General features: G+C 63.9%; 54 protein-coding genes, 1 pseudogene and 1 riboswitch (1 of these 56 running past the window's edge). Of the genes and pseudogenes, 35 read left to right on the plus strand and 20 right to left on the minus strand.

What is annotated here, in order from left to right; genetic code table 11:
* Nucleotides 1-1417, minus strand: partial view of a carboxypeptidase M32 gene (locus LB551_RS23655; RefSeq protein ID WP_224660586.1) — the 5' portion only. It extends 71 nt beyond the left edge of the window; only the first 1417 of its 1488 coding nucleotides appear in the window; the start codon lies at nucleotides 1415-1417; the stop codon falls past the left edge of the window.
* A gap of 143 nt (nucleotides 1418-1560) precedes the next feature.
* On the opposite strand from LB551_RS23655, the gene LB551_RS23660 reads away from it, so the two are divergent.
* Complete coding sequence (locus LB551_RS23660) at nucleotides 1561-1914, plus strand: DUF1304 domain-containing protein (RefSeq protein WP_140550835.1); 354 nt, start codon at nucleotides 1561-1563, stop codon at nucleotides 1912-1914.
* A gap of 77 nt (nucleotides 1915-1991) precedes the next feature.
* On the opposite strand, the gene LB551_RS23665 is transcribed toward LB551_RS23660, so the two are convergent.
* From LB551_RS23665 to LB551_RS23705, 9 genes are all read right to left on the minus strand, one after another.
* Entirely contained in the window at nucleotides 1992-2417 is a 426-nt protein-coding gene (locus tag LB551_RS23665; RefSeq protein WP_140550836.1) for a hypothetical protein, read from the minus strand.
* A 251-nt stretch (nucleotides 2418-2668) separates the two neighbouring features.
* Nucleotides 2669-3700 carry a peptidoglycan -binding protein gene (locus LB551_RS23670; RefSeq protein ID WP_140550837.1) on the minus strand — a complete coding sequence of 344 codons (1032 nt, stop codon included), beginning with the start codon at nucleotides 3698-3700 and terminating at the stop codon, nucleotides 2669-2671.
* A gap of 1 nt (nucleotide 3701) precedes the next feature.
* The gene (locus LB551_RS23675) at nucleotides 3702-4727 is read right to left on the minus strand and encodes a MotA/TolQ/ExbB proton channel family protein (RefSeq protein WP_140550838.1); all 1026 of its coding nucleotides are present in this window, start codon (nucleotides 4725-4727) and stop codon (nucleotides 3702-3704) included.
* A 105-nt stretch (nucleotides 4728-4832) separates the two neighbouring features.
* The gene (gene trhA / locus LB551_RS23680) at nucleotides 4833-5516 is read right to left on the minus strand and encodes a PAQR family membrane homeostasis protein TrhA (protein ID WP_224660587.1); all 684 of its coding nucleotides are present in this window, start codon (nucleotides 5514-5516) and stop codon (nucleotides 4833-4835) included.
* An 81-nt stretch (nucleotides 5517-5597) separates the two neighbouring features.
* A complete protein-coding gene (locus LB551_RS23685; protein ID WP_224660588.1) occupies nucleotides 5598-6398 on the minus strand; it encodes an inositol monophosphatase family protein in 801 nt (266 codons plus the stop codon).
* An 86-nt stretch (nucleotides 6399-6484) separates the two neighbouring features.
* Nucleotides 6485-7051 carry an elongation factor P gene (gene efp, locus LB551_RS23690; RefSeq protein ID WP_140493174.1) on the minus strand — a complete coding sequence of 189 codons (567 nt, stop codon included), beginning with the start codon at nucleotides 7049-7051 and terminating at the stop codon, nucleotides 6485-6487.
* A gap of 143 nt (nucleotides 7052-7194) precedes the next feature.
* Entirely contained in the window at nucleotides 7195-8235 is a 1041-nt protein-coding gene (locus LB551_RS23695) for a tetratricopeptide repeat protein (protein ID WP_224660589.1), read from the minus strand.
* 1 nt (nucleotide 8236) lies between these two features.
* Nucleotides 8237-8884, minus strand: coding sequence for a thiamine phosphate synthase (locus LB551_RS23700; RefSeq protein WP_224660590.1), 648 nt, complete (start codon nucleotides 8882-8884; stop codon nucleotides 8237-8239).
* Between the two features lie 132 nt (nucleotides 8885-9016).
* Nucleotides 9017-9922 (minus strand): DMT family transporter, encoded by a 906-nt coding sequence (locus tag LB551_RS23705; protein ID WP_224660591.1) that lies wholly within the window; start codon nucleotides 9920-9922, stop codon nucleotides 9017-9019.
* A 128-nt stretch (nucleotides 9923-10050) separates the two neighbouring features.
* Here LB551_RS23705 and LB551_RS23710 point away from each other — a divergent pair, with 128 nt between their 5' ends.
* The 3 genes from LB551_RS23710 (at nucleotide 10051) to LB551_RS23720 (ending at nucleotide 12207) form a co-directional block, all read left to right on the plus strand.
* A complete protein-coding gene (locus LB551_RS23710; RefSeq protein WP_224660592.1) occupies nucleotides 10051-10491 on the plus strand; it encodes an Lrp/AsnC family transcriptional regulator in 441 nt (146 codons plus the stop codon).
* Between the two features lie 99 nt (nucleotides 10492-10590).
* Nucleotides 10591-11319 (plus strand): class I SAM-dependent methyltransferase, encoded by a 729-nt coding sequence (locus tag LB551_RS23715; RefSeq protein WP_224660628.1) that lies wholly within the window; start codon nucleotides 10591-10593, stop codon nucleotides 11317-11319.
* A 117-nt stretch (nucleotides 11320-11436) separates the two neighbouring features.
* Nucleotides 11437-12207 (plus strand): sulfite exporter TauE/SafE family protein, encoded by a 771-nt coding sequence (locus LB551_RS23720; protein WP_140493196.1) that lies wholly within the window; start codon nucleotides 11437-11439, stop codon nucleotides 12205-12207.
* 21 nt (nucleotides 12208-12228) lie between these two features.
* Here the strand turns inward: LB551_RS23720 and LB551_RS23725 are convergent, their stop codons facing one another.
* Nucleotides 12229-12780, minus strand: coding sequence for a DUF2269 family protein (locus LB551_RS23725; RefSeq protein WP_224660593.1), 552 nt, complete (start codon nucleotides 12778-12780; stop codon nucleotides 12229-12231).
* A 327-nt stretch (nucleotides 12781-13107) separates the two neighbouring features.
* Between LB551_RS23725 and LB551_RS23730 the strand changes: the two genes are divergently transcribed.
* The 5 genes from LB551_RS23730 to ruvB all read left to right on the plus strand — a co-directional run bounded on the left by LB551_RS23730 (nucleotide 13108) and on the right by ruvB (nucleotide 16734).
* A complete protein-coding gene (locus LB551_RS23730; protein WP_140550847.1) occupies nucleotides 13108-13488 on the plus strand; it encodes a cbb3-type cytochrome c oxidase subunit I in 381 nt (126 codons plus the stop codon).
* 382 nt (nucleotides 13489-13870) lie between these two features.
* Nucleotides 13871-14404, plus strand: a complete 534-nt coding sequence (locus LB551_RS23735) for a DUF1465 family protein (RefSeq protein ID WP_224660594.1) — start codon at nucleotides 13871-13873, stop codon at nucleotides 14402-14404.
* A gap of 92 nt (nucleotides 14405-14496) precedes the next feature.
* Complete coding sequence (gene ruvC / locus LB551_RS23740; RefSeq protein ID WP_224660595.1) at nucleotides 14497-15036, plus strand: crossover junction endodeoxyribonuclease RuvC; 540 nt, start codon at nucleotides 14497-14499, stop codon at nucleotides 15034-15036.
* Nucleotides 15033-15653 carry a Holliday junction branch migration protein RuvA gene (ruvA, locus tag LB551_RS23745; protein ID WP_140550849.1) on the plus strand — a complete coding sequence of 207 codons (621 nt, stop codon included), beginning with the start codon at nucleotides 15033-15035 and terminating at the stop codon, nucleotides 15651-15653. The genes ruvC and ruvA overlap by 4 nt, the downstream gene beginning before the upstream one ends.
* Nucleotides 15654-15696: 43 nt before the next feature.
* Entirely contained in the window at nucleotides 15697-16734 is a 1038-nt protein-coding gene (gene ruvB, locus LB551_RS23750; protein ID WP_140493220.1) for a Holliday junction branch migration DNA helicase RuvB, read from the plus strand.
* A 107-nt stretch (nucleotides 16735-16841) separates the two neighbouring features.
* Here ruvB and LB551_RS23755 read toward each other — a convergent pair whose 3' ends face one another.
* Nucleotides 16842-18092: a glycoside hydrolase family 5 protein gene (locus tag LB551_RS23755; RefSeq protein ID WP_224660596.1), complete on the minus strand. Its 1251-nt coding sequence runs from the start codon at nucleotides 18090-18092 to the stop codon at nucleotides 16842-16844.
* 57 nt (nucleotides 18093-18149) lie between these two features.
* Here LB551_RS23755 and ybgC point away from each other — a divergent pair, with 57 nt between their 5' ends.
* From ybgC to ftsH, 10 genes are all read left to right on the plus strand, one after another.
* Nucleotides 18150-18620, plus strand: coding sequence for a tol-pal system-associated acyl-CoA thioesterase (gene ybgC / locus LB551_RS23760; protein ID WP_140550851.1), 471 nt, complete (start codon nucleotides 18150-18152; stop codon nucleotides 18618-18620).
* Nucleotides 18621-18889: 269 nt separating this feature from the next.
* Entirely contained in the window at nucleotides 18890-19600 is a 711-nt protein-coding gene (gene tolQ, locus LB551_RS23765) for a protein TolQ (RefSeq protein WP_224660597.1), read from the plus strand.
* A gap of 11 nt (nucleotides 19601-19611) precedes the next feature.
* Nucleotides 19612-20064 carry a protein TolR gene (gene tolR, locus LB551_RS23770; protein ID WP_140493239.1) on the plus strand — a complete coding sequence of 151 codons (453 nt, stop codon included), beginning with the start codon at nucleotides 19612-19614 and terminating at the stop codon, nucleotides 20062-20064.
* 7 nt (nucleotides 20065-20071) lie between these two features.
* Nucleotides 20072-21226, plus strand: a complete 1155-nt coding sequence (locus LB551_RS23775) for an energy transducer TonB (protein WP_140550853.1) — start codon at nucleotides 20072-20074, stop codon at nucleotides 21224-21226.
* A 41-nt stretch (nucleotides 21227-21267) separates the two neighbouring features.
* Nucleotides 21268-22578 (plus strand): Tol-Pal system beta propeller repeat protein TolB, encoded by a 1311-nt coding sequence (gene tolB / locus LB551_RS23780; protein WP_140566857.1) that lies wholly within the window; start codon nucleotides 21268-21270, stop codon nucleotides 22576-22578.
* Nucleotides 22579-22623: 45 nt separating this feature from the next.
* A complete protein-coding gene (locus LB551_RS23785; RefSeq protein ID WP_224660598.1) occupies nucleotides 22624-23001 on the plus strand; it encodes a four helix bundle protein in 378 nt (125 codons plus the stop codon).
* Between the two features lie 230 nt (nucleotides 23002-23231).
* Nucleotides 23232-23738 carry a peptidoglycan-associated lipoprotein Pal gene (pal, locus tag LB551_RS23790; protein ID WP_140550855.1) on the plus strand — a complete coding sequence of 169 codons (507 nt, stop codon included), beginning with the start codon at nucleotides 23232-23234 and terminating at the stop codon, nucleotides 23736-23738.
* A 212-nt stretch (nucleotides 23739-23950) separates the two neighbouring features.
* Entirely contained in the window at nucleotides 23951-25069 is a 1119-nt protein-coding gene (gene ybgF / locus LB551_RS23795; protein ID WP_140550856.1) for a tol-pal system protein YbgF, read from the plus strand.
* A gap of 58 nt (nucleotides 25070-25127) precedes the next feature.
* Entirely contained in the window at nucleotides 25128-26486 is a 1359-nt protein-coding gene (gene tilS / locus LB551_RS23800) for a tRNA lysidine(34) synthetase TilS (protein WP_318012755.1), read from the plus strand.
* Nucleotides 26487-26619: 133 nt separating this feature from the next.
* The gene (gene ftsH, locus LB551_RS23805) at nucleotides 26620-28545 is read left to right on the plus strand and encodes an ATP-dependent zinc metalloprotease FtsH (RefSeq protein WP_140493260.1); all 1926 of its coding nucleotides are present in this window, start codon (nucleotides 26620-26622) and stop codon (nucleotides 28543-28545) included.
* A 478-nt stretch (nucleotides 28546-29023) separates the two neighbouring features.
* On the opposite strand, the gene LB551_RS23810 is transcribed toward ftsH, so the two are convergent.
* The gene (locus LB551_RS23810) at nucleotides 29024-29875 is read right to left on the minus strand and encodes a hypothetical protein (RefSeq protein WP_224625236.1); all 852 of its coding nucleotides are present in this window, start codon (nucleotides 29873-29875) and stop codon (nucleotides 29024-29026) included.
* A 368-nt stretch (nucleotides 29876-30243) separates the two neighbouring features.
* Between LB551_RS23810 and glmM the strand changes: the two genes are divergently transcribed.
* The 6 genes from glmM (at nucleotide 30244) to LB551_RS23840 (ending at nucleotide 37131) form a co-directional block, all read left to right on the plus strand.
* Nucleotides 30244-31596 (plus strand): phosphoglucosamine mutase, encoded by a 1353-nt coding sequence (gene glmM, locus LB551_RS23815; protein ID WP_140550858.1) that lies wholly within the window; start codon nucleotides 30244-30246, stop codon nucleotides 31594-31596.
* Between the two features lie 249 nt (nucleotides 31597-31845).
* Entirely contained in the window at nucleotides 31846-32679 is an 834-nt protein-coding gene (locus LB551_RS23820; protein ID WP_140550859.1) for an outer membrane protein, read from the plus strand.
* A 185-nt stretch (nucleotides 32680-32864) separates the two neighbouring features.
* Entirely contained in the window at nucleotides 32865-33629 is a 765-nt protein-coding gene (locus LB551_RS23825; protein ID WP_140550860.1) for an outer membrane protein, read from the plus strand.
* Nucleotides 33630-33831: 202 nt separating this feature from the next.
* Entirely contained in the window at nucleotides 33832-35007 is a 1176-nt protein-coding gene (locus LB551_RS23830) for a phosphoserine transaminase (protein WP_224660599.1), read from the plus strand.
* Between the two features lie 161 nt (nucleotides 35008-35168).
* A complete protein-coding gene (gene serA, locus LB551_RS23835; RefSeq protein ID WP_224660600.1) occupies nucleotides 35169-36767 on the plus strand; it encodes a phosphoglycerate dehydrogenase in 1599 nt (532 codons plus the stop codon).
* Nucleotides 36768-36963: 196 nt separating this feature from the next.
* A complete protein-coding gene (locus LB551_RS23840; protein WP_224660601.1) occupies nucleotides 36964-37131 on the plus strand; it encodes a c-type cytochrome in 168 nt (55 codons plus the stop codon).
* A 64-nt stretch (nucleotides 37132-37195) separates the two neighbouring features.
* Here LB551_RS23840 and LB551_RS23845 read toward each other — a convergent pair whose 3' ends face one another.
* Nucleotides 37196-38098 (minus strand): DMT family transporter, encoded by a 903-nt coding sequence (locus LB551_RS23845; protein WP_224660602.1) that lies wholly within the window; start codon nucleotides 38096-38098, stop codon nucleotides 37196-37198.
* A gap of 213 nt (nucleotides 38099-38311) precedes the next feature.
* Here LB551_RS23845 and LB551_RS23850 point away from each other — a divergent pair, with 213 nt between their 5' ends.
* Nucleotides 38312-39610 (plus strand): adenylosuccinate synthase, encoded by a 1299-nt coding sequence (locus LB551_RS23850; RefSeq protein ID WP_140493285.1) that lies wholly within the window; start codon nucleotides 38312-38314, stop codon nucleotides 39608-39610.
* A gap of 74 nt (nucleotides 39611-39684) precedes the next feature.
* Entirely contained in the window at nucleotides 39685-41370 is a 1686-nt protein-coding gene (locus LB551_RS23855) for a hypothetical protein (protein ID WP_224660603.1), read from the plus strand.
* A 17-nt stretch (nucleotides 41371-41387) separates the two neighbouring features.
* Here LB551_RS23855 and LB551_RS30175 read toward each other — a convergent pair.
* The 4 genes and pseudogenes from LB551_RS30175 to LB551_RS23875 form a co-directional block, all read right to left on the minus strand.
* Nucleotides 41388-41686, minus strand: a pseudogene (locus LB551_RS30175) (CcdB family protein).
* Nucleotides 41686-41898: a type II toxin-antitoxin system CcdA family antitoxin gene (locus LB551_RS23865; RefSeq protein WP_224660605.1), complete on the minus strand. Its 213-nt coding sequence runs from the start codon at nucleotides 41896-41898 to the stop codon at nucleotides 41686-41688. The pseudogene LB551_RS30175 and the gene LB551_RS23865 overlap by 1 nt, the downstream one beginning before the upstream one ends.
* An 85-nt stretch (nucleotides 41899-41983) precedes the next feature.
* Entirely contained in the window at nucleotides 41984-43801 is a 1818-nt protein-coding gene (locus LB551_RS23870; protein ID WP_224625246.1) for an ABC-F family ATP-binding cassette domain-containing protein, read from the minus strand.
* A gap of 1 nt (nucleotide 43802) precedes the next feature.
* Nucleotides 43803-44447 (minus strand): thiamine diphosphokinase, encoded by a 645-nt coding sequence (locus LB551_RS23875; protein ID WP_224625247.1) that lies wholly within the window; start codon nucleotides 44445-44447, stop codon nucleotides 43803-43805.
* 88 nt (nucleotides 44448-44535) lie between these two features.
* A riboswitch (TPP riboswitch) is annotated at nucleotides 44536-44651 on the plus strand.
* Between the two features lie 42 nt (nucleotides 44652-44693).
* Between LB551_RS23875 and thiB the strand changes: the two genes are divergently transcribed.
* The 4 genes from thiB to LB551_RS23895 all read left to right on the plus strand — a co-directional run bounded on the left by thiB (nucleotide 44694) and on the right by LB551_RS23895 (nucleotide 50038).
* Nucleotides 44694-45692, plus strand: a complete 999-nt coding sequence (gene thiB, locus LB551_RS23880; RefSeq protein WP_224660606.1) for a thiamine ABC transporter substrate binding subunit — start codon at nucleotides 44694-44696, stop codon at nucleotides 45690-45692.
* Nucleotides 45693-45921: 229 nt separating this feature from the next.
* Nucleotides 45922-47535 carry a thiamine/thiamine pyrophosphate ABC transporter permease gene (gene thiP, locus LB551_RS23885; protein WP_224660607.1) on the plus strand — a complete coding sequence of 538 codons (1614 nt, stop codon included), beginning with the start codon at nucleotides 45922-45924 and terminating at the stop codon, nucleotides 47533-47535.
* Nucleotides 47535-48317, plus strand: coding sequence for a thiamine ABC transporter ATP-binding protein (gene thiQ / locus LB551_RS23890; protein ID WP_224660608.1), 783 nt, complete (start codon nucleotides 47535-47537; stop codon nucleotides 48315-48317). The genes thiP and thiQ overlap by 1 nt, the downstream gene beginning before the upstream one ends.
* Nucleotides 48318-48574: 257 nt before the next feature.
* Nucleotides 48575-50038: a M48 family metalloprotease gene (locus LB551_RS23895; RefSeq protein ID WP_140550872.1), complete on the plus strand. Its 1464-nt coding sequence runs from the start codon at nucleotides 48575-48577 to the stop codon at nucleotides 50036-50038.
* A 78-nt stretch (nucleotides 50039-50116) separates the two neighbouring features.
* Here LB551_RS23895 and LB551_RS23900 read toward each other — a convergent pair whose 3' ends face one another.
* Nucleotides 50117-50983 carry an RNA polymerase factor sigma-32 gene (locus tag LB551_RS23900; protein WP_140550873.1) on the minus strand — a complete coding sequence of 289 codons (867 nt, stop codon included), beginning with the start codon at nucleotides 50981-50983 and terminating at the stop codon, nucleotides 50117-50119.
* Nucleotides 50984-51304: 321 nt separating this feature from the next.
* Between LB551_RS23900 and LB551_RS23905 the strand changes: the two genes are divergently transcribed.
* From LB551_RS23905 to LB551_RS23920, 4 genes are all read left to right on the plus strand, one after another.
* Nucleotides 51305-52078 carry an amino acid ABC transporter substrate-binding protein gene (locus tag LB551_RS23905; protein WP_224660609.1) on the plus strand — a complete coding sequence of 258 codons (774 nt, stop codon included), beginning with the start codon at nucleotides 51305-51307 and terminating at the stop codon, nucleotides 52076-52078.
* 108 nt (nucleotides 52079-52186) lie between these two features.
* Complete coding sequence (locus tag LB551_RS23910) at nucleotides 52187-52867, plus strand: ABC transporter permease subunit (RefSeq protein WP_224660610.1); 681 nt, start codon at nucleotides 52187-52189, stop codon at nucleotides 52865-52867.
* Nucleotides 52864-53655 (plus strand): amino acid ABC transporter ATP-binding protein, encoded by a 792-nt coding sequence (locus LB551_RS23915; RefSeq protein ID WP_224660611.1) that lies wholly within the window; start codon nucleotides 52864-52866, stop codon nucleotides 53653-53655. The genes LB551_RS23910 and LB551_RS23915 overlap by 4 nt, the downstream gene beginning before the upstream one ends.
* 108 nt (nucleotides 53656-53763) lie before the next feature.
* Nucleotides 53764-54672 carry a patatin-like phospholipase family protein gene (locus tag LB551_RS23920; RefSeq protein WP_224660612.1) on the plus strand — a complete coding sequence of 303 codons (909 nt, stop codon included), beginning with the start codon at nucleotides 53764-53766 and terminating at the stop codon, nucleotides 54670-54672.
* Between the two features lie 101 nt (nucleotides 54673-54773).
* Here LB551_RS23920 and LB551_RS23925 read toward each other — a convergent pair whose 3' ends face one another.
* A complete protein-coding gene (locus tag LB551_RS23925; RefSeq protein WP_006327799.1) occupies nucleotides 54774-55355 on the minus strand; it encodes a CarD family transcriptional regulator in 582 nt (193 codons plus the stop codon).
* Nucleotides 55356-55697 lie beyond the last annotated feature (342 nt).

A 55697-nucleotide genomic window follows, 5' to 3' on the forward strand; every position in this document is an offset into this window, starting at 1 on the left:
GTTCGAGCAGGTCGGGCGTCGACCAGCGCGATCCCTGCAACCATATGTTCTTGCGGCGCCAGCCGTTGACGGCATCGAAATTTCCCCGGGCAAGATCGTCATCGGCCGACGGATGCTCCCGCGTCAACGCCGCCCATTGCTGCGCCGCCATCATGGCGCCCAGCGTGTAGGACGGAAAGTAGCCAAAGGCGGCGGCAGGCCAATGCACGTCCTGCATCGGCCCGTCCGCGGGGTTGTCGATGGTTGAGAGGCCGAGATAGTCGCGCATCCTGGCATCCCAAGCCTCGGGCAGCTCGGCCACCTCGAGCCTGCCGGAGACGAGCTCCTGCTCCAGTTCGTAGCGCAGGATGACATGCAGCGGGTACGTCACCTCGTCGGCATCGACACGGATCAGGCCGCGTTCGACATGGTGGACATGCGGCAGGATGTCGTCGAGCGACCAGGCTTCGCCGAGATGCTTTTCCACGACCGGCAATGCCCAACGCCAGAAGGCGGGATTGCGCCCGATCTGCTTCTCGACGAACAGGCTCTGGCTTTCATGCACCGCCATGCCGCGCGCCTTGCCGAGCGGCCAGTGCGACCACGCCTTCGGCAGGTTCTGCTCGTAGAGTGCATGGCCGGTCTCGTGCAGCACGCCCATCAGCGCCGACAGGAAATCGGACGTCTTGTAGCGCGTGGTGATGCGCACGTCGCTCGGCACACCGCCGCAGAACGGATGGTGCGACACCGACAGCGAGCCGTGCGTCAGGTCGAAGCCGACCGCCGCCATCATGGCGAGGCCGAGTTCGCGCTGCCTGTCGACCGCGTAGGTTCCCGAAAGCGGCTTCAGAGGGCGCTTGCGCAGCCGCGCTTCCTGCACCGCCAACGCCTCCGGCACGAAATCCCTGAGAAAGGTCTTCAGCTCGGTGAAGACGGGCGTGATATCCGCGGCGCGGTTGCCGGGGTCGTACTGCTCCATCAGCGCGTCGTAGGGGGCGAGGCCGAGGATGTCGGCGCGCAGGGCCGCCTCTTCGCGCACCAGCGCCACCACGCCCTCAAGCGCGGGCAGGAAGCCCGCCCAGTCGTTCTTGGCCCGCAGGTCGCGCCACAGCTGCTCGCAGCGCATGCGCGCGGTCGTCTGGCGTTCGACGAATTCGACCGGCAGGCAGGTCAGGTTGGTGTATTGCCGCCGCAGTTCGGCCAGCGCCGCCCGCTGCTCGTCGTCAAGTGCTTCGCCTTCGGCGGCTGCGATCCAGTCCGCTATTTCCGGCGCGGTCGCCCTGGTGTGGTACATGCCGGCAAGTGCCGCCATGGCCTCGGCGCGCTTCTCGCCGCCGCCGACGGCCATGTGGGTCGCTTCATCGGCGCCGAGGATGGCCAGCGCGTGCTCCAGGGCTTCGAGCTTGTGGCCGAGGTCATCGAGTTTTTCAAAGGACATGGCGGCTTCCGTGATTGGGGACGGGGCGAAAAGATACCAACGCCTGAGCGTTTGCAACCCTCACGCGCCGTCCGGCAGATGCGCCTTGCGCTGGCGAGCCGACGCGTGAAATGCTACCCGACGATACATCACGAGGGAACACGATGATCGGCAACATCCTGGTCGGGCTGGTGGCTTTGATCCATGTCTACATCGTCTATCTGGAGATGGTGCTCTGGGACACGCCGCGCGGGCACAAGACATTCCGACTGACGCCGGAATTCGCCAGCGCCTCGAAGGTGCTTGCCGCCAATCAGGGTCTCTACAACGGCTTTCTCGTCGCCGGCCTGATCTGGGCCCTCTGCCTCGGCACGGCCGGTTTCCAGGTCAAGGTTTTCTTCCTGCTCTGCGTGGCCGTTGCCGGGCTCTACGGGGCGGCAACGGTCGGTCGCAAGATCCTGTTCGTGCAGGCCGCGCCGGCAGCGGCTGCCTTGGTCGCGGTCTGGCTCGGCTGGTGAGGAAAAGAGGCGCCTGCGAGATTGGGCTCCGTAGACGCCAGGTGGTCCCTTCCTCCAGGGCCGCGATCAGAATGGCCTCAGCCGTTCGGATAGTTCCCGCCGTCGGCGCCGTCGCCCATCAGGAAGCCGCTACCGATGTCGACCCTCAGCCGCTGGTCGACATTGTCGAGACGGCGCAGCAGGTCATGATATTGCGCGGCCGGTATCCTGCCGTGATCCGACGAGGCTATCTTCTCGGCCGCCTGACTTATGCGGGCGGTGCGCATTTCCAGGCGCTCCGCCACGGCCGGGGTGATGTGGTTGGCTTGTCTGGCGGTGATTATGCCCTGATGGACGCCTTGAACCTGTTCAATGAGAGCCTCTACACGCGGGCCGGTCATGTCGGTCGGGTCGGTCGCGTCGAGCGCGCCCCTGTGGTGACCCGCGGCGTAGGCGCCGGCAAGCGGGGCGGCGACAAGAATCGCGGCAAGGGTTGCAGTCTTGACAGATGCTGAAGAGCGCATGACGGCGCCTCCTTTTTGCTGCGGAAAAGAAGGGCTCTGCCGTTCCGCTTCCGGACGATGCGGGCCGTCCAGTTCCGTCGCGTCGCGATGGGAGGCATCGCCGGCGGTTCTCGGCCCTGCGCGACACGCTAGGAGCGCTCCGTGGCGAAGTGTAATTAAAAAAAGATAATCTTTTCAGGCCTTGCCGGTGCGCAACTGCGCCCTAGAGTTGAGCCGGCGAACAAATTCGCGTGAGATCACGTGATGATGGATCACCGTTCGGTGAGCTTCAGTTCGATCCGGCGGTTCTTGTTGCGCGCCTCTTCGGTGTCGGCGGGGTCGAGCGGCTGGAACTCGCCGAAGCCGGCGGCGACCAGCCGGTTGGCCGGCACGCCGTTCTCGATCAGGAACTTCACCACGGAGGTCGAGCGCGCCGTCGACAGCTCCCAATTGTCGCGATAGCGGCCGGTGCCGGAAAGCGGCTTGTTATCGGTATGGCCATCGACGCGCAGCACCCAGTTGATCTCGGGCGGAATCTCCTTCTGCAATTCGATTATGGCGTCGGCGAGTTTCTTCATCTCGATCTTGCCTGCATCGTTGATCACCTCCGAGCCGGTCGGAAACAACACTTCCGACTGGAAGACGAAGCGGTCGCCGACGATGCGGATGTTCTCGCGGTCGGCGAGGATCTCGCGCAGGCGGCCGAAGAAGTCGGAGCGGTAGCGGTTGAGCTCCTGCACGCGCTGCGCCAGCGCCACGTTGAGGCGGCGGCCGAGATCGGCGATCTTGGTGTTGGAATCGCGGTCGCGGGCCTCGGAGACGTTGAGCGCGTCCTCGAGCGCGCCGATCTGCTTGCGCAGCGCCGCGATCTGCTGGTTGAGGATCTCGACCTGGCTCAGCGCCTGCTGGCTGATCTGACGCTGGCTGTCGAGCTCGCCCGTCAGCGCCGCCGCGCGCTGGTTGGCCGCGTCGCCGGCGCCCGCACCTTGCGCCAGCAACTGCTGGAGACGGCTCTTCTCCGCTTCCGCCGCGGACAGCGATGCCTGCAGATTGGCGAGCGAATCCTCCTTATCCTGCGCTGTCGAGCGCTCCAGCGCGAGAAGCTGCGTCAGTTCGTTGATCTGCGAGTTGAGGCGGTTGAGCACCGTGTCCTTGCCGGAGATTTCGCGACCGAGCAGAAACTGCGCCAGCACGAAGACGGTGAGCAGGAACATGATGGCCAGAAGCAGCGTCGACAGTGCGTCGACGAAGCCAGGCCAATAGTCGATACGGCGGTCGGCGCGCCGGCTCCTGGCGAGCGCCATGCTAGTGCACCCCGGTCTTCTTCAGGGCGTCGGCGATCTTTTCCAGCGTGTTGCGCATCGCCTTTTGTTCATCCGACTGCGCTTCGACCCAGTCGCGCATGATCTGCTGCTCGGAGCGCATGTTCTTGACCAGGCCGGAAATGCCGTCGGCGAGATTGGCCATGGCGGTGGCGACGCGCGGGTTGGAGCCGCCGCCATTCTCCTGCATGCTGCGCAGCCGCTCCGACAACAGGCGGATTTCGTCGGAAGGCTCGGTGCGGACTGCGTCGGAGACGACGATATCGGACGACAGGTCGGTGACCGAGGACAGCCAGTTCTCCAGCTCGGTGTAAAAGCGCGTCTGGGCGCGGCCGGCCTGCAGGTCGAGGAAACCGAGCACGAGCGAGCCGGACAGGCCAAACAGCGAGGACGAGAAGGCCGTGCCCATGCCGGAGAGAGGCGCCGAGAGCCCTTGCTTCAGTGAATCCAGCACAGCGGCCGCGTCGCCCGTACCGGGATCGAGCGATTCGATTGTCTCGCGGATGGAGCCGATCGTGTTCAGCAGGCCCCAGAAGGTGCCGAGCAGGCCAAGGAACACCAGGAGGCCCACGAGATAGCGCGACGTGTCGCGGCTTTCATCGAGGCGCGTGGCGATGGAATCGAGCATGGTGCGCATCGAACTGGTTGAGAAGGCCATGCTCGCGGAGCGGCCGATCATCGCCTTCATCGGCGCCAGCAGCACCGGTTCGGTGATCTCGGAGCCGGCGCGGAACGAATTGACCCAGCGCACTTCGCGAAACAGCCGCCCGACCTGGACGAAAGCCAAAAGAATGCCGACGGCAAGCACGCCGATGATCAGGCCGTTGAGCCCCGGATTGGTGACGAAGGCGGTCGAGATCTGCCGGGTCAGGATCGCTGCGATGAAGGCGACGATGGCCAGGAAGATGACCATGGTCAGCAGGAAGACCTGCGGGCTCGACAATTTATGTGGGTCGTAGATCAGCACGTCGGAGCGCCTGCCCATGCCGAAGGATCTGAGAAAAGCCATCCGTGCCCCGTTTCCGATGCCGCTGCCGCCGATCACGTCGTCGGCGACTCTAAACGGAATTGTGACCAAATTGAATGGTGCTTGGCAATATTGCCGCGAGCGGTATCAGAGACGGTTGATGACCAGGCAATCGACCATCGCCGCCAGATGCAGGCCGGCGCCGGTGACCACGAAACCATGCCACAACGCGTTGTGAAAACGCAGCCCCTTCCAGGCGAAGAAGATGACGCCGCAGGAATAGACGATGCCGCCGGCAACGATGAGCACGATCGCCGTCGTTGGCAAGGTGGCGACGAGCGGCTCGACCAGGACGATGCCGCTCCAGCCGATGGCGAGATAGAAGACGATCGCCAGCCGGTCGAAGCGGCCGGGGAAAAACACCTTTATGGCGATGCCGATAATGGCCGCGGTCCAGACCAGGACGATCATCCAGCCGGCCAGCGCCGAGCCGTCGAGCTGCGCGAGAAAGGGCGTGTAGGTGGCGGCGATCAGCAAATAGATCGCCGCGTGGTCGAAACGCCGCAAGATCCATTTCACCGGCGAGGTCACCGGCCATAGATTGTAGGTCAGCGACACCGACAAGACGGTGAGCAGCGACACGACATAGAAGGCGGCGGCGATGTATTCTCCCGGTCCGACCCGGAAAGCGGCCAGCGCCAGCAGCGCCGAACCGGCCGCGATCGCCAGCACGATGCCGACGGCATGGACGATGCCGTCGGCGATCATCTCGGCACGCGAGTAATGCCAGCGTCCGATGAAGGGAATGTCGAGCTCCGGTGTATTCGCCATCGATCGTCCTGCGTCACCCGTATCTGGGCAATCGCCGGACAGTATTTCAAGCTTTGTTGGCGGTTTTACGACTGCGGCGCTTCAGCGCGGCGCGAACGGTTTTTTCACGGTTTTCAGGAGGGCGCGCTGGATGGTCTCGTTGCCGGCGACGACCGAGCCGTTGTCGAGCATGTCCTGTCCGCCGTCCATGTCGGAGGCGAAGCCGCCCGCTTCGCGGATCAAGAGCAGGCCGGCGGCGATGTCCCAGGCCGACAGGCCGACTTCCCAGAACCCGTCCATGCGGCCGGCGGCGACGTAAGCGAGATCGAGCGAGGCCGAACCCAGGCGCCGGACGCCGGAAACCTCGGCCATGACATTTCGTAATTCGACCAGGAAATTGCCATGCTGGCCACGCCCCAGATGCGGCACCCCGCAGCCGATGACGGCGTCGACGAGCTTGGTGCGGCCGGCGACACGCAGGCGGCGATCGTTCATGAAGGCGCCGCCGCCGCGTTCGGTCGTATAGAGCTCGTCCATGGCCGGGTTGTAGATCACGCCGGCCACGATCTGGCCCTGGCGCTCGAGCGCGATCGAGACAGCGAAAAGCGGAATGCCGTGCAGGAAATTGGTGGTGCCGTCGAGCGGATCGACGATCCAGCGGTGCTGGCTGTCATCGCCGGCGATCGTGCCGCGCTCTTCCATCAGAAAGCCGTAACCGGGCCGCGCCTTCGACAGTTCGGCAAATACAATGTCCTCGGCCTTGCGGTCGGCCTGGCTGACATAGTCGCCCGGCCCCTTCATCGAGACCTGCAGGTTCTGGACCTCGCCGAAATCGCGCGACAGCGAGCGGCCGGCCTTCATTGCGGCCTGGACCATGACGTTGAGAAGGGCTGAGCGTGCCATCGTAATTCTTCCTGCTGCCGCGCTTTAACCTTTGTCCTGATGCGTGTCGGTGACCCAAAACCGGGGCCACTTTTGGGCGACCTGCATCAGTCGGCGCGGCGCATATAAGTGATTTCATTGGTATCGACGACGATACGCTCCCCCGCGCCGATGAAGGGCGGCACCAACACGCGGATGCCGTTTTCCAGCACCGCGGGCTTGTAGGAAGAGGCCGCCGTCTGGCCCCTTACCACCGGGTCCGCCTCGGTGATGGTCAGCGTCACCTGGTCGGGGAGCGAAATGCCGATCGGCCTTTCCTCGTAGAGCTGGACCGTCACCATCATGCCATCCTGCAGGAAAGCGGCGCGGTCGCCGACGAAGTCCTTCGCCAGCTCGAGCTGCTCGTAGCTCTCGGTATCCATGAACACCAGGGCGTCGCCCTGCTCGTAGAGGAAGGAAAAATCCTTAAGATCGAGCCGGATCTGCTCGACCGTCTCGGCCGAACGGAAGCGCTCGTTCAGCTTGGTGCCGTTGATGAGGTTCTTCAGTTCGACCTGGTTGTAGGCGCCGCCCTTGCCCGGCTTGACCGTGTTGGTCTTGACGGCCACCCACAGGCCGCCATCGTGCTCGATGACGTAGCCGGGACGGATTTCGTTGCCGTTGATCTTGGCCATGGTGATGTGATCCGGGAATGAGATTTTTTCGCGGGACAAGCGATTTCGGGCCCCCAAGACCACAAATCGCCGGAAGAGGCAAGGGAGTGGGCAGGATGGGCCGAGTTACGGGGCGACGCGCCGGCCGATTTCGCCAACCGCCATCAAGGCAAGCGGTTTGCCTTCTGCAATGCCTGCTTGGTCTGGTCGTCGCTCAGCCCTTGCAGGAAATCGTCCATCTCGGGGTCGATGAGGCCGGCGCGGCGGGCGACAATGTACCAGGCGCCGGCAAGCACGAGGTCCGGCTCGGTGCCGATGCCTTGCATGTAGAGTTTCGCCAGGCGGTTCTGGGCGGCGACATTGCCGCCTTCAGCGGCCTGTTTCATCCAGCCGAAGGCGGATTTCAAATCACGCCCGCCGCCGCGGCCCTCGATCATCCAGGTGGCGAGGTCGAGCTGCGCGGTGTCGTAGTTTTGCCGCGCGGCCTGCGCCAGCAGGCGCCGGGCCTGGGCATCGTCGCGCGGCTTGCCGCCGACGCCGTTGGCATAGATCTGCGACATCGCATACTGGGCGTCGGCGAGGCCGGTCGTCGCGGCGCGCTCGTAATAGGTCACGGCCTTGGCGATGCCGGCGTCGCCCGGGTCCTGCTGGACCAGCATCTGCGCGAAATTGAATTGCGCCAGCCGGTTGCCCGCTTCGGCAGCGGCCTGCATCAGCGCATAGGCTTCCTTTTCGTCCTTTTTGACGTAGCGGCCGTCGAGCAGCATCAGCGCATATTGGAACTGCGATTCCGGCACCCCTTGCTCGGCGGCAGCGGCGTACCATTTCGCCGCTGCGGCCGCGTTGAGGGGCACACCCAGTCCGCGCGACAGGATCTCGGCCACCAGCGTCTGCGCCGCCGGGTCGCCGTTTTGCGCGCGCACCAGCGCGAGGTTGTAGGCGGTCTTGTAGAGTCCGCGCTGGAAGGCGCCGTAGGCCGCGTCCGCCGGCTTGGCGCCGAAGCGGTCGGGGTTAACGGTGTCGGCCGAAGGCAATCGCGCTGGTTCGGCGGTGGTGGCGGGCTGCGGCAACTGCTTTTCGATCGGCTTGTCGGTATGCACGCCGACATCCGGCTTGGGGTGCGGCAAAGGAACCGTTTCGGCGGCAGCGGCCTGGATCATGACCGCAGCAAGCAGGGCCTGAAGGGGAAGCCTTGCCGAAGACACGTCAGTCCTCGAAGCGCGGTGCGGTTTCGTCGAGCAGGGCATTGGCTCGAGCGATAGCCGCTTTGGGATCGACGCCGTCGGCGAACACCGCACTCGACAGCGCAACGAACTCGGCGCCCGTATCTGCAACCGCTTCGACCGAAGCGAGCTCCGATCCGGCCATGACGATGCAGGGGATCTGGATCATCTGCGCCCACCATCGCCCCAGCGCCAGGTTGCGCGGATGCGGATCGGGCTTGTTGTCGTAGCCGAAGCGGCCGAAGAAAATATAGTCGGGCCTGACTTCGCCGAGTTCGAGCGCGTCATCACGGGTTTTGGCACCGCCGGCGCCGACCATCATTTTTGCCTGGAAATGCTCGACCGTCTCGGCGAGTTCGGCCTTGGAGACCTCGACATGGATGCCGTCGGCCTGGACACGCCCGGCGATGCGCGTATCGCCGGCAATGACGACCGCGATGCCGGCTGCCTGTGCCGCCGGCACGATTTCGGCGGCGAAGGCCTGGAAGGAGGCTTCGTCCATGCCGTTCTGCGGCAGGATCAGCGAGGCGACGTCGCCACCGTCGAAGGCCGAGACAATATGGGCGGCCGGCACGCCAGATGGCGCGATCAGCACGATGCGGCAGCGATTGGGGGGCGTTGCGTCGTTCATGGTATTCGATCCCGGGTTTCGCCTATGCCGGGCGAAGATGGTTGGATTGCGGCATAGAGCAAAGTGCCCGCTTTGAACAGGCGGGGCGGGCGGGATCGCTATTTTCGACCGCCGAAGCGCCGGCGACCGGCGTTACTCGATCGGATGCGGGCATGCCGAGGCAGGCCTCGGCTTCCACAATGTCCAGCCTAGATTCATGCCGGCGGCCGCGATCAGGATGGCGGCGGCGCCGACGACCTGGCTAAGATGCAGGCGATGGCCGAATGCCGTGACGTCGACCAGGATCGCGACGACCGGGTAGATGAAGGAGAGCGATCCCTGCAGATGCGTCGGCAGCTTCTGGATGGCACCGTACATCAGGATGTACATCAGGCCAGTGTGGACGATGCCGAGCGTCGCCAGCATGGCCCAGCTCGAGGCGCCGGTCGGAAGATGCGAAAGATTGGCGAAGGGCGCCAGCATGACGACGCCGACGCAGACCTGGACGAGCGCGATGAGATGCGGCGGCGTGCCCTTGAGCTTCTTGGTGACGATGGCGGCGACGGCCCAGAAGAAGGCTGCGGCCAGCGCCATCAGAATGCCGGCGAAATAGTTGGTGCCGACAGTGCCGGCATCGGGGGCGGCCTCGACGATCAGCACCATGCCGGCGAAGGCGATTGCCAGCCAGGTCAATTTCGTCAGGGTCAGCCGCTCGCCGAAGAAGAGCGCGCCGAAGCCGACCAGCATGAAAGGCTGGGTGTTGTAGACAGCGGTGGCGATCGAGATCGATGCGCGCGAGAATGCGCTGAACAGCAGCAGCCAGTTGATGACGATGGCGGCGCCACCGAGGGCGGCGATGGCGAAAACGCGAAGCGACAGCCTGTTGCGCAACAGGCCAAAGCCGGCGCAGATGAAGAGCAGCGTCACCGCGCCGAAAGCGCAGCGCCAGAACACCACATCCATGATAGGCTGGCCGGACAGGACGACGAACCATCCGATCGTTCCCAGGATCGCCATTGCGGCGGACATTTCGATCGTCCCACGTGCTGTATCGTTCACGGCAAACCTCCAAAGCGTTGCGCACATAATCTCATGCGGCTTCAGGGGTTTCCATGAAATTAGAAAGGTTATAAGCTGATTTCACCGAATTTAAAAAGGCATAGCTCTAGAAATCCTGAGAATGTAAAATGCTTGACGATCTCGACCGACGTCTCCTCGAAATCCTGGTGAGGGATGCGCGGACTTCGCTGAAGGAGCTGGCCGGCCAGGTCGGGCTGTCGTCACCGAGCGTTTCGGAGCGGCTGCGGCGGCTCGAGGAGCGCGGCGTGATCCGGGCTTTCACCGTGGAGATCGACCCGCTGGCGCTCGGCTATACGTTGCAGGCGATCGTGCGCATCAAGCCGCTGCCGGGCAAGCTGCACATCGTCCAGAAGCTGATCGAGGAGATCCCCGAATTCGGCGAATGCGACAAGGTGACGGGGGACGACTGCTTCGTGGCCAGGCTGTTCGTGCGTTCGATCGGCGACCTCGACGGTATCCTCGATCGCATCGCAGACAAGGCCGAGACCAGCACCGCCATCATCAAGGCGCAGCCGATCCGGCGGCGGCCGCCACCACTCGACGCATGATCGGTCCGCGTTTCTTGACTCTGCTTGGCGCTGATGGAAATGCGTGGCGGCTCCGCCAGACAGTTACATGAACACAGCTATATGAACAACGAGGAAAACATGGCGCAGAATGTCTATGATCAGCCGGATTTCTTCGCAGGCTACAGCCAGCTCGGCCGTTCCATCGAAGGGCTTGACGGCGCCGCCGAGTGGCCGGCGCTGCGCGCGATGCTTCCCGACGTCAGCGGCTTGCGAATCGTCGATCTCGGTTGCGGCTTCGGCTGGTTCTGCCGTTGGGCGCTTGAGCACGGGGCCCAGGAGGTTCTGGGTCTCGACCTGTCGGAAAAGATGCTCGCCCGGGCGCGTGCCGCCGGCCCGGATGCCGGCATCGTCTACGAGCGGGCCGATCTCGATGATCTCATCCTGCCGCGGGCGGCTTTCGATCTCGTCTACAGCTCGCTTGTCCTGCATTATGTCAGCGATGCCGCGCGGCTGTTCCAGACCGTGCACCAATCCCTGGTCCCCGGCGGGCATTTCGTCTTCTCGACGGAGCATCCGATCTATATGGCGCCGACCCATCCCGGGTGGTCTGTCGATGCCGAAGGCCGCAAGACATGGCCCATCGACCGGTATCTGGTGGAGGGACCGCGCAAGACGGACTGGCTGGCCAGGGGAGTGGTGAAACATCACCGCACCATCGGCACCACGCTCAACACGCTGATCCGGTGCGGCTTCACCATCGAGCATGTCGAGGAATTCCGTCCGACGGACGCGCAGATCGCGGCCAAACCCGAACTGGCGGAAGAGCTCGATCGGCCGATGTTCCTGCTGGTCTCGGCACGGCGATAGGCGAGAGCAGAATGGGCCGGCCTTGCTGTGGCGAGGCCCACATTTGCTGTCGCTCCGCTCGGGAATCTGGGCTATTCAGGCGTTGACGCGCTTTCCCTCCAGACCAGTCCCTCCTCCATGTCAGGCCTGCTTTCCGATCCGTGGTTCTACGCGGCCGCCGTCCCGGCGGTCATTCTGGTCGGCCTGTCCAAGGGCGGGTTTGGCGGCGCGGTCGGTTTCGTCGGCGTGCCGCTGATGGCGCTGACCATGCCGCCGGTGCAGGCGGCGGCCATCCTGCTGCCCATCCTGTGCCTGATGGACATCGTTTCGGTATGGACGTGGTGGGGCGTCTATAACAGGAAGATGCTGGTCGACATGATGCCCGGCGCGGTGATCGGCATCGGTCTCGGTTGGCTGACGGCCGCACTGGTCACCGAGGAGGCGGTGCGGCTGATCGTCGGCGCCGTCGCCATCATCTTCGTGCTGCGCTGGCTCTATCTCAAATACCGCCACGGCGCCGACCATGCGGCGCAGCCCAACCGCGTGGCCGCCGCCCTCTGGGGCACGGTCGCCGGCTTCACCAGCTTCGTCGCTCATGTCGGCGGCCCGCCCTTTCAGGTCTACGCGCTGCCGATCCGGCTCGACCCGAAGGTGTTGTCTGGCACGGCGGCGATCTTCTTTGCCGCCACCAACGCGCTGAAGCTCGTTCCCTATTTCGCGCTCGGCCAGTTCGACAGCACCAATCTGACCGCGTCGGCGGTGCTGATGCCGCTGGCGCCGCTATCCACCATCGCCGGCGCCTGGCTGGTGCGCCGCATGCGTCCGGAGATCTTCTATCCCTTCACCTATGCGACGGTGGCCGTCGTCGCGGTGAAGCTTCTGTGGGACGGGATCGCCGGCCTGATGTAGCCGGGACCGTTTTCGCCTGCCTCAGGCGACGCTCGGCACCATGCGCCTTGGCCGGCCGAACGCCAGGGTGGCGCCAGCCGCCAACACCAGCACCATGGCGGCAAGGACCATGAAGTCGTGGATGGTCGGCTTCAGCACCATGTCGGCGATGATGACCAGCATCACCGCATAATCGAAGCGCGCCGCCCGCAGGATGCGCTGGCCAAAGGCAAGGGCGGCCGGCGTCACGCCATCCCTGGCGATCATCGCGCCCATGCGGTCGGCGCTCGGCTTGAAGACGAACATGCCGATCGAGAAGGTGGTGGCGTAGCCGGCAAGACCGATCAGGATCCACAGTTGCGAGAAGCCGACCCAGAACCAGCACATGATCAGCCCGAAGGCCAGCGTCAGCATCGACATTGGCGCGAAGAAGCGGTTTCCCAATTCGCCCGTGGCCCGCATTGCCTGCAGCGTTCCCTGGATGTTTCCCGAGCGGTCGGCAAGCGTCGCCAGCACCATCAGCGCGAAGCCGCCGCCGACCCACAGGGTCGCCGAAAGGATGTGCAGCAATTTGACGATGGAATACCAGTCCATGGCTTTCTCCCCGGTGCCTGATGTAGCGAAGGAAGCGAGCCGTCGCCCGCCCACCGCTTCGATGGCTAAGCGTTTATCGCCGCGCCTGTTTCGGAACGATGTCGTGAAAAAACCAGTTCTGTTTCAAGTGCCGGCTAACGTAAGGAGCCGCTGATATTGCGAGCGCGCCATCCGGTTTTCTGCTATTATGAGCGGCGTCCGGGGGCGCGACATCGTCCAGAAACAGTGCCGATGCTAGTGCGCCCGCGCCGGGAGCCCGGTGGCGAGAGCAATCGCCTGACGATCAACCCTTTCCCGAACACGGGAAAGGCAACTCGGGGGAAAGATATGCAAGGGGTAGCACGGAATTTCTTCACGCTGGCCGTTATCTATGCGCTGTGCGGCATGGCGCTTGGCCTGTACATGGCGATCAGCCAGGACCATGGCCAGATGCCGACCCACGCCCATACGATGGTCGCTGGATGGCTGATGTCGGCGGTCTTCGCCTTCTTCTATCACCTGTTTCCGGCGGTCGGACAGAAGACGGTTGCCGTCGTTCACTTCTGGCTGACCGCAATCAGCGGCATCGGCCTTTTGATCGGGCTCTACTTCCTGCTTGGCGGCAATGCCGCGATCGAACCGCTGGTGGCGGCGTCTTCGATGGGTTTCTATGCGGCCTTGCTGCTGTTTGCCTTCATTGCCTTGCCGGCGGTGTGGAAAACGGCCTGAGTCGAGGCTCGGCACGTCCTTCGGAAACTGTGCTGTTACGGCACAGAAGCGCGGCGTTCGCTCAAAAAACATCGGCGCCGTTAACGGTTCATTAAGCTTTACAGGCGTTTACTATGCGCATCCAGTGATCTGGATTCTTACCGAGTGGTTGGAGCCACTTTGTTTGACGCCTCCCTGTTAAACTCCTGAGAGCCGCCTTATCCGCGGCTCTTTTTTTTCCGCGTTCCGGCGGCACCGCCCGCGCCGGATCGCGTTAACCTTCTGTTAAACATGTGCTTGCCTTCACCCCGGACGAAGCGCATTTTCAAGCTTCAGTTATATAGGGTTCCGGGTGTATCGGCAGTAAGCCGAATCGGCCGGTTGCAAGTGCAGGGGCGTATCGATGAACGAGCCTTCGAAGGGCAGCGCGAAAACCGTCAAGCTGGCGGAACGTCGGGTCTTTTCGCACTCCTTCAAACCGCTCTACCAGGAAGGCATGGGGCTGGTCGAACAGGCGGCGGAATATCTCGACGGCAAGGGCCGGGCCGAGGCCAGGAAGCTGTCGCGGCTGGCGGCCACGCTCTATGCGGCCGAATCGATGCGGCTGACCACCAGGCTGATGCAGGTCGCCTCGTGGCTGCTTCTGCAGCGCGCCGCGAATTCCGGCGAGATGACCCGAGACCAGGTCGCGTCGGAAAAGTCCAAGGTGCGCCTCGACACCGCTTCCGCCCATGACGAGGCGGCCGGCTGGGCCGAACTGCCCAAGGATTTCCTCGACCTCGTCAACCGGTCGCTGCGCCTGCAGGCACTGGTGCGCCGCATGGACGAGGAGATCTACGGCGCCGGCGCGGTGGTCGACATGCAGCCCATGAGCCGCCGGCCCAATCCGGTCTCGGACCAGATCAGCCTGCTCAATACGGCTTTCGCCCGCAACTAAGGGCGTCGGAGCATCTCTGGCCCAGCGGGCTGCTGTTTCCGGTTTGTTCACATTTCGCTGGCATCGCTGTCTCCGGGAGGTAGAGTAACCGGATGGGGGACGCGATTCGCATCATCGGTATCGATCCGGGGCTCAGGCGCACCGGCTGGGGCATTGTCGAAAGCCTCGGCAATTCGCTGCGCTTCGTCGCGTCCGGCACGGTGCGTTCCGAAGACAAGGCGGCGCTGGCGACGCGGCTGTGCCAGCTGCATGACGGGCTGGCTGAAATCCTGCATACGGCCATGCCGCACGAGGCGGCCGTCGAACAGACCTTCGTCAACAAGGATGCGGTGGCGACGCTGAAGCTCGGCCAGGCGCGCGGCATTGCCATGCTGGTGCCGGCGCGGGCCGGCCTCGTCGTTGCCGAATATGCGCCCAATGCGGTGAAGAAGGCCGTCATTGGCGTCGGCCATGGCGACAAGAAGCAGATCCACATGATGGTCAAGGTACTGTTGCCGAAAGCTGTCTTCGACACCGAACATGCCGCCGACGCGCTCGCCATAGCCATCTGCCACGCGCATCACCGGCAGAGCGTCGCCTATCTCCTGAAACGCACCCATGAGGGCCTATCTTCCATGAAAGATCTGGCATGATCGGCAAGCTCAAGGGTACGCTCGACGAGATCGAGGAGGACCACTGCCTCGTCGACGTGCATGGCGTCGGCTACGTCGCCTACTGCTCGGCGCGCACGCTTGCCGCGCTGCCTTCACCCGGCGAAGCGGTGGTGCTGTTCGTCGAGACCTATGTGCGCGAGGACATGATCCGGCTCTACGGCTTCCAGTCGGTGCTGGAGCGCGAATGGTTCCGGCTGTTGATGAGCAATGTGCAGGGCGTCGGCGCCAAGGTGGCGCTGGCCATCCTGTCGACGCTGGCGCCGGCCGACCTTGCCAACGCGATCGCGCTGCGCGACATCGCCATGGTTTCCCGCGCGCCCGGCGTCGGCAAGAAAGTGGCCGAGCGCATCGTTACCGAATTGAAGAACAAGGCGCCGGCCTATGCCGGTGCCGCCTCGGGCACGATCGGCTTGAAGCAGGAGCTCGGCGAAGGCGTGGCAGCCGCGCCGATCACAGACGCGGTCTCGGCCCTGGTCAATCTCGGTTATTCCCGCGACACCGCCGCCAATGCGGTGGCGGCGGCACTGAAGACGGCGGGCGAGGAGGCGGACGCGTCGAAGCTGATTCGCTTCGGGCTCAAGGAACTGGCGCGGTGAGCGCACGCTTGTCCGGTTCCCGGCCATATGCAAGGAAGGCGGCATGAGCCTTTCCCCCCGTCTCATCGCTCCGGAAAAACGCGGCGAGGATGCCGATCAGAGTTTGCGGCCGCAGACGCTTGACGATTTCGTCGGCCAGGCGGCGGTGCGGGCCAACCTCAAAGTGTTCATCGAGGCCGCCAAGGGCCGCAAGGAAGCGCTCGACCATGTGCTGTTCGTCGGTCCTCCCGGGCTCGGCAAGACGACGCTGGCGCAGATCATGGCGCGCGAGCTCGGCGTCAACTTCCGCTCGACCTCCGGACCGGTCATCGCCAAGGCCGGCGATCTCGCCGCACTCTTGACCAATCTCGAGGAAGGCGACGTCCTGTTTATCGATGAGATCCACAGGCTGAACCCCGCGGTGGAAGAGATCCTCTATCCGGCGATGGAGGATTTCCAGCTCGACCTGATCATCGGCGAGGGCCCGGCGGCGCGCTCGGTCAAGATCGACCTTGCCCGTTTCACGCTGGTGGCCGCCACCACGCGGCTCGGCCTGCTCACCAATCCGCTGCGCGACCGCTTCGGCATCCCGGTGCGGCTCAACTTCTACACGGTCGAGGAACTGGAGCAGATCGTGCGGCGCGGCGCACGCATCCTGCAAATGCCGCTCGGCGATGACGGCGCGCTGGAGATCGCGCGGCGCGCGCGTGGCACGCCGCGCATCGCCGGCCGGCTGTTGCGCCGCGTGCGCGATTTCGCTTCGGTTGCCGGCGATGGTCATGTGAACCGCTTGATCGCTGACGAAGCCTTGACCCGGCTGGAGGTCGACGCGCTCGGCCTCGATGCGCTCGACCGCCGCTATCTTTCGATGATCGCACGCAATTTCGGCGGCGGGCCGGTCGGCATCGAGACGATCGCCGCCGGCCTGTCCGAGCCGCGCGACGCCATCGAGGACATCATCGAGCCCTATCTCATCCAGCAGGGTTTCATCCAGCGCACGCCGCGCGGCCGGGTGCTGACGGCCAATGCCTGGCGCCATCTTGGCCTCGACGCGCCGAAGGACCTGGCGCAACAGCAGATCAACTTGTTTCAGGAAGAATAGCGGCCCCCGCGGCGGCGTTCGGACCGGCCATCGAGCGTCCGCGACAGCTTTGCGGCGTGCGACCGGAGATCTTGCTGATCGGTTCGGGCGGCGCGGAGCAACGGCGCTCAGTGAAGCGACCGGATCACGTTCATCACGTCGGGCTCGGCCTTGTCGCTATTGAAGGCGTCGACGATGCCGAAGGCGCCGCCGTAACTCCACACCGACCAGGAGAAGCCATGCGCCTCGGCGCGTGCGATCATGTCCCGGACATAGGCGGCGCGGTACCCGGCCGGCATCACATGGGGATTGCCGTATTCCTGGCGGATCATGCCGAACTCGCCCAGCGTGACGTTTTCCGGCTTGATGCCGTTGGCCTTCGCCCAGGCATCGACGGCCTTGAACGGCGCATCCATGAGGCCAAGCAGCTTGGCGTCGGTGTCCATGCTGGCGACCTGCTCGTCGAGATAGGCAAGCAGGCCGCCCTGCCGCGCCCATGGCGCCTCGGCCTTGATCCTGGCGCGGATGGTGTCGAGCGTGACGTCGAGTTCAGCCCGCGGCACCGCGGTCAGCGGGTAGGGCAAGCCGGTCACATAGGGAATGAAATCGCCGGCCCAGGTCGCGCCCTGATGGGTAAGCAGGAACGGATCGTAGGAATGGAAGGTCCAGATGACGTTGTCGTCCGGAATCGCCTTCGGATCGATTTTTTCCAGCGACGACGCCGCGGAATAGCAGGCCCCGGTCAGCACAAGCGTCAATCTCGTCGCCGAAGAGCGCGCCGCGGCGAACAATCTCTGCTGGCGTTGCGGCCACAGGCTGGTGCCGTCGGCGTTGCAGTCGACGATCGGTTCGTTCATAGGCTCGAAGGCGACTTGCGCCGGATCTTCCCCGGCGAGCATGCGCGCCATCTTGCGCACCATCTCGACATAGGCAGCGAATGTCGCCGGGTTGTTCATCACCTCGGCCATACCGATCTTGCGCCCGCCGCCGGCGGGGATCAGGTGCATGTCGACGACAACCTTCAAGCCGGCGCGGTTGATCATGCGGACAGAGTCCAGCACGCTGGCATAGAGATCGTCGCGCAACGCCCCAGTCTTTTCGGAGAGGAAGGGCGAAGGATCGACCGGCATGCGCAGGAAATCGAAGCCTGCATCCTTCAAAGCCTCGAGATCGTCGGCCTTGAGAAATCTGCGCCATTCCGGGTAGGGCAGGATGGCCTTGGCGTCGCCCCACCGGTCTTCGCCCGGCCAGGTCACCCACTGGTCGAGATTGAGCCCGCGCTTCATCGAGAAGGTCGCGGCCTGGCCAGGCCCGACCAGAGCCATGAGCGCGAACAGCGCCCTCACCAAGGTCTTGATCATCGTCGTCAACAGTGCCATCCGATGCCATGTCACGCGCGGCACAGGTGCCTTGCCGCGACTGAAAAAGGAAGCGCAATGGACGATCATGGTGAATCCGCGACCTTGCTGGCGGGGATTTCCGGTGCGCTGACGGCGTTCGGCCACCGGCTGATGGCACGGGTCTACTATGCCGACACCGACTTCTCCGGCGTCGTCTACCACGCCCGCTATCTCGAATTCCTTGAGCGCGGCCGCTCCGACTATCTGAGGCTGAGCGGCGTGCACCACACCGAACTTGCCGATGGCAAGCATGGCGAAAGAATAGTCTGGGTGGTGCGTCGCATGGAGATCGACTTTCGCGTCCCGGCCCGCATGGACGACATCCTGACGATCGACACCCGGACCGAGGAAATCTCCGGCGCGCGCATCTTCATGGCGCAGCAGCTCAAGCGCGGCGACGAGGTGCTGGTCGAGGCCAGGGTCGAGGCGGCGATCATCGGCGAGAATGGCCGGCCACGCCGCTTCCCCAGGGAATGGATCGCAGCGTTCATGCCCAAGGCGGATTAAAGGGGTCGACTCCCCTCGTGTCGCCAGCGCTGGCCTTGAGGCGCGGCAATGCGCCGCGCCTGACGGACTAACCCATCCTTAACCATAACGGTTCATGAAGAGATTGGTGAAGATTGGCGCTATCCAGCGCCTTCCTTTTACCAATATTTGCCCCGAAAAGGCCGCGAAAGGCATGGTTGGGGTTGTTCCGGTAGCTTCGTGCGAACCGACCACAAGGGATGCCAAGGGCCAGCCGCCAGCTTCGCCCGGAAAATCTTAAGGACGTTACGATGGAAAATATCGCACTCGCCGAACCGGGCGCGCAATTGTCGATTTGGGCGCTGTTCATGCAGGCCAGCTGGGTGGTCAAGCTGGTCATGATCGGGCTGCTCTGCGCCTCGGTCTGGACCTGGGCGATCATCGTCGACAAGCTGGTATCCTATGCCCGCATGCGGTTGGCGCTGAACCGGTTCGAGCAGGTGTTCTGGTCGGGGCAGTCGCTGGAGGAGCTTTACCGCACGCTTGCCGACCGCAAGACATCGGGCATGGGCGCCATCTTCGTCGCCGCCATGCGCGAGTGGAAGAAGAGTTTCGAGAAAGGCGCCAAGTCGCCGCTCGGCTTGCAAACCCGCATCGACAAGGCGATGGACCTGGCGCTGACCCGCGAGATGGAGAAGCTCGAAGGACGCCTCGGCTTCCTCGCCACGACGGGCTCGGCGGCCCCGTTCATCGGCCTGTTCGGCACCGTCATCGGCATCATGACGTCGTTCCAGGCGATCGCCGGCTCCAAGAACACCAGCCTGTCGGTGGTTGCGCCCGGCATCGCCGAGGCGCTGCTGGCCACCGCCATCGGCCTGCTCGCCGCCATTCCGGCGGTCATCGCCTACAACAAGCTGTCATCGGACGCGAGCAAGATCGCGGTGCGCATGGAAGGGTTCTCCGACGAGTTCTCCGCCATACTCTCGCGCCAAATCGATGAAAAAGTAGTGCCGAAGGCCTGAGGAGTAAGCCGATGGGAATGTCCGTAGGCATGGCTGGACGTGGCGGACGCGGCCACAGGCGGCGCGGCCGCCATCATGGCCTTATCGCCGAAATCAACGTCACGCCGATGGTCGACGTGATGCTGGTCCTGTTGATCATCTTCATGGTCGCCGCCCCGCTTTTGACGGTCGGCGTGCCGATCGATCTGCCGGATACGCAGGCCAAGGCGATGAATGCCGACACGCAGCCGATCACCGTCTCGATCAATGCCGCCGGTCAGATCTATCTCCAGGAAACCGAAATCCCGATCGAGGAATTGGTGGCGAAGCTGCAGGCGATCTCGAAGACCGGCTATGACGAGCGCATTTTCATTCGCGGCGACAAGTCCACCGACTACGGCACGGCGATGAAGGTGATGGCCCGCATTTCGGCCGCCGGCTACAAGAATATCGGCCTGGTTTCACTGCAGGAACAGGATCAATAAACCCACCATGAGGACCGGCCTCACCACATCGGTGATCATGCATGCGGCGCTGATTGGCTTCGGCTTGTTCACGCTGTCGGCACCGGCCGCGCTTCCGTCGGCCGATGTCGAATCGGTCGCTGTCGACATCGTTCCCATCGAAGCCACTGCCCAGGTGCTGCAGGGCGACAAGAAATCGGTGGTGCATGAAAAGCCGGCGCCCTTGCCCACACAGCGTCCCGATGTGGTGCCGGATGCGCAGAAAGTCGGCGAGAACAGCGTCGATACCGACAAGCCGATAACGCCCGAGGCCAAGCCGAAGCCGGTCGACATGACATCGGCCCCGCCGCCGGCGCCAACGCCGATCGAAAAGCCGAAGACCGAGGACGTGCCGAAGCCGCAGGAAAAGCCCAAGCCGACGCCGGCCACGGAAGTGGCTCCCGCGCCGCAGCCCAAGGAAGAGGTCAAGCCCGAGCCGGTCAAGCAGACCGAGCCCAAGCCGACGCCGGCCAAGGAGCCGACACCGGCGCCGCCACAGGACAAGACCGCGGCCATCGAGCCGACGCCCGAGGTGAAGCCGGACGCGGTCGCCCAGGCGATCGCCAAGGACCAGCCTGACGATGCCCAGCTGCCGGACTCCGCGCCTGCGCCGCAGGCGCGGCCGAAGCCGCAGCCGGCACAGGCGGAAAGCGCCAAGGCCCCGGAGCGCAAGGACGCCGACAAGCCGGTCAAGGAGGCTTCTTCCAAACCGAAGTCGGATGACAAGCAGTTCAATTCCGACGAGATCTCAGCCCTGCTGGACAAGCAGAAGCCGTCCGGCGGCGGCGCCAAGCGTTCGACACAGCAGGCTTCGCTCGGCGGCGAGAAGGACCAGGGCCAGAAGCTGTCGAGATCAGAACTGGGCGCCTTGTCGGATCAGCTTGGCGGTTGCTGGACGTTGCCGGCGGGGCTGGAGGGCTCGGAGAATTTCGTCGCCGTGGTCATGTTCAACCTCGACCCCTCGGGCAAGCTGGATGGCCGGCCCACCGTCGAGAAATCGAGCGGAAACCGGCAGTTCGATGAAAGCGCCGTGCGTGCGGTTCAGAAATGCAACATGGCCGGCCTTCAAGTTCCGGCGGGCAAACAGGACATCTGGGCCCAGGTCCGTGTCACTTTCGATCCGAGGGAAATGCTTGGCCTTTGAGGCCTGCCCTCCGCAGAATCAGCGAAGAGAAGCGAGAAGACATGAAATTCATCCTCAAGCCGCTCCTGATGGTCGCGACAATAGCGCTGGGCTCGATGGCCGGCGCCGTTATGCCTGCATGGGCGCTCGTCGAGATCAACGTCAACAAGGGCAATGTCGAGCCGCTGCCGATCGCCATCACCGATTTCCAGTCGGGCGACGGGCTGGGCGCGCAGATTTCCGGCATCGTCACCGCCGACCTGAAACGCTCGGGCCTGTTCGCACCGATCGACAAAAGCGCCTTCATCGAGAAGATCGCCAATCCTGACGCAGCGCCTCGCTTCGACGACTGGAAGGTGATCAATGCCCAGGCGCTGGTCACCGGCAGCGTCAGCAAGGAGGCCGACGGGCGCATCCGCGCGCAGTATCGGCTGTGGGACACGTTCGCGGGCCAGCAGATGTCGGGCGAACAATTCTTCGCCAACGACGCCAATCAGCGACGTGTCGCTCACATCATCGCCGATGCCATTTACGAGCGGCTGACCGGCGAGAAGGGCTATTTCGACACGCGCGTCGTCTTCATCGACGAGTCCGGCGCCAAGAACGCGCGCAAGAAGCGCCTCGCCATCATGGACCAGGACGGCGCCAATGTGCGCTATCTCTCGGACGGCCGGGCGATCGTCTTGACGCCGCGCTTCTCGCCGAACCGGCAGGAAATCACCTACATGTCCTATGAGAGCGGCCAGCCGCGGGTGTATCTCCTGCAGATCGAGACCGGCCAGCGCGAACTGGTCGGCAATTTTCCGGGCATGACGTTTGCGCCGCGCTTTTCCCCCGATGGCCAGAAGGTGATCATGAGCCTGCTGCGCGACGACGGCAATTCCAACATCTTCGCGATGGACCTCAGGAGCCGCTCGACGACCCGGCTCACCAACTCGACCGCCATCGACACCTCGCCATCCTATTCGCCCGACGGCAGCAAGGTGGTGTTCACCTCCGACCGCGGCGGCCGCGCGCAGATCTATGTGATGGGCGCCGACGGTTCCGGCCAGACCCGCATCTCCTTCGGCGACGGTGTCTATTCGACGCCGGTGTGGTCGCCGCGCGGCGACCTCATCGCCTTCACCAAGCAGACCGGCGGCGAATTCCAGATCGGCGTCATGAAGACCGACGGTTCGGGAGAGCGCATCCTGTCGTCCGGCTTCCAGCAGGAAGGACCGACCTGGGCGCCGAACGGCCGCGTGCTGATGTTCTTCCGCGATTCCGCCGGCGGCCCGAAACTGGTTTCCGTCGATCTCACCGGCCGCAACGAGCAGTCGATCCCGACCGCGAACTTTGCCTCAGACCCGGCTTGGTCACCGCTGCTGGAGTGAGAGAGATTGAAGAATTGAAGAATTGAAGAATTGAAGAATTGAAGAATGGGGAGAGAAGCGGGCTACATCAAGCGGGCGAGGGATTTGGACGTTTATAGGCGCGCTTATGCGGGTTCCCTCGACGTCCACAAAGCCACGCTTGTTTTTCCGAAAATGGAACAATACGCGTTGGCTGACCAAATGCGGCGATCCAGCAAGGCGATTTGTGCCAATCTGGCCGAGGGATTTGCCAAAACAGACCCATTCCAGGCCCGAGTTTGCACGGTTCATTTCTATGGCCATGGATCATGCAGTGAAGTAGAGACATGGATTTCGTACGCGTCCGACCTTGGCTACATCACGCAAGCACAACGCGATGAATGGCTGCAATCCTATGTCCATATTTACGGAATGCTGGTGAATCTGAGGGAGAAGTTGAAATGACCCGTTTCTTCAATTCTTCAGTTCTTCAATTCCTATTTCCACCCTTTGTCGCGTTTTAGCCGCATTTCCGCCTACGGTCCGCGCTCAATGTCGCCCCTGGTCAAGCGTTGGGCGCAATGGCTGCGGACGGCAGCCTAACCAAATTTTAACCGTGTTTCTTGAATGCCGGTTAACCCAAACGTGGTTACTGGGTGATCAACGAAATCACTCGAATGCGAAGGAGAGGCGGCATGAGCCGTATCGCAGCACTTACCAGAAACCCCGTCATGATCGCGCTGGTGGCGATGCTCGCCATCGCCGGTTGCGCTTCGAAGAAGACCCCCAACAGCGCCGCGGATCTCGGCCTCAGCGGCGCCGGCGCCGCAACGCCCGGATCGGCCCAGGACTTCACCGTCAATATCGGCGACCGCATCTTCTTCGACACGGACTCCTCCTCGATCCGCGCCGACGCCCAGACGACGCTGTCGCGCCAGGCGCAGTGGCTTAACCAGTACAAGCAGTATGCGATCGTCATTGAAGGCCATGCCGACGAGCGCGGCACACGCGAATACAATCTGGCGCTCGGCGCCCGCCGCGCCGCCGCCACGCGTGACTTCCTGGTCTCCAAGGGCGTCTCCGCCAACCGCCTGAAGACCATTTCCTACGGCAAGGAACGGCCGGTCGCGGTGTGCGACGACATCTCCTGCTGGTCGCAGAACCGCCGCGCGGTCACCACGCTCAGCGGCGCCGGTTCCTGACATTTTCGCGCCTAGAGGGACACGCGAAAAACACGACCGGCAAAAATGCAACACAGGTTTGCGAAAGGCGGCTGAAAGGCCGCCTTTTTCATGTTTGGTCCCTTCAAACAAAATTTGGCCGAAGTCTCGCGCCCTGCTATGAGCCGAGGGCGCTTGGCTGGTCCCATACCGATTGGAAGGCGCGAACAAGCTAACGACACGGCGAGAGGCATATGCATTTGAGATCGGTTCTGAGCGGCACGCTTGCGCTGCTGCTCCTTTCAGGCGTCACCGCGATGGCGGGTGGCTTAGGGAGTGATGGCGCGGGACAGCCAGCCGACAGCGGCTTTTCGTTCCATCTGCCCAGCATCGAGCTGCCTGGCATTTTCGGCGAGAAGAAGAAGCCGGACCAGGTTCAGTTCGCGCAGCAGTCGACCGGCACAGGCGCCACCGGGCTCGAGGACCAACTTCGCCAGATGAACGGCAAGATCGAGGAGCTCAACTTCCAGATCCTGCAGATGCAGGAGCAGATCCGCAAACAGCAGGAAGACAACGAATTTCGCTTCCAGCAGCTCGAGGGCGGCACGCAAGGCGCGCAGCAGCCGGCCGGACAGAAGAAGTCGCAGGCCGCACCCGACAGCGACGGCAGCGTTGCCGAGGCGCCGGCGACGCAACCGCCTGCCGGGGCCGGCAATCGGGCAGCGGCCGGCCAGTCGGCTGGCGGCGGCCAGAGCGTCGAGGACGTCATCGTCGAATCCTCCGACGGCGATCCGGGCAAGGTGATCCCCGGAACGGGAGCGCCCGAAAAGACCTTCGGCAGCATCACCGTCGACAAGAACGGCAATGTGGTCGATGCCGGCGGCAGCACGCAGGCGACAGCCCCGGCGCAGAATGTCGCTCCAGCCACCGGCGCTCCGGCCAAGAGCGGCAGGTCCGACGGCACGGTGGTTGCGGCGCTGCCTTCCACGAACGATCCCGAGGAGCTCTACCGCAACTCCTACCAATTCATCCTGTCGGGCGATTACGGCACCGCCGAACAGGGTTTTCGCGACCACATCGCGCGTTTTCCCCGTGACGCCAAAACGGCGGATGCGCACTACTGGCTGGGCGAATCGCTGCTTGGCCAGCAGAAATACCGCGATGCCGCGGAGGTCTTCCTCGCCGCCAGCAAGGACTATCCCAAGGCCAAGAAGGCCCCGGACATGCTGCTGAAGCTCGGCGTGTCGCTGGTCGGCCTCAAGCAGCACGACGTGGCCTGCGCCACCTTCAGCGAGGTCGGCAAGCGCTACCCCGACATTTCCAACACGCTCAAGGAGCGCGTGAAGCAGGAAAAGGCCCTGGCGGCGTGCTAGTCCTTCTCCTGTCTGCCGTTGCCCTGCCCCCGGAGCCGTGTTCGGGTGACATGCATTGATGCTCGACACCGAGCCTGATCTTTCGAAAGACCTTTTTTCGCACATCGACTTTACCAGCGGTGCCGTTGCGGCCGTATCAGGCGGCAGCGACTCGACCGCCCTGCTTCTCCTTCTCAAACGACATCTCGACCGAACCGCGCCGTCCGCGAAGCTGCTGGCGGTGACGATCGATCACGGCTTGCGGCAGGGCGCGGCGGCCGAAGCGGGGGCGGTGGCCAGGCTTTGCGCCGCGCACGCCATCGCGCACCGCATCGTCGCCTGGTCCGGACGCAAGCCCTCGACCGGGCTGCCGGCCGCCGCGCGGGAGGCGCGCTACCGGCTGCTGGCCGAGGCGGCGCGGGCGGAGGGCCTCGGCCTGATCGTGACCGGTCATACAGCGGACGACCAGGCCGAGACGGTGCTGATGCGGCAAGTCCGGGGCAAGGGCGCCCGCGAGGAAGGGCGCGGCCTCGCCGGCATGGCACCGGCCACCTTGCACGACTGGCACGACTGGATCGTGCGGCCGCTCCTTGGCATTCGGCGCGCGGCCCTGCGCGATTTCCTGCGGCGCGAGCATGTCGGCTGGGCCGAGGACCCGACCAATGCCGACGCGGCCTTCGAGCGACCGCGCATGCGCGCGGCGCTGGCTGGCGCCGACGGCACGCAGCGCATCGATGACGCATTGACGCTGGCGGCGCGCGAGAGCGAGGCGCGCAGCCGGCTTGGCGTCCGCGCCGCGGATTTGATCGCGCGCTTCGCCAGTCGGCCGGCGCCGGGTCTTGTCCGCCTCGATCCGACCCTGCTTTCGGCCGGCGACGATCCGGCGGCCGTCTATGCGCTGCGCATCCTCCTTGCCACAAGCGGGGGCGTCGAGTTTCTGCCGGACCAGGCGCGATGCGAGGCGCTGTTCGGTAGGCTGAAGGCTGGATTTCTTTGCGCCACATTGTCGCGGACGGTGGTCGATTCCAGGCGCGCCGGCATCTTTCTGCGCCGCGAGGCGCGAGGCTTGCCGCCCGCGGTCGCGGCCACCGGCGGACTGCTCTGGGACGGTCGCCGGCACATCACGTTGGACGACGGCGGCAGTGCATTGTTGATCGCGCCGTTCGGGGCAGCGGCGGCGAAGCGTCTGGCGATCGCGGAAGGCGAGACGCCGTGCAGCCTCGTGCGCGCCGCGCTGGCCTGCGAGCCGGCATCGCGGCAAGCTGTTGAAAACCCTGGCCTGCCTCGGGGTGGGCAGGCGTCGCCGGGGTTCACGGCACAGGCCGTCGTTGCGCCCTTTGCCCGCTTCCTGCCGTCCTTCGACCTGGCGCCGGCGCGGGCCGTCGCCGAATTGATCGGCGCGCCGTTGCTTCCCGCCCCGCCTTTCAACCGGCCATAGCGCCGGTCGGCTATGGGCGAAAGCTTAACCCAGACGTGCTGTTCTGCTTGGCAAGGGGGGGCGCTCTCCCTATGTTAGGCTCAAGTTTCCTCTCACGACGCGTGTCCGCCCGCGGACGCCAACGGGACAATTGATGAATCCGAACTATCGCAACCTCGCGCTCTGGGCGATCATAGCGGTCCTGCTCATCGCCCTCTTCAATCTGTTCCAGACGCCGCAGACGCGTGGGGCTTCGAGCGATGTGCCTTATTCGCAGTTCCTGCAGGATGTCGCGGCGGGCCGGGTCAAGACGGTGACCATCGCCGGCGCCCGCATCTCCGGCACCTACACCGACAATTCGAGCGGCTTCCAGACCTATTCGCCCGGCGATCCGTCGCTGGTCTCGCGGCTGCAGGACAAGAACGTCACCATCAATGCGCGGCCAGAGACCGACGGTTCCAACTCGCTGTTCGGATACCTGATCTCGTGGCTGCCGATGATCCTGATCCTCGGCGTCTGGATATTCTTCATGCGCCAGATGCAGTCCGGCTCCGGCCGCGCCATGGGCTTCGGCAAGTCCAAGGCCAAGCTTCTGACCGAGGCGCATGGCCGCGTCACCTTCCAGGACGTCGCCGGCGTCGACGAGGCCAAGGAAGACCTGGAGGAGATCGTCGAGTTCCTGCGCGATCCGCAGAAATTCCAGCGGCTCGGCGGCAAGATCCCGCGCGGCGTGCTCTTGGTCGGCCCTCCGGGAACCGGCAAGACGCTGCTCGCCCGCTCGGTCGCCGGCGAGGCCAACGTGCCGTTCTTCACCATTTCGGGTTCGGACTTCGTCGAGATGTTCGTCGGCGTCGGCGCATCCCGTGTGCGCGACATGTTCGACCAGGCCAAGAAGAACGCGCCCTGCATCATCTTCATCGACGAAATCGACGCGGTCGGCCGCCATCGCGGCGCCGGCCTCGGCGGCGGCAATGACGAGCGCGAGCAGACGCTGAATCAGCTGCTGGTCGAGATGGACGGCTTCGAGTCCAACGAAAGCATCATCCTGATCGCCGCCACCAACCGGCCCGACGTGCTCGACCCGGCGCTGCTGAGGCCCGGCCGTTTCGACCGCCAGGTGGTGGTGCCGAACCCCGACATCGTCGGACGCGAGAAGATCCTGAAAGTGCATGTGCGCAACGTGCCGCTGGCGCCCAATGTGGACCTCAAGGTTGTCTCCCGCGGCACGCCGGGCTTTTCCGGCGCCGATCTGATGAACCTCGTCAACGAGGCCGCCCTGATGGCGGCGCGGCGCAACAAGCGCCTCGTCACCATGGCCGAGTTCGAGGACGCCAAGGACAAGATCATGATGGGCGCCGAGCGCCGCTCCTCGGCGATGACCCAGGCCGAGAAGGAGTTGACCGCCTATCACGAGGCCGGCCACGCCATACTGGCGCTCAACGTGCCGTCGGCCGATCCGCTGCACAAGGCGACCATCATTCCGCGCGGCCGCGCGCTCGGCATGGTCATGCAGCTGCCGGAAGGCGACCGCTATTCGATGAGCTACAAGTACATGATCTCACGGCTTGCCATCATGATGGGCGGCCGCGTCGCCGAGGAGTTCAAGTTCGGCAAGGAGAACATCACGTCGGGAGCTTCCTCCGATATCGAGCAGGCGACCAAGCTGGCGCGCGCCATGGTCACGCGCTGGGGCTTCTCCGACAAGCTCGGCCATGTCGCCTATGGCGACAACCAGGAGGAAGTGTTCCTCGGTCATTCGGTGGCGCGCACGCAGAACATTTCGGAAGAGACCGCGCAGATCATCGACGCCGAAGTGCGCCGCCTGATCGACGAGGCCTATTCGACCGCGAGGTCGGTGCTGACCAAGAAGAAGAAGGAATGGATCGCGCTGGCACAGGGCCTGCTCGAATACGAGACCCTGTCGGGCGACGAGATCAAGCAGCTGATCGCCGGCGAGAAGCCCGCGCGCGACCTTGGCGACGACACGCCGCCGAGCCGTGGTTCGGCCGTGCCGAAGTCGGGCCGCCGCAAAAAGGGCCCCGAGCCCGAAGGCGGCATGGAACCGCAGCCGTCGAGCTGAACCCGGCCAAGACCAAATTGAGAAACGCCGCGGTTCGACCGCGGCGTTTCTGTTTGGGGCAGGCTGCCGAGTTTCTCCGTAGCCTGCACCTGCAAGGTTGGTCGGGTGATTGGCGGAAGCCGGCGTGACAGCCAATCTTCCCACTTTGTGGAAGATGCCCGGCAGCTCAGAGGGCCAGCGTCCGCCGACAAATCGAGGTTAAGCCTTCCGGGCTGCGGGAGGGTCTCTCTTGCCGTTCGATTCCTCGAGCCACCCTCGCTCGGCTTTTTCTGGAATGCAAGGCAACCAGGCTGGAACAGGCAGCGATCCTTCGCGCCTCCTTCTGGCCTGCCGGCCATCTCTCCCAGGTGGGGAGACTGCAGCGTCGCCGAAAGCGCGCCTCTCATCAGCACAGCTGGGATCCTGCTGAAGCCGCGGGCAAAAAAGCCCGCGAACCTTGTGGCTCGCGGGCCTTACTTTCCTCAAATAGTGCTGTCGCTCAGCTCTTCAGCTTGGCATTGCACAGGCTGTAGAAGCCGCCGCCTTTCTGGATCCACTTCAAGCCGCCAAGCGTGTTGGCGTCCTTGTTGGCATAATACTGCTGGAGGCAGGTATGCATGCGGGCCTTGGCCGGGGTTTCGGTGGCGAATTTCGGCGAGATCGCGGTCGGGAAACTCACGCCCTTCGGCGCAGCGACAGTCGGTTTTGCCGGCTCCTTGGTGTAGGTCGCCTCTGTTGGAGCCGGGACGGTGTCATCGTCCGAGGCGCCGGCGCCGCATTCGGCCTTGCGGAAGTCGTTCCACTTCATGCCGTTGAGCGTATTGGCGGTCTTGGCCGCCTGGTACTTGCTGCTGCATTCGGCCATGCTCAGGCCCTTGCCCGCGCTGTCGGTCGCCGCAGCCGTGGTTGCCGCCTTGGTGGTCGCCGGCTTGGTGGCGGCGGCAGCGGATGCGCCGGCGCCGCATTCGCTCTTGCGGAAGTCGTTCCACTTCATGCCGTTGAGCGTGCCGGCAGCCTTGGCCGCCTGGTACTTGGTGCTGCATTCCTTTGCGGTCAGGCCTTTCGCTCCGTCGTCGGCGGCGGCAGCCGCAGCCTTGGTCGCCTTGGCCGGCTTCGTATCGGCCGCCTTGGTGTCCGCTGCCTTGGCGTCGGGCTTGGCCGCCGCGGCGGCATCGGTACCGCACTGCGCCTTGCGGAACTGGTTCCAGGTCTGGCCGGCAAGTGTTCCCGCGTCCTTGGCCGCGTTATACTTCGTGCTGCACTCGGCCATCGTCAGCGCGTTGGCTGGCGCGGCCAGGAATAACGTCGCGACCGCAAGGCCGGTCAAAGTGGCAAGTCGGTGGATGAGCATGGCGTTTCTCCGTTGCAGCAGCCCATTATACGTCCCTGCAAATCAATAACGCTCAACGGTCGGTTGCGCCAGATGCTAAGTGGCGTATACATCGCCGAAACCCCGCTTCTGCCGACAAGGTGATGAAATCGTTGCCTGTTGCCGGCTCGAAGACAAGAATTTGCGGGTAAATCCATGTCGAATGGTCCAGAGGCATGGTATATTATGGCAAGGCAGCGCCATCAGGCTAGGTTGCGCCAGTCTGTGTGCAATGCACAACAAGGGTTTTCTAAAGGATTGGTAACAGATAATTACGAAATGTGATCGTAGTGCGCCGGCCAATTATGGCATGACGTACCGGGCAAGAACCACCGGGGACACTGACTAGCATGGCAGGAAATTATTTCGGCACGGACGGTATTCGCGGGCGCGCCAACAAGTTTCCAATGACGGCGGAAATCGCGATGAGGGTCGGCATGGCGGCCGGCCTGTCCTTCCAGCGCGGCAGCCATCGTCACCGTGTGGTGCTCGGCAAGGACACCAGACTTTCCGGCTACATGATCGAGAACGCCATGGTGGCGGGCCTCTGCGCCGCCGGCATGGACGTGTTCCTGCTCGGCCCCATCCCGACGCCGGCGGTCGCCATGCTGGTGCGTTCGCTGCGCGCCGATATCGGCGTCATGATCTCGGCCTCGCACAATCCTTATTACGACAATGGCATCAAGCTGTTCGGTCCCGACGGCTACAAGCTCTCCGACGAGATCGAAGAGCGCATCGAGAGCATGCTGGACAAGGATATCGAACTGGCACTCGCCGATTCCGACGGGCTTGGTCGCGCCAAGCGCGTGGATGGCGTGCATGACCGCTATATCGAGTTTGCAAAGCGCACCTTGCCGCGTTCGATGTCGCTTTCAGGTTTGAGGATCGTCGTCGATTGCGCCAATGGCGCTGCCTACAAGGTTGCCCCCGAGGCGCTTTGGGAGCTGGGCGCCGAAGTGGTGGCCATCAATGTCGAGCCCAACGGCTTCAACATCAACAAGGAATGCGGCTCGACCCATCCGGCGGGCCTGCAGAAGAAAGTGCACGAGGTGCGCGCCGACATCGGCATCGCGCTCGACGGCGATGCCGACCGTGTCGTCATCGTTGACGAGAACGGCGCGATCGTCGACGGCGACCAGATCATGGCAATGATCGCGGAGTCCTGGCACCAAAGCGGGCGGCTTGCCGGCGGTGGGGTCGTTTCGACGGTCATGTCCAATCTCGGCCTCGAACGCTTCCTCGGCGACATGAAACTGCAATTGCACCGCACCAAGGTCGGCGACCGCTATGTCGTGGAACATATGCGCGCGCATGGGCTCAATGTCGGCGGCGAGCAGTCGGGCCACATCGTGCTGTCGGACTTCTCGACCACGGGCGACGGCCTGGTTTCGGCGCTGCAGGTGCTGGCCTGCATCAAGCGACAGGGCCGGCCAGTCAGCGAATTGTCGAAGAAGTTCGAGCCGGTGCCGCAACTCCTGAAGAACGTCCGCATCGCCGGCGGCAAGCCGCTCGAGGCAGCTCCGGTCAAGGCTGCGATCGAGGACGCCCGTCAACGCCTCGGCAAGGCGGGGCGGCTCGTCATCCGGCCGTCCGGCACCGAGCCGCTGATCCGTGTCATGGCCGAGGGCGACGACCCGCAACTGGTCGAGGCCGTCGTCAACGACATCGTCGAGGTCATCTCGGAAACACGCAGCGCCGCCTGATCTCAGGCGCATCCGGAGGGCGCGACGCCGCTCTGATTGCTTCGAAGCCCGCCCGTCCGGCGGGCTTTTGTTTACCTGCGGAACTGGCTCGAGACGCGTGGAACCATCCGAATTCCTCAAATGCTGGAGATTCGTGGTTAATAGACAGGGTTAAATGCCTTTTAACCTTTGCTATTCATTATCCACGCCTGAAAGCCAATCTCATTCGGACGCGACCGCTGTTCCGAGGGTTTCTAGGGGGTGACAAGCATGTTCAATACAGCAAGAAAGGCCCTGTTCGCCGCGCTGTTCGCGGGCCTGGCATGGCCGGTGTTCGCGGCCGACCTTCCGGAGCCGGTGGTCGAAGAGGCACCGCCGCCGGTATACGAGCAGCCGGTCGATGTCGGCGGCTGGTACATTCGCGGCGATCTCGATTACCACAAGTCGAAAGTGCGCGGCATCGACTACACGACCTACACCATCGATCCCTGTAATTGTAATGTCATTCCCGGCGACAGGAGCTTCGATTTCGGCAAGCTCAAGGGCGGCTTCTCGCTCGGCGCCGGCGTCGGCTACAAGATCAACGATCATTTTCGTACGGATTTGACCGCCGATTACTGGTTCAAGTCGAACTTCGACGGCGGAACTTCGGACGCTTTCTCGACGTCGACCGAAGTGTCGAAAATGAGCGCCTTGCTGCTGCTGGCCAACGCCTATGTCGATCTCGGCACCTATCACGGCATCACGCCCTATGTGGGCGCCGGCATCGGCGGCGCGCATGTCAGATGGGACGATGTCAGGGACCCGAACACCACCGAGTTCAACCCCGGTGCGAAAAACTGGCGCTTTGCCTACGCGCTCATGGCCGGCGCTTCCTACTGTCTGACCGACAAGCTAATCCTGGACGCGGGTTATCGCTACAGCCACATCCAGGGCGGCCGCATGTTCGAGTGGGATATCAGCAGCGCCGGGCCGGGCTTCGACCGCGGCATCGACACGCATGAGGTGCGCGGCGGCCTGCGTTACCAGTTCGGCGGCAACAACGGTTGCGCCGCGCCGACGGTGGCCTATCAGCCCGAACCGGAGCCGATCTACACCAAGTAAGATCCGGCCATCCAACGGTCCGAAACCGCCCGGCATCAGCCGGGCGGTTTTCGTTCGTCGGGCTGCCCGAAAATCAATTCGCTAACGCTCTGTTAGCCTTAACCCCGACTTAACCACTATGGTTAACAATGCTTCCTGAAACGATGGCTGCCGTCTGGTGGCGCCGAAATCGGGAGCAGGGGATCATGAAACTCATATCGCGTATGGCGCCGGTGCTTGCCACATTCGCCATCATGCCGCTGACGCCTGCGCTGGCCGCCGACTATGATCCGCCGGTCTATGTCGACCAGGCGCCTGACTACGTGCCGGTCGAGGTCGGCTCGGGCTGGTATCTGCGCGGCGATGTCTCCTACCTGGTGGAGAAGAGCTTCAAGAATGAGGATTTCGCCTTCACGCCGGCGAGCTTCGACAACAAGGAAGACCCGATCTTCGCCAGCATCGGCTTCGGCTACCACTTCAACGACTATCTGCGCGCCGATCTCAATCTGGGTTACCTGCCCGGCAACAAGATCGGCATTGGCTATGACGATTCAGCGACTGCGGCAGAGGCGACCCTGGCGTCGGCGTCCCTGAAGAACTATGCCTTTTCAGGCATGCTCAACGGCTATGTCGACCTTGGTACCTATGTCGGCATAACACCCTATCTCGGCGCCGGCATCGGCATCGTCAGGAGCACGCACAAGCTCTCGGCGAGCTATTTCACCGACAATGGCGATCCAACCGACGACTTCGGCCTGAGTGACGACAAGACCAAGTATTCCTTCGCATATACGCTGAATGCCGGCCTTGCCTATCAGGTGTCGAAGAATGTTTCCGTCGATCTCGGCTACCAGTATTTCTCGGCGCCCGACGCTGAATATGTGACGGCCGAGAGCCTGACCTCGTTTCCGGTCCACAAGGGAATCAGCAATCATCAGGTCAAGCTCGGGCTACGCTACGATCTCTGGTAGCAGGCTGGCATACATGAACCCTGGCGGCGAATCTCTTCGGTCCGCCGTTTGGGTTTGAAGCTCACGAGATCCTGATCGCGGATCGCCAGTATCCTGCCCGCGACAAAAACTTTCCCCTTGACGCCCGAAGCCCGAGCGCATATCGCCGTCCGTGGGCCACCCCTCCCCAACGAGGGGCCACTATCTGGAAGGATAGACCACGATGACGACGCATACGAAGCCCGGACTCCGTCCGGCAAACCCCAATTTTTCCTCAGGTCCCTGCGCGAAACGTCCCGGCTGGTCGGTCGAGGCGCTGAAAGCTGCTGCGCTCGGCCGTTCCCATCGCGCCAAGATCGGCAAGACCAAGCTCGAACAGGCGATCGCGCTGACGCGCGAAATTCTCCAGGTTCCTGCCAATTACCGCATCGGCATCGTGCCGGCGTCCGATACAGGCGCCGTCGAGATGGCGCTTTGGTCGCTGTTGGGCGAGCGCGGCGTCGACATGGTCGCCTGGGAGAGTTTCGGCTCCGGCTGGATCACCGACGTGGTCAAGCAGTTGAAGCTTGCCGATGTGCGCAAGCTCGAGGCCGGTTACGGCGAACTGCCTGATCTCGGCAGGATCGATTTCGACCGCGACGTGGTCTTCACCTGGAACGGTACGACCTCGGGCGTGCGCGTGCCGAACGGCGATTTCATCCCGGCCAGTCGCAAGGGTCTGACCATATGCGACGCGACGTCGGCCGCCTTCGCGCAGAAGCTCGATTTCGAGAAACTCGATGTCGTAACCTTCTCCTGGCAGAAGGTGCTGGGCGGCGAAGGCGCGCATGGCATGCTGATCCTGTCGCCCCGCGCCGTCGAGCGGCTGGAGAGCTATAAGCCTGCATGGCCGCTGCCGAAGATCTTCCGCCTGACCTCGGGCGGCAAATTGATCGAAGGCATCTTCAAGGGCGAAACCATCAACACGCCGTCGATGCTGTGCGTCGAGGACTATCTCGACGCGCTCAACTGGGCGAAATCGATTGGCGGCCTCGACGCGCTGGTTGCCAGGGCCGACGCCAATGCGGCCGTGCTCGACCGTTTCGTCGCGAAATCCTCCTGGCTTGGCCATCTCGCCGTAGAGCCGGCGACGCGGTCGAACACGTCCGTCTGCCTGTCCTTCACCGACGGGCAAGTCGCTGCACTCGATGCCGACGCACAGGCGGTCTTCGCCAAGGGTCTGGTTTCAGCGCTCGACAAGGAAGGTGTCGCCTATGACATCGGTTCCTATCGCGACGCGCCGCCTGGCCTGCGCATCTGGTGCGGCGCAACGGTCGAGACCTCCGATCTCGAAGCGCTGCTGCCCTGGCTCGACTGGGCCTTCGCCGCGCAGAAGGCGTCGCTGAAAGCAGCGGCCTGAAACTCGAACGGTATCATTTTCTGGAACAGCCCTCATCCGGCCGCTTCGTGGCAACCTTCTCCCACAAGGGGAGAAAGGCAGGCGCCTGACATTCTCCCCTTGTGGAGAAGGTGCCTGAGCCAAGCGAAGGCGGGTGGGGGTAAGCAACAAGGACCCATCCCATGCCTCGCGTTCTCGTCTCGGATAAACTTTCCACCACCGCCGTTCAGATCTTCAGGGATCGCGGCGTCGAGGTCGACTATCTTCCCGATCTCGGCAAGGACAAGGAAAAGCTGCTCGAAGTGATTGACCAGTATGACGGCCTCGCCATCCGCTCGGCGACCAAGGTTACCGAGAAGCTGATCAATGCCGCCACCAGGCTCAAGGTTGTCGGCCGCGCCGGCATCGGCGTCGACAATGTCGACATACCGGCGGCCAGCCGCAAGGGCATTATCGTGATGAACACGCCGTTCGGCAATTCGATCACGACGGCCGAGCATGCGGTAGCGATGATCTTCGCGCTCGCCCGCCAGATCCCGGAAGCCAACGCCTCGACGCATGCAGGCAAATGGGAAAAGAACCGCTTCATGGGCGTCGAGATCACCGGCAAGACGCTCGGCGTCATCGGCTGCGGCAATATCGGCTCGATCGTCGCCACGCGCGGCGTCGGCCTGAAGATGCATGTCGTCGCTTTCGATCCATTCCTGTCGGACAAACGCGCCGAGGAACTCGGCGTCGACAAGGTTGAACTGGACGAGCTCTTCGCGCGCGCGGACTTCATCACGCTGCACACGCCGCTGACCGACAAGACGCGCAACATCATCGATGCCGCCGCGATCGCCAAGATGAAGGACGGCGTGCGCATCATCAACTGCGCCCGTGGCGGGCTGGTCGTCGAAGCCGACCTGGTGGCGGCGCTGAAGAGCGGCAAGGTGGCCGGCGCCGGCATCGACGTGTTCGAGTCCGAGCCGGCCGAACAGAACGCATTGTTCGGCATGGAGAATGTGGTGGCCACACCCCATCTCGGCGCCTCGACGGCGGAGGCGCAGGAGAATGTCGCGCTACAGGTCGCCGAACAGATGGCCGACTACCTGATCAAGGGCGCCGTCTCGAATGCCATCAACATGCCGTCGATCACCGCGGAGGAAGCGCCGCGGCTCAAACCCTTCGTCAAGCTCGCCGAAGTGCTTGGCGCCTTTGTCGGCCAGGTCACCGAGGATCCGATCAAGGAGGTGGAAATCCTGTTCGACGGCTCGACCGCGACGATGAATACGCGCGCGCTGATCAGCGCGGCCCTTGCCGGGCTGATCCGGCCGCAGGTCGCCGACGTCAACATGGTGTCGGCGCCGATCATGGTGAAGGAGCGCGGCATCATCGTTGCCGAGGTCAAGCGCGACAAATCGGGCGTGTTCGACGGCTATATCAAGCTGACGGTCAAGACCGAGCACATGACGCGCTCGATCGCCGGCACTTGCTTCTCCGACGGCAAGCCGCGCTTCATCCAGATCAAGGGCATCAATCTCGATGCCGAGGTCGGCCAGCACATGCTCTACACGACCAATGCCGACGCCCCGGGCATTATCGGCCTGCTCGGCACGGTGTGCGGCGAGAACGGCGTCAACATCGCCAACTTCCAACTCGGCCGCAACCGGCCGGGGGGCGATGCCATCGCACTGCTCTATCTCGATGCGCCGTTCCCGGAAAACGTGCTGGAGCAGGTGCGGGCGCACAAATCGATCGATTCGGCCAAGCGGCTGCAGTTCGACGTCGGCGGGGTGTAGGGCTTGTCCCGCAACTGCACGATCGCGACGCTCCGCGTACCGGCCAGACAAGAGCGTTTCCCGGCATCGGCATCAATCCGTCCGCTGATTGATGCGGATGCCGCCTAGCCGCAAGCCTGGATGATCTTGATCGTCCGCCAGCGGATTCGCCAGCGCCGAAACGCTTGCCCGGGCCGTGCTGGCGGGAAGCCAGGCCGTGCATACGGCCCGCGCGCCGACAACGCCTGCAATGCCCTCGCTGGCGTGGCGCCTGAAGGATCAGGAGATCGCCGACGTCCTCACTTACGTGCGCGGCAGCTGGGGCAATGCCGCCCCGGCGGTCTCGTCCGACGACGTCGCGGCGGTACGCAAGGAATTGCAGTAGTCCTGCGAATTGCCGGGCGAGTCGACGCTCTCCTCGAAGCTGACGAACGGGGCGCGAAGCGAGTTTACTGGCGCCTCGGCATGGCTGCCTTGCGGCCGCTATATTCGGCAAGCGCGATGCCGCCCAGCACAAGGACGAGCGCCAACGCCTGGTAGAACTGGAATGTCTCGCCGACGATCAGCACCGAAAGCAGGGTGCCGAAGATCGGTACCAGGTTGATGAACAGGCCGGCCCGGTTGGCGCCGATCAGCTCATTGCCCCTGATGTAGAATATCTGCGACACGACCGAGGCGCCGATCGCGGTATAGACGATCACCGCCCAGCCGCGCGCGTCGGGAACGATGACCTTGCCGGCCGCGATTTCCCATAGGAAGAACGGCAGGGAGGTGACGAGCGCGGCGAGCGACATGGCCAGCATCAGGCTCTGCCATTGCATGGCCGGCTTCAGCCGCAACCCGACCGAATAGCCGCTATAGAGAATGACCGCGACCAGCATGATGGCGTCGCCGAAATTGAGCTCCAATGTCAGCAGCCGGCGCGGATCGCCGTGGCAGGCGGTCAGGATGACGCCGAAGATCGTCAGCACCACGCCGGCGATCTGCGCCCAGTTCACGCGCAGGCGGAAGAAGATGAAATTGGCTACGATGATCAGGATAGGCATCGCCGCCTGCTCGATCGAAACGTTGATCGCGGTCGTGTAATTGAGCGCCGTATAGAAGATCGTGTTGAACAAGGTGAAGCCGCTGGCGCCAAGTGCGGCGAGCACGAACCAGTGCCTGCGCACGACGGGCCAATCTCTTTTCAGCGCATTCCAGCCGATCGGCAGCAGGATCGCTACCGCCAGCACCCAGCGCAGGAAGACCAGCGTCATCGGCGAGACGTGATGGACCGCCAGCTTGCCGGCCACCGAGTTCCCGCCCCACAGCAAGGTGGTGAGCAGCAGGAACATGTAGGCGCTTCGGTGCATGGCGGGTCGCAGCGGGAGGAGGTGAATGGGGCGTGCCTGCCGGCCTATTGCCCCCGCATGGACAAGTAAATGATGTCAAAGCTGAAAATTGTTGTGCCTCAGTTCATTTTCGGCGGCAAAGAAAGGTCGCATCGGCCTGCTCTTGACGTTATAGAGGCCTGTCGTTTCGAACCGTATCCAAGCCGCGCGGCGGCGCCTCGAAGGAAAAGAAACATGGCCAATGTGGTGGTCGTCGGCTCGCAATGGGGTGACGAAGGCAAGGGCAAGATCGTCGACTGGCTGTCGGAGCGCGCCGATGTCGTGGTGCGTTTCCAGGGCGGCCACAATGCCGGCCATACGCTGGTCGTCGACGGCAAGGTCTACAAGCTGTCGCTGCTGCCGTCGGGCGTCGTGCGGCAGGGCAAGCTGTCCATTATCGGCAATGGCGTCGTCTTCGATCCGCACGCATTCGTCGCCGAAGTGGCGAAGCTCAAGGGGCAAGGCGTCGAGGTAACGCCGGAGCGCCTGAAAATAGCCGAAAACACAGCGCTTATCCTGTCCCTGCACCGGGAACTGGACGGCTTCCGCGAGGACGCCGCCTCAAATTCCGGAACCAAGATTGGCACGACCCGCCGCGGTATTGGCCCCGCCTATGAGGACAAGGTGGGCCGGCGCGCGGTGCGGGTGATGGATCTGGCGGATTTGGAAACACTGCCCTTGAAGGTCGACAGGCTGTTGACGCATCACAATGCACTGCGTCGCGGACTTGGCCATGCCGAAGCCACGCATGACGCGGTTATGCAAGAGTTGACCTCGGTCGCCGGCGAAATCCTGCCCTACATGGACCGGGTCTGGAAGGTGCTCGACGACAAGCGCCGGGCCGGCGAGCGCATCCTGTTCGAGGGCGCGCAAGGCACGCTGCTCGACATCGATCATGGCACTTATCCGTTCGTCACCTCGTCCAACACCGTCGCGGGCCAGGCGGCAGCCGGTGCCGGCGTGGGCCCGGGCGCCATCGGCTATGTGCTTGGCATCACCAAGGCCTATACGACGCGCGTCGGCGAAGGTCCGTTCCCGACCGAGCAGCAGAACGAGATCGGCGAATTCCTCGGCACGCGCGGCCATGAATTCGGCGTCGTCACCGGCCGCAAGCGCCGCTGCGGCTGGTTCGACGCGGTGCTGGTGCGCCAGGCCGTCGCCGTCAACGGCATCAAGGGCATCGCGCTGACCAAGCTCGACGTGCTTGACGGGCTGGACGAGATCAAGGTCTGCACCGGCTACCGCCTCGACGGCGAGACGATCGACTATCTGCCCGCCAGCCAGGGCGCGCAGGCCCGCGTCGAGCCAATCTACGAGACGCTGGAGGGGTGGAAAGGCACCACCGCCGGCGCCCGCAGCTGGAACGACCTCCCGGCCCAGGCCGTCAAATATGTCCGCCATATCGAGGAGTTGATCGGCGCGCCGGTCGCGCTCCTCTCCACCAGCCCGGAACGGGACGATACGATACTTGTGACCGATCCGTTTCAAGACTAGTTTCTCAAGCCTTTCCGGGCGTTGCGGCTGATTTGCGGAGGCCGGTCCGGGAGCAAATACAGGTCGACTGACGCATGGCGAAAGATTTCGTTTCTGCTCTGAGGGATACGATAAACAATTTTGGCGATCCCACGCCTGAGCTGCGGGCCAAAGTCTACGACAAAGCGCGCTCGACGATTGCAAAGAAGATTGCCGAGCGCGATCCGCCGCTTTCGCCGTCGGATGCCGAAAGGCAGAAGCGCGGCCTGGAAGACGCCATATCGAGGCTCGAGCGCGAATATGCCAAAAGCGTGCCGGAGACCGATCCGCTTGCCGAACTGGAGCACATATTTTCCTCCATCGACCGCAACAAGAACCAGCCGAACCATACCAAGCAGCCGGTGAAGGCGGAGCCGGCCTGGCCGGCAGCGCCCGCCCCGAACGCTAAACCCTACACGCCGGCACCACCGGCTCCGAAGCCAGACGTCTCCGAGCCTGCATCGCCCGCCGTCGAGGCCGAGACGAACTGGCAAAAGCCCGCAGCGGTGCAGCCGGCCCCGGAGTTCGAGGACAGGGCTCAGCCTGGCATGGATGCGGGTCAGGACGACGAGCAGGCCGATGTCTTTGGGGGCGAGGAAGAGCCTGCGTCCGCCGATACTTTCCAGCGTGCGCGTCCGGCTGAACGCAAGCGCAGCTATGGCGGGCTGATCGCGGCCGCCATTGCTTTGCTGGTCATTGCCGGCGGCGGCTATGGCATCTGGCTAAACAAGGACGCCTTCGGCAAGATGCTGGGCCTGGGCGGCGGCAGCAAGGTCGCGACGACCGAGCCAGTCAAATCGACGCCCGCCAAGCCAACGAGCGATGCGGCGGCAACGCCCCCCGCACCTGCGGCCGGTGGTGCCGAGCCCGAGGGGACACCGAAGTTCACCCAAAGACTGACGCCGCAAGGCAGCGAGGTCGATCCTGGCCCGGCCGGCGGACAGAACGGCGTGGGCGAGGGCGAGTCCGTCGCGGCGCTGACAACGCCGCCTTCAGCCACGACCACCCCGGCCTTGTCGGCTCCGGCAGGAGGCCCGCCGGCCGCAGGCGCGCCCGCGGGGGCCACGCCCCCTGCGCCAGGCGCCGCGCCAGTGGCGCCACCCCCCAATGGAACCGCACCCGCGGCACCGGCTGGTAGCGCCGCCACGCCGCCATCGCCGGCCGGCGCGCCGACGCAAACCTCTCTGCCGGTTGGCCAGAAGGCGATCTTCTATGAGGAGCGCACCAGCACCGCGCAGGGTTCGGCCGAGCCGGGCAACATCGTCTGGTCGCTGGTGCAGGAATCGCCTGGCGGCGACCTGCCGCCCGAGCCGGCGATCCGCGCCGAGGCAACCATTCCCGGCAAGGACATCCAGTTGCGCATGACCATCCGCCGCAACACCGACCAGACGCTGCCGGCCAGCCACATCATCGAGATGATCTTCCTGACGCCCGACGGTTTCGAAGGCGGCGGCGTCGATAACATCCTGCGCGTGGCCATGAAGAGTTCCGAGCAGGATGCCGGCAGCCCGCTGATCGGCATTCCGGCCAAGATCGCCGACGGCTTCTTCCTCGTCGCGCTCAACGACACCAAGGCCGACGAGGACGCCAACCTGACCCTGCTTCGGGGACAGGACTGGATCGACGTGCCGGTCGTCTACAAGACCGGGCGTCGGGCGTTGCTGACCATGGAAAAGGGCATTCCCGGCGAGAAGGTGTTCGACGAGGCGATCAAGGCCTGGCAGGCTAAGACGGCCGGCTGAGGTAAAGTCGACTTCGGTCAGAAATCCTGGAACAGCATGCCGAGCGCGGCGACGATGTCGTCGGGATGCCCGGAGAGATTCCCCTCGGCATCCGGCAATTCGGAGGCCGTCAAGGCCGACATGAACTGGGTGACCATCACATGATCTTGGCCTTTATAGCGAAGCTCGGGTTTAGTCGGCGGCCAGGAACCGGCGCTATGTTAGACGGCATCAAAGGAATGACGCCCCTCGTGCTCAGCCCTTCAAGAAGGTCTGATTGCACATCGAGAAGATGTCCATCGCCCTCAGCATTCCGATAGAAATCGTAACGCGCCATCAGAACGGCCGGCGTTTGGCCAATGGCAGTCCGTTGCGCTTGACATATTCATTGGAGCTTTCGATGGCTTCCTTGTTCTCTTCCTGCCATCGACGTGTTTTTTCCGCCGCTATCGCTTTCGCGATACCAGCCTCGGCTGCGCGGGAAATGTTGATGCCCAATGCCTTGGCGTCTTTGATCAACTGAGAGTCAATGGACGTGTTGACGGACATTCCTCGGTTCTTTTGGAGTCGATTGAATCATGGATATGACTTTTATGCGCATAACGCATGCGCATAAAAGACCACATGCAATCATTCACCCTTCCATCTCCTCGCGCAGCATTTCCAGCTCCAACCACTCTTCCTCGAGCGCGGCCAGCGTGGCGCGTTCCTTGTCTAGGGCGGCGATGGTTTTCTGGAACGAAGCCGGATCGCGCTCGTAATAGGCGGGATCGGCGATGTTGTTCTCCAGCCGCGAGATCGAGGCTGTGACCGCCTCGATCTTCTTGGGCAGCGATTCCAACGCGAATTTCTGCTTGAACGAAAGCTTTTTTGCAGGGCCTTTGGCGGCGGCGCTGTCCGCCTTGGCCGTCGGCGCCTCGCTTGCATTCGCCTTCGCCCGCGCCTTGCGGTCATCGAGCCTGGTGCCACCGCGCTGCGCCAGCATGTCGGAATAGCCGCCGGCATATTCGACCCAGCGGCCATCGCCATCCGGCGCGATCACGCTGGTCACGGTGCGGTCGAGGAAATCGCGGTCGTGGCTGACCAGGATGACAGTGCCGGCAAAGCCGGCGACCAGTTCCTGCAGCAGCTCCAGCGTCTCCATGTCGAGATCGTTGGTCGGCTCGTCGAGCACCAGCAGGTTGGCCGGTCGGGCCAGCACGCGTGCCAGGATCAGCCGCGCCCGCTCGCCGCCGGAAAGCTCGCGCACCGGCGTGCGCGCCTGCTCGGGTTTGAACAGGAAGTCCTTCATGTAGGAGACGACGTGGCGCTGCTCGCCATTGATGACGAGGTTCTCGCCGCGCCCGTCGGTGAGATATTGCGCCAGCGTTTCCTGCGGATCGACCGCCTCGCGCTTCTGGTCGAGCGTGGCGATCTCCAGATTGGTGCCGAGCCGCACCGAACCCGCATCCGGCTGCAACTCCCCGGTCAGCATCTTCAGAAGCGTCGTCTTACCGGCGCCGTTCGGCCCGACGAGGCCGACGCGGTCGCCGCGCTGGATGCGGGTCGAAAACCCCTTGACCACGGTGAGGTCACCAAAGCTCTTCTCGATGTTCCTGGCCTCGATCACCAGCTTGCCGGATTCGGCGGCGTCGCTGGCCACCATCGTCGCCGTGCCTTCAGCGCCGCGATGGCCGCGAAAACGCTGGCGCATGGTCTGCAATTCGCCCAAACGGCGCATGTTGCGCTTGCGCCGCGCAGTCACACCATAGCGCAGCCAGTGTTCCTCGCGCACGATCTGGCGGCCGAGCTTGTGCTGTTCGCGCTCTTCTTCCTCAAGCACCTGGTCGCGCCATTCCTCGAAATGGCCAAAGCCCTTATCCAGCCGGCGGGTCTGACCCCGGTCGAGCCACACGGTGGCGCGCGAGACGCGCTCGAGGAAACGGCGGTCGTGCGAGATGACGATGAGAGCCGAGGAGGTGCGGACGAGTTCTTCTTCCAGCCATTCGATCACCGACAGATCGAGATGGTTGGTCGGCTCATCAAGCAGCAGGATATCGGGCTCCGGCGCCATGACGCGCGCAAGGGCGGCGCGCCTGGCTTCGCCGCCAGACAGGTCGCCTGGCCGCTCCTCGCCCGAGAGGCCGAGATGCTCCATCAGGTAGCTGGCGCGATAAGGATCGTCGGCGGGACCGAGCCCGGCCTCGACATAGGCGCGCACGGTTGCAAAGCCGTCCATGTCGGGCATTTGCGGCAGATAGCGGACGGTCGCCGATGGCTGGCGGAACACCTCGCCGTCCTGCGGCTCGATTAGGCCGGCGGCGATCTTGAGCAGCGTCGACTTGCCGGACCCGTTGCGGCCGACCAGCGCGATCTTGTCGCCGGCCGACGCTGCCAAGTCGGCGCCGTCGAGCAGGGGCGTGCCGCCGAAGGTCAGTTTTATTCCGTCGAGATTGAGAAGAGGCGGCGCCATGTCAGCTTTCTGGCAAGGGATAGGGATGGGCGAGCAGCAGCGCGCGGCCCGCTCCCAGCGCGATCTCCAGCCTGCCCTTGACCTCGTTGGAGATGGTCAGCGACGAGCCGAACGCGACCTTGACACGGTCAAGCGGCCATTTCGCACCGGCGACGGTCAGTCCGGTAAGCTCGGAAAAACCCAGGATCGAGAACAGGGTGCGGTCGGCATAGTCGAAGCCGGCCGTGCCGTGCGCCAGGGGAACGCCTTCCTGCGCGCCGCTGGTCAACAGCACCTTTGTCCCGGCCCCGGCCAGCCGCAGGGCGAGCGCCATGTGCAGGAAGGCATGGTCGGCGCGCTTGCCGCCGAAGGCGCCGGCAAGCACGAGGCCGGTCGCGCCGCGCTCCAGGGCGGCCGATATCGCGAGTTCGCCATCGGTGGCGTCCTTCTCTGCAGGAAAGGTTCGGCGCGGCACGGCAGCCAACTCATCCGGCAGGTCGGCGGGCACGGAATCGAAATCGCCGACCCACAATTCCGGCACAAGGCCGAGCGTCCTCGCATGGCCGATGCCGGCATCGGCGGCGATGACGCGGGTTCCCTCGACTTGACGGTCGAGCCGTGGCGTGCGGATGAGATCGCCGCCAAGCAGGATGGTGAATGTGCTCATATCGTGTGGCCCTTACCAGCCCGGCAGCGGAAACGGAAGGCCGGCAAACTGCCACTTGCGCGGTTCACCGGCCGGGCCTATGTGTCGAAGCGCTCTAACGGGGTGCCGGACGCGATGTTTCGCGGACCGGCTGAGAGGCAGTCTCGCCAACCCGCTGAACCTGATCCGGTTTGTACCGGCGGAGGGATTAGACGTTTCGGACAGTCCGACGCCTCAATTCCTTTAACCCGAACGAAGGAGGCGCCGATGCGCACGCTTTTATCCGCCCTTGTCTCTGCAATGGTCGTGGTTCTGTCCGGGCCAGCCTTGGCCAAGGACAAGCTCACCGTCTACACTTATGAGAGCTTCACCGCCGACTGGGGTCCCGGCCCGGTGGTGAAGAAGGAATTCGAGGCCGAATGCGGCTGCGATGTCGACTTCGTCTCGGTCGCCGACGGCGTCGCGCTGCTCAACCGCGTCAAGCTGGAAGGGGTCGCGACCAAGGCCGACATCGTGCTGGGCCTCGACACCAATCTCACCGCCGATGCCAAGGCCACCGGCCTGTTTGCGCCGCATGGCGCCGTGACCGGGCTCAATGTGCCGGGCGGCTGGAACGACGACATCTTTGTCCCGTATGACTATGGCTATTTCGCCGTCGTCTATGACACGCAGAAGCTGAAGACGCCGCCCAAGAGCCTGAAGGAATTGGTCGAGGGCAGCGCCGACGACAAGATCGTCATCCAGGATCCGCGCACCTCGACGCCGGGCCTCGGCCTGCTGTTGTGGGTGAAGTCGGTCTATGGCGACAAGGCGCCGGAGGCCTGGGCCAAGCTTAAGGCGAAGGTCTTGACCGTGACGCCGGGTTGGAGCGAGGCCTACGGCCTGTTCACCAAGGGCGAGGCGCCGATGGTGTTGTCCTACACGACCTCGCCCGCCTACCACATGGTTGCCGAGAACACCGAGCGCTACCAGGCAGCTTCGTTCGAGGAGGGCGAATATCTGCAGATCGAGGTCGCCGGCATCACCAGAACGGGAGCCAAGAATCCGCTGGCGGAAAAATTCATCGCCTTCATGACCGGCCCGAAATTCCAGGATGCCATCCCCGAGACCAACTGGATGTTCCCGGCCGGCAAGACCGACAAGCCGCTCAATCCGGCCTTCGGCAGACTGGTCAAGCCGACCAAGACCTTGCTGTTCAGTCCCGAGGAGGTCGCGGCCAACCGCAAGGCATGGGTGGATGAATGGCTGGCGGTGATGAGCAAGTAGTGTTTGCAGGCTAGTCATCGTGAGATGACAGCCCTACGGCATCCCCCTCTGTCCTGCCGGACACCTCGCCCACAAGGGGGGAGATCGGCTGTCATCGGTGATTTCGCCAATCGCCAACGTTGCAGGAATGAGCGAGGCGCGGAAACTGCCAATCTCCCTCCTTGTGGGGGAGATGTCCGGCAGGACAGAGGGGGGCGCGACGGAACGCGACGCATGTTAAAGGTCTTTCGTGCAACGCGCGTCTGATCCCCGCATCTCCGCCGGCATCCTCGCGCTTGCCGCCATCGCGCTTCTGATCGGCGGCGCGTTTGCCGGCCTCGTCTTCGAAGGTGCCCACGATGTCTCCGGCGCCTGGAGCGCCTTCGATCCCTATCTCCTGCGCGTCGTCCGTTTCACGCTCTGGCAAGCAATCCTTTCGACGCTGCTTTCGGTCATGCCCGCGCTGTTCGTGGCCCGCGCGCTGTCGCGGCATCCACGCTTTCCCGGCCGCGGCTTCATCCTGCAGCTCTTCGCGCTACCATTGGCGCTGCCGGCGATCGTGGCGGCTCTCGGCATCCTGGCGCTTTATGGCCGTGCCGGCTATTTCGCCGGCTTTCTTGGTGCCGTCGGCGGTTACAATTGGCCGGGCATTTATGGCCTGTCCGGCATCCTTGTTGCTCATGTCTTCTTCAACCTGCCGCTGGCCACGCGGCTGTTCCTCGAAGCGCTGCAAACCATCCAAGCCGACCAATGGCGGCTGGCGAGCCAGCTCGGCATGGGGGCCGCACCGGCTTTCCGGCTGATCGAATGGCCGACATTGCGCGCCGCCTTGCCGGGCGTCGCCGGATTGGTGTTCATGCTCTGCGTCACATCCTTCACCATCGTGCTGACGCTGGGCGGCGGCCCCGGCGCGACCACGCTGGAGGTCGGCATCTACCAGGCGCTGCGCTTCGATTTCGATCCCGCGCGGGCGGTGGCGCTGACGCTGCTGCAGATCGCGCTGACCTTTGTCGTGGTGCTGGCATTGACACGGCTCGGCGCCAGCACCACCGGTGACGCCAATCTACCGGTGGCGCCGCGCCGCTACGTCTCGGCCGGCAGGACCGAGACCGCGCTGAACGCCGCGCTCGTCGTCCTGGCTCTGTTGTTTGTCGCCGGGCCGATGGCGGCGACGGCGATGTCAGGCATCGGCGCCGACCTCGGCCGTCTCGCCGGCGAGGCGGCGGTGCGGCAGGCGACGCTGACCAGCGCGGTGCTGGCGTTCCTGTCGGCGCTGCTGTCGGTCGTGCTGTCGCTTTCGCTCACCATGGCGCGCCGCGTGCTGGCCCTGAAGCGCCGCTCCGGTCCACGGACCTTGCTCGAACACGCCGCCGACACCGGCGCCGGCTTCGTCCTGGTGGTGCCGCCCATCGTCATCGGCGCCGGCTGGTTCCTTCTGTTGCGCCATGTCGGCGACGTCTTTGCCACAGCCCCGGTCATGGTCGTCACCGTCAACGCCGTCATGGCGATGCCTTTCGCCATCCGCGCCATCCGCCCCGCCTATGACGCGGCGAGCGAACGCCATGAGCGGCTCTGTGCGCTTTTGGGCATTGCGGGCTGGGCCCGGTTGCGGTTGGTGGACTGGCCGTCGCTGCGACGGCCGCTGGCCACCGCCTTCGCTTTTGCCATGGCGCTGTCGCTTGGCGATCTCGGCGTCATCGCACTGTTCGGCAGTGATTCCGTGCAGACCTTGCCCTATCTTCTGCTCGCGCGCATGGGCAGCTACCGTACCGAGGACGCCGCCGGCCTGGCGCTGCTGCTCGGTCTGGTCTGCCTTGCGCTTGTGCTGGCGGCGAGCTGGCTGGGAAGCGGAGAACGAGCCTGATGGCTGCGGGCGCGACCAATGGTGCGGCAAGGGGAGCCGAGGTGCGGCTGGACAGGGTCTCGTTCAGCTACGGCGAAGCGCCGCTCATCTTCGATGTCGATTTCGCCACGTCGAAAATCACCGCCATCATGGGGCCGAGCGGCTCGGGCAAGTCGACGCTGCTCAATCTGGTGGCGGGCTTCGAAACGCCGCAGGCCGGCCGCGTGCTGATCGGCGGCGCCGATGTCGGCGCGGTGCCGCCTTCGGCGCGGCCGGTGTCGATGGTGTTCCAGGAAAACAACCTTTTTGCCCATCTTTCCGTCGAACAGAATGTCGGGCTCGGCCGCTCGCCCTCGCTACGGCTGACCGAAGCCGACCGCGCTGATATCGCGGAGGCGATTGCGCGCACCGGCCTCGCGGGCAAGGAAGGGCGTCTGCCGCGCGAGCTTTCGGGAGGCGAACGCCAGCGTGTCGCATTGGCGCGCGTGCTGGTTCGCGACCGACCGGTGCTTCTCCTGGACGAGCCTTTCGCTTCGCTCGGACCTGCCTTGCGCGACGACATGCTCGATCTTGTCGCCGACCTGCATGCCGAGCGCGGCATGACGCTGCTGTTCGTCACGCATCAGCCACAGGACGCGCGCCGTATCTGCGAGGAGGTGGTGTTCCTCGACAATGGCATGGTTGCCGCCAAGGGCAAGGCGGATGATTTCTTTGCCGGGGCTGGTCCTGAAGTTTTCCGGCGCTATGTTGGCACAAGCACCTGGGAGGCTGGATCACGAGATATTGCCCGGAAGCGGACATAATTTACGCTCAAACCGGCTCCTGGCGCCGGGGCGATTGCTTGCCATGACAGAGGTAGTGTGGCTAGGTCCGCCCAGTATCGGTCCGGTGCAGGCCGTGATTTGCCTGCAGCATCCGCCGCGCGTTGCGATGTCATGGATGCTGTAACGCTTTGATTTGCGCATGAGCCCCTGCGAGGATCGCCCCGATTTTCGCGGGCATGCGCCAGACCCGAAAGGAAGCCGTTCTGCCGACCGGCACGGAAAGACCAAGAGGGAAAATGCTGGCGCGCTTTCTGGCGCTGGCCGGCTTTGCCGTGGCACTGGCAAGCTGCCAGATGTTCACGCCTCCGGAAGTCCAGGAATCCGGCTTCCAGCCTTCCGACAAACCCATCACGGTCGACAATGTGGCGGCCAATAGCAAATTGGCCGAACTGGCCAAGGCGCAGCATCCACGCATCCTGGCGACCTATGGCGGCGAATATTCCGATCCCAAGCTCGAGCGCATGGTCGCCAAGGTCGTCGGCAGCCTGACGGTGGTGTCGGCCAATCCGACCCAGACCTATCGCATCACCATCCTCAATTCGCCCAACGTCAACGCCTTCGCGCTGCCGGGCGGCTATCTCTACGTCACGCGCGGCCTGTTGGCACTGGCCAATGATTCGGCCGAGCTCGCCGCCGTCATCGCGCATGAGATGGGCCACGTCACCGCCAACCACGGCTTGCAGCGCCAGCAGCTCGAGGCCGAGGAGGGGCTCGCCACCAAGGTCGTTTCCGACGTGCTCGGCGACAGCCCGACAGCCAAGGCGGCGCTGATCCGCGGCAAGCTGAGACTGGCGCAGTTTTCGCGCAACCAGGAACTGGAGGCCGACGCGATCGGCATCAAGTCGATCGGCGAAGCCGGCTACGATCCTTACGCCGCCGGCCGCTTCCTGCAGTCCATGTCGGCCTATACCGATTTCCGCTCGATCAGCGGCGCCACCGACGCCAGCCTCGATTTCCTGGCAACGCATCCCAATACGCCGCAGCGTATCGACCTGGCACAACGTCATGCCCGCCAGTTCGGTCCGCCCGGCGTCGGCACCCGTGATCGTGACGCCTTCCTCGCCGGCATAGACGGCCTGCTTTACGGCGACACGCCGGAAGAAGGCTATGTGCGCGGCGAGACCTTTCTGCATCCGGGCCTGGGCGTGTCCTTCTCCGTGCCGGAGGGCTTCATCATCGACAATTCGGCCGCCGCGGTGACGGCGACCGGGCCGGGCGACATTGCGATCCGCTTCGACGGCGTGTCGATCGACAAGAACCGAGCCCTGACCGACTATATCAGGAGCGGCTGGGTGGCCGGCCTCGATGACGCGAGCGTCAGGCAGGAAACGATCAACGGCAACGAGGCGGCGACGGCGCATGCCGGCGCCGAAGGCTGGCAGTTCGACATCGCGGTAATCCGGGCCGGCGGCCAGGTCTACCGGCTGCTGACGGCGGCACCGTCCGCCAGCACGTCGCTGGACACCGTGGCGCGTTCCGTCAGCGGCTCGTTCCGCATTCTGAGTGCCGCCGAAAAGGCGGCGCTGAAGCCGCTGCATATCCGCGTGGTCACCGTCCAGCCGGGGCAGACGATGGGTTCGCTTTCGGCGCAGATGGTCGGCGTCGACCGCAAGCTCGACCTGTTCCGGGTGCTCAACGCGCTGTCGCCTGGCGCTGCGGTGTCGGCCGGCGACAAGGTCAAGATCGTCACCGACAAATAGCCGATTGTCGGCCTGACCCGCTCTATCTTTTTCGCAATCCCCCGACGGAAAACCGTTACACGCTTTCCTGGAATTGATCTAGGCGGCGTTGGCAAGGAATTCCGGATTCTGCTTCACCAGCGCCACTTTCAGCTTTTCCATAGCGCGGGCCTCGATCTGCCGGACGCGTTCCTTGGAAATGCCGAGCGTCTCGCCGAGCGCTTCGAGCGTGGCGCCCTCGTCGCTCAGTCGACGCTCCTCGATGATGCGCAGCTCACGCGCGTTGAGCGCGGCAAGCGCCGCCTTCAGCCATACCGAGCGGCGTTCGATATCGATGGTGTCGCTGACGACCTCGTCGGGCAACGGATCATCCGACACCAGGAAGTCCATCCGCTCGGTCGCGCCCCCGTCGTCGGCAAGCGGGACATTGAGGGAGGAGTCGGGCGCCGAGAGACGCGAATCCATCAGCGCGACGTCGGCTTCGGAGACGCCGAGAGCCGCTGAAACTTCCCGGTACAGCGTCGTGTTCGAAAGCGGTTCCGCCGCTCCGTTCGCCAGCCGGGCGCGCAGGCGTCGCAGGTTGAAGAACAGGGCCTTCTGCGCCGAGCTGGTACCGCCGCGCACGATCGACCAGTTGCGCAGGATGTAATCCTGCATAGAGGCCCGGATCCACCACGTTGCATAGGTCGAAAACCGCACCTCGCGCTCCGGCTCGAATCGGGCCGCGGCTTCGAGCAGGCCGACATGGCCCTCCTGGACCAGATCGCCAAGCGGCAGGCCGTAATGGCGGAATTTGGAGGCCATGGAAATGACCAGGCGCATATGGGCCACGGTGATGCTGTGCAGCGCGTTCTGGTCGTTGTCCTTTTTCCAGCGCAGCGCCAGCCGCAGCTCCTCGTCGCGTTCGAGATAGGGAGCTCTCATTGCCGCGCGGACCATGATCCGTCCTGCCGTGTCTTCCATCATGAGGCGCTCCCTGGCTCAGGCGATACGGATGTCATTTCGAAGCCCGGCAGCCGCCTCGACTTGAAATGACGGCGTCCTGCCCTACAACGAACGCAAAACGTGCCATGCGCGGGAAAGGTTCCGCCGCCGGCGGCGCGGCGTGGAAGCTGCGCGAAAAAACTCCGGGCGGGTTCGAGGCGCCGCCAAAAACGTCAATTGTAGAATCTAATTCCGAATAATGGATGTTTTTGAAATTCCATTCCTTATTTTTTCAACTCACATCTGTCAATTTCCAGCGCTCACACCATGCCGGATATCAGGCCAGGACGGGATCACAGAAAAATGAAATGGCTCAAGTCGCTCATCGTCGCCGGAACCTTGCAGGTTCTGGCTGTCACCGCAGGCTATGCCGGCGCCAATCTCGATCAGATCAAGCAGGCCGGCGTCATCAAGGTCGGCACGGAGGGCACCTACGCACCCTTTACCTATCATGATGCCGGCGGAGCGCTGGTCGGCTTCGATGTCGAAATCGCCAAGGCGATCGGCGACAAGCTCGGCGTGAAGGTCGAGTTCCTCGAGGGCAAATGGGACGGGCTGATCGCGGGCCTCGATGCGAACCGCTATGACGCGGTCATCAACGAAGTCGGCATCACCGACGCCCGCAAGGCGAAATACGATTTCTCCGACCCCTACATCGCCTCCAAGGCAGTGCTGATCGTGCGCGGCGACAACACCGACATCAAGAGCTTCGCCGATCTCAAGGGCAAGAAGTCGGCGCAGTCGCTGACTTCGAATTTCGGCAAGCTTGCCGAGACCAACGGCGCCGAACTGGTCGGCACCGACGGGTTCGACCAGTCGATCCAGCTGCTTCTGACCGGCCGCGCCGACGCAACCATCAATGACAGCCTGTCCTTCCTCGATTTCAAGAAGCACAAGCCGGATGCCAATGTAAAAATTGCCGCGCAGGAAGAGAACGCCGACTATTCCGGCGTCATCGTGCGCAAGGGCGACCCGGAACTGGTTGCCGCGATCAACAAGGCGCTGGCCGACATCAAGGCCGACGGCACCTATCAGAAGATCGCAGACAAGTATTTCGGCCAGGACGTTTCGAAGTAATTTACGGCCGGGCCGCTGGCGGCCCGCGCGACATCGCCCGGCGGCGGACCGTTTTGACGGCCCGCCGCCTTTCGCGTGATATACGGCAGTCGCAAGAAGGAGCCTTTCGTGCCGCACTGGCTGCAACTGATGCTGGAATCGCTGCCTTCGCTGCTATGGGCCGCGTTGATCTTCACCGTACCGCTGACGCTCCTCTCCTTTGTGCTTGGCTTGAGCGTCGGTCTCGGAACCGCGCTGATCCGGCTCTTTGGGCCAATGCCCCTGGTCGCGGTGGCGCGCTTCTACGTCTGGATATTCCGCGGCACGCCGCTCCTGGTGCAGCTGTTCCTGATCTTCTACGGCCTGCCCTCGGTCGGCATCCTGCTCGACGCGTTTCCCGCGGCGTTGATCGGCTTCACGCTCAATATCGGCGCCTACTCGTCGGAAATCGTTCGCGCGGCGATAGGCGCGGTGCCAAAGGGGCAATGGGAGGCGGCCTATTCGATCGGCATGACCTGGAGCCAGGCGATGCGCCGCACCATCCTGCCGCAGGCCGGGCGCGTGGCGGTGCCGCCGCTCTCCAACACCTTCATCTCGCTGGTCAAGGACACGTCGCTGGCCGCCGCCATCACCGTGCCGGAAATGTTCCAGGCCGCGCAGCGCATCGTCGCCACAACCTATGAGCCGCTGATCCTCTATGTCGAGGCGGCGGTCCTCTATCTGGCGATGAGTTCGGTGCTGTCGGCCTTGCAGACGCGGCTGGAGGCGCGGCTCAACCGCTATGGCGGGTTCCTGGAGGCGCGCTCGTGATCGACCTTGCCAACATCGAAAAGCGCTTCGGCGACAATCTCGTGCTGAAGGGCGTGACGGTTGCCATTTCCGAAGGCAGCGTCACTGCGCTGGTCGGTCCTTCGGGTGGTGGCAAAAGTACGCTGCTGCGCTGCATCAACCTGCTTGAGATCCCAACCTCGGGCACAGTGCGTATCGGCGATCAGGCGCTGGAGTTCCATCCGGGAGCGAAGGTGGCGGCCCGGGACATTCAGCGGCTGCGGCTGCAGACCGGCATGGTGTTCCAGAACTTCCAGCTGTTCCCCCATCGCACCGCGATCGAGAACGTCATGGAAGGGCTGGTGACGGTGCTGAAGTGGCCGCAGGCACGGGCGCGCGAACGGGCACTCGCGCTGCTGGAAAAAGTCGGCATGGCACACAAGGTCGATGCCTGGCCGGCAACGCTGTCGGGCGGCCAGCAGCAGCGGGTAGCGATCGCCCGGGCGCTGGCGCCGTCGCCAAAGGTGCTTTTGTGCGACGAGCCGACCTCCGCGCTCGACCCGGAACTGGCGCAGGAAGTCGTCGACGTGCTCGGCCGGCTCGCCAGCGAGGGGACGACGATGGTGATGGCCACGCACGATCTGCGGCTTGCTTCAAAGATCGCTCGCGAGGTGGTTTTCCTCGACGCCGGCATTGTCGTCGAAAAAGGCCCCGCGGCGGTGCTGTTCGGCAATCCGGAGCGCGAACGGACAAGGCGATTCATCGCGACGCTAAAGCAGGAAATGGCGGAGAAGGAGGGTGGGGGAGAAGGCGGGAATATCCCTTCGTAGGCCTGCGCTGCCACTTACTCTGCGAGCGTTGCTCCTTGTGAACCCGCCGCAAGGCACGGTCTGTTATTTCGATGGACGGGAATGCTCACGGGCTGCGATAGTGGGCTGATGGTTCGCAACGTTGCTCTTGTTCTCGGTGGTGGCGGGGCCGCCGGAAATGCCTGGCTGATCGGCATCATCGCGGGCCTCGCCGAAGCTGGTGTCGATCTGACGGAGGCCGCCGATCTGGTGATCGGAACCTCCGCAGGCGCCAATGCGGCAGTGCAGGTGCGCAGCGGCATTCCGCCGGGCGAACTGCTGGCTGCGGTGCTGTCCCCGCTGCCGGTTCAACCGGCCGGACAGAGCCGTCAACCGCCGTTCCCGTCGATGGATAGTGTGTTCGAGCGGATGCGTTCCATTTCCGCCGCCGCTATCTCTGCAGCCGATCTGCAACGGGCGATGGGCGCATTCGGATTGGAGAGCGATGCCAAATTCGGACCTGAAGTGGCCAAACAGCGGCGCGCATTGGTCGCCGCCAGATTGCCTCGTCATGAATGGCCGGAAAGGCCGATGCTCGTGGTGGCCGTCGACGCGCTTACCGGTGAACTGGCTGCGTTCGACCGCGATTCCGGCGTCGATCTGGTTGACGCGGCCACCGCGAGCACCGCGCTGCCCGGTGCGGGGCCTACGCACAGCATCAATGGCGTTCGCTACATCTCGGGTGGCGTGCGCTCCGCCGATAATGCCGACCTTGCGTCGGGCTATGCGAACGTGATCGTGCTCTCGCCGTTCAGCGGACGGAGCGGGCCGCTACCGGAAGGCCAGTTCGAGGGCCTGCGCAGACCGCCGGGGGCGGACCTTGCAAGCGAGGTCGAAGCCCTGCGCCAGCAGGGCAGCCGGGTGGTGGTGATCACGCCTGACGTCGATTCCCGCGCCGCAATGGGCACCAACCAGATGGATCTGGCGACCCGCATCCCCGCGGCCCGTGCCGGTTTCGCCCAAGGCAAGCAGGAAGCGGCCCGCATAACGTTCCTGTGAAGATTGCACACCGAGGGGCGTGCACCAACTTTCCAATATTGCCTGCAACAAAAAACCCGGCGCGAGGCCGGGTTTTTCAGAAACTCATAAGGCGCAAGGCCTCAGGCAGCTTCTTCCTGCTCGGCTTCCTCATTGTCGGCCTTGGCGCCGCGCTTAGGGCCCTTGTTGAGGTTGACCTCGATCAGGCGCACGGCTTCGGTCTCCGACATGCGGTTGACGGCGGCGATCTCGCGGGCCATGCGGTCGAGCGCGGCCTCGTAGAGCTGGCGTTCGGAATAGGACTGCTCCGGCTGGTTGTCGGCGCGGTAAAGGTCGCGAACAACTTCCGAGATCGAGATCAGGTCGCCGGAATTGATCTTGGCATCATATTCCTGCGCGCGACGCGACCACATCGTGCGCTTGACGCGGGCGCGGCCTTGCACGACCTTCAGTGCGCGCTCGACGTAATCCTCTTCCGACAGCTTGCGCATGCCGATCGAGGTTGCCTTGGCGACCGGCACCTTGAGACGCATCTTGTCCTTCTGGAAATCGATGACGAACAGTTCCAGCTTGTGCCCGGCCACTTCCTGCTCGTCGATCGAGACGATCTGGCCGACACCATGCGCCGGATAGACGATGTACTCGCCGGTCTTGAAACCGTGACGTGCAGCGGTGGACTTCTTCTGCGGGGTGATCGTTGCCATTACGCCCTGAACTCCTTGTTGTGGGCCGGCGGCGGTGCCGGCTGAACTCGCGCGATCGGGTTACCGATCATTAGCCGCACAACAGATGAACCCACCGGAAAAGCCGGGACCGGCAAACCGCACGATTGCGATCGCCTGGCCCAGATCGCTCTGGTCCGATATGGGATTTTCACCTTTCAGTGATTTGGGGCGTTAGCGCCATAAATCGACGTTGTGTCACCGGCATGTTTCGCTCATGTAACACAAAAAGTCGGAAGAATCAAGGTTTTGCTGCATAAGCGAAGGCCACAGGTCCACGCCGCCTGTCAAGGCGGTTAATAGGCCGTACCTCTTACGCCGCGT

The organism is Mesorhizobium sp. BR1-1-2 (assembly GCF_020165435.1).
GTDB lineage: Bacteria > Pseudomonadota > Alphaproteobacteria > Rhizobiales > Rhizobiaceae > Mesorhizobium.

Coding starts and splice junctions, on each gene's coding strand:
- LB551_RS23685 (WP_224660588.1), bottom strand. CDS start 6,398: ATGGCACGCTCAGCCCTTCTCAACGTCATGGTCCAGGCCGCAATGAAG.
- LB551_RS23905 (WP_224660609.1), top strand. CDS start 51,305: ATGAAATGGCTCAAGTCGCTCATCGTCGCCGGAACCTTGCAGGTTCTG.
- efp (WP_140493174.1), bottom strand. CDS start 7,051: ATGGCCAAGATCAACGGCAACGAAATCCGTCCCGGCTACGTCATCGAG.
- thiQ (WP_224660608.1), top strand. CDS start 47,535: ATGGCTGCGGGCGCGACCAATGGTGCGGCAAGGGGAGCCGAGGTGCGG.
- LB551_RS23665 (WP_140550836.1), bottom strand. CDS start 2,417: ATGCGCTCTTCAGCATCTGTCAAGACTGCAACCCTTGCCGCGATTCTT.
- glmM (WP_140550858.1), top strand. CDS start 30,244: ATGGCAGGAAATTATTTCGGCACGGACGGTATTCGCGGGCGCGCCAAC.
- thiB (WP_224660606.1), top strand. CDS start 44,694: ATGCGCACGCTTTTATCCGCCCTTGTCTCTGCAATGGTCGTGGTTCTG.
- tilS (WP_318012755.1), top strand. CDS start 25,128: ATGCTCGACACCGAGCCTGATCTTTCGAAAGACCTTTTTTCGCACATC.
- LB551_RS23660 (WP_140550835.1), top strand. CDS start 1,561: ATGATCGGCAACATCCTGGTCGGGCTGGTGGCTTTGATCCATGTCTAC.
- LB551_RS23670 (WP_140550837.1), bottom strand. CDS start 3,700: ATGGCGCTCGCCAGGAGCCGGCGCGCCGACCGCCGTATCGACTATTGG.
- LB551_RS23825 (WP_140550860.1), top strand. CDS start 32,865: ATGAAACTCATATCGCGTATGGCGCCGGTGCTTGCCACATTCGCCATC.
- LB551_RS23855 (WP_224660603.1), top strand. CDS start 39,685: ATGGCGAAAGATTTCGTTTCTGCTCTGAGGGATACGATAAACAATTTT.
- LB551_RS23845 (WP_224660602.1), bottom strand. CDS start 38,098: ATGCACCGAAGCGCCTACATGTTCCTGCTGCTCACCACCTTGCTGTGG.
- pal (WP_140550855.1), top strand. CDS start 23,232: ATGAGCCGTATCGCAGCACTTACCAGAAACCCCGTCATGATCGCGCTG.
- LB551_RS23895 (WP_140550872.1), top strand. CDS start 48,575: ATGCTGGCGCGCTTTCTGGCGCTGGCCGGCTTTGCCGTGGCACTGGCA.
- serA (WP_224660600.1), top strand. CDS start 35,169: ATGCCTCGCGTTCTCGTCTCGGATAAACTTTCCACCACCGCCGTTCAG.
- LB551_RS23820 (WP_140550859.1), top strand. CDS start 31,846: ATGTTCAATACAGCAAGAAAGGCCCTGTTCGCCGCGCTGTTCGCGGGC.
- LB551_RS23875 (WP_224625247.1), bottom strand. CDS start 44,447: ATGAGCACATTCACCATCCTGCTTGGCGGCGATCTCATCCGCACGCCA.
- trhA (WP_224660587.1), bottom strand. CDS start 5,516: ATGGCGAATACACCGGAGCTCGACATTCCCTTCATCGGACGCTGGCAT.
- LB551_RS23755 (WP_224660596.1), bottom strand. CDS start 18,092: ATGGCACTGTTGACGACGATGATCAAGACCTTGGTGAGGGCGCTGTTC.
- ruvB (WP_140493220.1), top strand. CDS start 15,697: ATGAGCCTTTCCCCCCGTCTCATCGCTCCGGAAAAACGCGGCGAGGAT.
- LB551_RS23700 (WP_224660590.1), bottom strand. CDS start 8,884: ATGAACGACGCAACGCCCCCCAATCGCTGCCGCATCGTGCTGATCGCG.
- tolR (WP_140493239.1), top strand. CDS start 19,612: ATGGGAATGTCCGTAGGCATGGCTGGACGTGGCGGACGCGGCCACAGG.
- LB551_RS23720 (WP_140493196.1), top strand. CDS start 11,437: ATGTCAGGCCTGCTTTCCGATCCGTGGTTCTACGCGGCCGCCGTCCCG.
- tolQ (WP_224660597.1), top strand. CDS start 18,890: ATGGAAAATATCGCACTCGCCGAACCGGGCGCGCAATTGTCGATTTGG.
- LB551_RS23725 (WP_224660593.1), bottom strand. CDS start 12,780: ATGGACTGGTATTCCATCGTCAAATTGCTGCACATCCTTTCGGCGACC.
- ftsH (WP_140493260.1), top strand. CDS start 26,620: ATGAATCCGAACTATCGCAACCTCGCGCTCTGGGCGATCATAGCGGTC.
- LB551_RS23810 (WP_224625236.1), bottom strand. CDS start 29,875: ATGCTCATCCACCGACTTGCCACTTTGACCGGCCTTGCGGTCGCGACG.
- tolB (WP_140566857.1), top strand. CDS start 21,268: ATGAAATTCATCCTCAAGCCGCTCCTGATGGTCGCGACAATAGCGCTG.
- LB551_RS23925 (WP_006327799.1), bottom strand. CDS start 55,355: ATGGCAACGATCACCCCGCAGAAGAAGTCCACCGCTGCACGTCACGGT.
- LB551_RS23730 (WP_140550847.1), top strand. CDS start 13,108: ATGCAAGGGGTAGCACGGAATTTCTTCACGCTGGCCGTTATCTATGCG.
- LB551_RS23900 (WP_140550873.1), bottom strand. CDS start 50,983: ATGATGGAAGACACGGCAGGACGGATCATGGTCCGCGCGGCAATGAGA.
- LB551_RS23920 (WP_224660612.1), top strand. CDS start 53,764: ATGGTTCGCAACGTTGCTCTTGTTCTCGGTGGTGGCGGGGCCGCCGGA.
- ruvC (WP_224660595.1), top strand. CDS start 14,497: ATGGGGGACGCGATTCGCATCATCGGTATCGATCCGGGGCTCAGGCGC.
- LB551_RS23775 (WP_140550853.1), top strand. CDS start 20,072: ATGAGGACCGGCCTCACCACATCGGTGATCATGCATGCGGCGCTGATT.
- LB551_RS23715 (WP_224660628.1), top strand. CDS start 10,591: ATGGCGCAGAATGTCTATGATCAGCCGGATTTCTTCGCAGGCTACAGC.
- LB551_RS23830 (WP_224660599.1), top strand. CDS start 33,832: ATGACGACGCATACGAAGCCCGGACTCCGTCCGGCAAACCCCAATTTT.
- LB551_RS23785 (WP_224660598.1), top strand. CDS start 22,624: ATGGGGAGAGAAGCGGGCTACATCAAGCGGGCGAGGGATTTGGACGTT.
- LB551_RS23850 (WP_140493285.1), top strand. CDS start 38,312: ATGGCCAATGTGGTGGTCGTCGGCTCGCAATGGGGTGACGAAGGCAAG.
- LB551_RS23865 (WP_224660605.1), bottom strand. CDS start 41,898: ATGTCCGTCAACACGTCCATTGACTCTCAGTTGATCAAAGACGCCAAG.
- LB551_RS23710 (WP_224660592.1), top strand. CDS start 10,051: ATGCTTGACGATCTCGACCGACGTCTCCTCGAAATCCTGGTGAGGGAT.
- ybgF (WP_140550856.1), top strand. CDS start 23,951: ATGCATTTGAGATCGGTTCTGAGCGGCACGCTTGCGCTGCTGCTCCTT.
- LB551_RS23735 (WP_224660594.1), top strand. CDS start 13,871: ATGAACGAGCCTTCGAAGGGCAGCGCGAAAACCGTCAAGCTGGCGGAA.
- LB551_RS23870 (WP_224625246.1), bottom strand. CDS start 43,801: ATGGCGCCGCCTCTTCTCAATCTCGACGGAATAAAACTGACCTTCGGC.
- ruvA (WP_140550849.1), top strand. CDS start 15,033: ATGATCGGCAAGCTCAAGGGTACGCTCGACGAGATCGAGGAGGACCAC.
- ybgC (WP_140550851.1), top strand. CDS start 18,150: ATGGACGATCATGGTGAATCCGCGACCTTGCTGGCGGGGATTTCCGGT.
- LB551_RS23675 (WP_140550838.1), bottom strand. CDS start 4,727: ATGGCTTTTCTCAGATCCTTCGGCATGGGCAGGCGCTCCGACGTGCTG.